At 70.0% G+C, this 56,101-nt stretch carries 47 protein-coding genes and 1 pseudogene (2 of these 48 only partly in view); 19 read left to right on the forward strand and 29 right to left on the reverse strand.

The genetic code is table 11. The features are described 5' to 3' along the window. Both G4D86_RS17025 and G4D86_RS17030 read left to right on the forward strand, forming a co-directional pair. Positions 1-2,904, forward strand: partial view of a serine/threonine-protein kinase gene (locus tag G4D86_RS17025; RefSeq protein ID WP_163994929.1) — the 3' portion only. It extends 801 nt beyond the left edge of the window; only the last 2,904 of its 3,705 coding nucleotides appear in the window; its start codon lies off the left edge, out of view; its stop codon occupies positions 2,902-2,904. 4 nt (positions 2,905-2,908) lie between these two features. Further along, on the forward strand, positions 2,909-3,691 hold the full coding sequence (locus tag G4D86_RS17030) for an ABC transporter ATP-binding protein (RefSeq protein WP_163994931.1): 783 nt from the start codon (positions 2,909-2,911) through the stop codon (positions 3,689-3,691). A gap of 6 nt (positions 3,692-3,697) precedes the next feature. Here G4D86_RS17030 and G4D86_RS17035 read toward each other — a convergent pair whose 3' ends face one another. After that, a complete protein-coding gene (locus tag G4D86_RS17035) occupies positions 3,698-4,192 on the reverse strand; it encodes a hypothetical protein (RefSeq protein ID WP_163994933.1) in 495 nt (164 codons plus the stop codon). A gap of 149 nt (positions 4,193-4,341) precedes the next feature. Between G4D86_RS17035 and G4D86_RS17040 the strand changes: the two genes are divergently transcribed. Continuing rightward, positions 4,342-6,660, forward strand: a complete 2,319-nt coding sequence (locus tag G4D86_RS17040; protein ID WP_163994935.1) for a fused MFS transporter/spermidine synthase family protein — start codon at positions 4,342-4,344, stop codon at positions 6,658-6,660. Between the two features lie 2 nt (positions 6,661-6,662). Here the strand turns inward: G4D86_RS17040 and G4D86_RS17045 are convergent, their stop codons facing one another. From G4D86_RS17045 to G4D86_RS17055, 3 genes are all read right to left on the reverse strand, one after another. Continuing rightward, entirely contained in the window at positions 6,663-7,427 is a 765-nt protein-coding gene (locus tag G4D86_RS17045; RefSeq protein ID WP_163994936.1) for a YoaK family protein, read from the reverse strand. Positions 7,428-7,539: 112 nt separating this feature from the next. Next, a complete protein-coding gene (locus tag G4D86_RS17050) occupies positions 7,540-7,884 on the reverse strand; it encodes a histidine triad nucleotide-binding protein (protein ID WP_163994938.1) in 345 nt (114 codons plus the stop codon). Between the two features lie 60 nt (positions 7,885-7,944). Beyond that, positions 7,945-9,447 (reverse strand): glycosyltransferase family protein, encoded by a 1,503-nt coding sequence (locus tag G4D86_RS17055; RefSeq protein WP_240360301.1) that lies wholly within the window; start codon positions 9,445-9,447, stop codon positions 7,945-7,947. 50 nt (positions 9,448-9,497) lie between these two features. Between G4D86_RS17055 and hprK the strand changes: the two genes are divergently transcribed. The 3 genes from hprK (at position 9,498) to G4D86_RS17070 (ending at position 12,041) form a co-directional block, all read left to right on the forward strand. Continuing rightward, positions 9,498-10,463, forward strand: a complete 966-nt coding sequence (hprK, locus tag G4D86_RS17060) for an HPr(Ser) kinase/phosphatase (RefSeq protein ID WP_163994941.1) — start codon at positions 9,498-9,500, stop codon at positions 10,461-10,463. Beyond that, a complete protein-coding gene (gene rapZ / locus G4D86_RS17065) occupies positions 10,460-11,323 on the forward strand; it encodes an RNase adapter RapZ (RefSeq protein WP_163994943.1) in 864 nt (287 codons plus the stop codon). The genes hprK and rapZ overlap by 4 nt, the downstream gene beginning before the upstream one ends. Before the next feature lie 106 nt (positions 11,324-11,429). Further along, a complete protein-coding gene (locus G4D86_RS17070) occupies positions 11,430-12,041 on the forward strand; it encodes a hypothetical protein (RefSeq protein WP_163994945.1) in 612 nt (203 codons plus the stop codon). Between the two features lie 87 nt (positions 12,042-12,128). Here the strand turns inward: G4D86_RS17070 and G4D86_RS17075 are convergent, their stop codons facing one another. Next, the gene (locus G4D86_RS17075) at positions 12,129-13,118 is read right to left on the reverse strand and encodes a hypothetical protein (RefSeq protein WP_163994947.1); all 990 of its coding nucleotides are present in this window, start codon (positions 13,116-13,118) and stop codon (positions 12,129-12,131) included. 189 nt (positions 13,119-13,307) lie between these two features. On the opposite strand from G4D86_RS17075, the gene G4D86_RS17080 reads away from it, so the two are divergent. Both G4D86_RS17080 and G4D86_RS17085 read left to right on the forward strand, forming a co-directional pair. Further along, positions 13,308-16,112 (forward strand): serine/threonine-protein kinase, encoded by a 2,805-nt coding sequence (locus tag G4D86_RS17080; RefSeq protein ID WP_163994949.1) that lies wholly within the window; start codon positions 13,308-13,310, stop codon positions 16,110-16,112. A gap of 9 nt (positions 16,113-16,121) precedes the next feature. Continuing rightward, the gene (locus G4D86_RS17085) at positions 16,122-16,898 is read left to right on the forward strand and encodes a phytanoyl-CoA dioxygenase family protein (protein WP_163994951.1); all 777 of its coding nucleotides are present in this window, start codon (positions 16,122-16,124) and stop codon (positions 16,896-16,898) included. 84 nt (positions 16,899-16,982) lie between these two features. On the opposite strand, the gene G4D86_RS17090 is transcribed toward G4D86_RS17085, so the two are convergent. After that, entirely contained in the window at positions 16,983-17,612 is a 630-nt protein-coding gene (locus G4D86_RS17090) for a TetR family transcriptional regulator (protein ID WP_163994953.1), read from the reverse strand. An 80-nt stretch (positions 17,613-17,692) separates the two neighbouring features. Here G4D86_RS17090 and G4D86_RS17095 point away from each other — a divergent pair, with 80 nt between their 5' ends. The 4 genes from G4D86_RS17095 (at position 17,693) to G4D86_RS17110 (ending at position 20,949) form a co-directional block, all read left to right on the forward strand. Further along, positions 17,693-18,568: an SDR family oxidoreductase gene (locus G4D86_RS17095; RefSeq protein ID WP_163994955.1), complete on the forward strand. Its 876-nt coding sequence runs from the start codon at positions 17,693-17,695 to the stop codon at positions 18,566-18,568. An 813-nt stretch (positions 18,569-19,381) separates the two neighbouring features. After that, complete coding sequence (locus G4D86_RS17100) at positions 19,382-19,831, forward strand: SMI1/KNR4 family protein (protein ID WP_163994957.1); 450 nt, start codon at positions 19,382-19,384, stop codon at positions 19,829-19,831. 360 nt (positions 19,832-20,191) lie between these two features. After that, complete coding sequence (locus G4D86_RS17105) at positions 20,192-20,503, forward strand: hypothetical protein (protein WP_163994959.1); 312 nt, start codon at positions 20,192-20,194, stop codon at positions 20,501-20,503. Positions 20,504-20,553: 50 nt separating this feature from the next. Next, complete coding sequence (locus G4D86_RS17110) at positions 20,554-20,949, forward strand: DUF1036 domain-containing protein (RefSeq protein ID WP_205519602.1); 396 nt, start codon at positions 20,554-20,556, stop codon at positions 20,947-20,949. Positions 20,950-21,447: 498 nt separating this feature from the next. Here G4D86_RS17110 and G4D86_RS17115 read toward each other — a convergent pair whose 3' ends face one another. Further along, positions 21,448-21,630 carry a hypothetical protein gene (locus tag G4D86_RS17115; RefSeq protein WP_205519603.1) on the reverse strand — a complete coding sequence of 61 codons (183 nt, stop codon included), beginning with the start codon at positions 21,628-21,630 and terminating at the stop codon, positions 21,448-21,450. Positions 21,631-21,897: 267 nt separating this feature from the next. Here G4D86_RS17115 and G4D86_RS17120 point away from each other — a divergent pair, with 267 nt between their 5' ends. Beyond that, the gene (locus G4D86_RS17120) at positions 21,898-22,329 is read left to right on the forward strand and encodes a hypothetical protein (protein WP_163994965.1); all 432 of its coding nucleotides are present in this window, start codon (positions 21,898-21,900) and stop codon (positions 22,327-22,329) included. A gap of 145 nt (positions 22,330-22,474) precedes the next feature. Here G4D86_RS17120 and G4D86_RS17125 read toward each other — a convergent pair whose 3' ends face one another. Both G4D86_RS17125 and G4D86_RS17130 read right to left on the reverse strand, forming a co-directional pair. After that, complete coding sequence (locus G4D86_RS17125) at positions 22,475-24,712, reverse strand: hypothetical protein (RefSeq protein ID WP_163994967.1); 2,238 nt, start codon at positions 24,710-24,712, stop codon at positions 22,475-22,477. 333 nt (positions 24,713-25,045) lie between these two features. Continuing rightward, entirely contained in the window at positions 25,046-27,154 is a 2,109-nt protein-coding gene (locus G4D86_RS17130; RefSeq protein WP_163994969.1) for a hypothetical protein, read from the reverse strand. Positions 27,155-27,580: 426 nt separating this feature from the next. Here G4D86_RS17130 and G4D86_RS17135 point away from each other — a divergent pair, with 426 nt between their 5' ends. Then, complete coding sequence (locus G4D86_RS17135) at positions 27,581-29,104, forward strand: hypothetical protein (protein WP_163994971.1); 1,524 nt, start codon at positions 27,581-27,583, stop codon at positions 29,102-29,104. Between the two features lie 130 nt (positions 29,105-29,234). Here the strand turns inward: G4D86_RS17135 and G4D86_RS17140 are convergent, their stop codons facing one another. Then, a complete protein-coding gene (locus G4D86_RS17140) occupies positions 29,235-30,653 on the reverse strand; it encodes an amidase (RefSeq protein ID WP_163994974.1) in 1,419 nt (472 codons plus the stop codon). 31 nt (positions 30,654-30,684) lie between these two features. Beyond that, entirely contained in the window at positions 30,685-31,698 is a 1,014-nt protein-coding gene (locus G4D86_RS17145) for a hypothetical protein (RefSeq protein WP_163994976.1), read from the reverse strand. Between the two features lie 235 nt (positions 31,699-31,933). Between G4D86_RS17145 and G4D86_RS17150 the strand changes: the two genes are divergently transcribed. Continuing rightward, on the forward strand, positions 31,934-33,076 hold the full coding sequence (locus G4D86_RS17150; RefSeq protein ID WP_205519604.1) for an alpha/beta hydrolase: 1,143 nt from the start codon (positions 31,934-31,936) through the stop codon (positions 33,074-33,076). A 45-nt stretch (positions 33,077-33,121) separates the two neighbouring features. On the opposite strand, the gene G4D86_RS17155 is transcribed toward G4D86_RS17150, so the two are convergent. Genes G4D86_RS17155 through G4D86_RS17205 form a run of 11 tightly spaced genes read right to left on the reverse strand, consistent with a single transcriptional unit; the run spans position 33,122 to position 46,666 of the window. After that, positions 33,122-33,772 (reverse strand): putative glycoside hydrolase, encoded by a 651-nt coding sequence (locus G4D86_RS17155; protein WP_163994978.1) that lies wholly within the window; start codon positions 33,770-33,772, stop codon positions 33,122-33,124. Next, the gene (locus G4D86_RS17160; RefSeq protein ID WP_205519605.1) at positions 33,769-34,323 is read right to left on the reverse strand and encodes a hypothetical protein; all 555 of its coding nucleotides are present in this window, start codon (positions 34,321-34,323) and stop codon (positions 33,769-33,771) included. The genes G4D86_RS17155 and G4D86_RS17160 overlap by 4 nt, the downstream gene beginning before the upstream one ends. Positions 34,324-34,333: 10 nt before the next feature. Continuing rightward, positions 34,334-37,639 (reverse strand): glycoside hydrolase 5 family protein, encoded by a 3,306-nt coding sequence (locus tag G4D86_RS17165; RefSeq protein ID WP_163994982.1) that lies wholly within the window; start codon positions 37,637-37,639, stop codon positions 34,334-34,336. After that, positions 37,636-39,006: a GH1 family beta-glucosidase gene (locus G4D86_RS17170; protein WP_163994984.1), complete on the reverse strand. Its 1,371-nt coding sequence runs from the start codon at positions 39,004-39,006 to the stop codon at positions 37,636-37,638. The genes G4D86_RS17165 and G4D86_RS17170 overlap by 4 nt, the downstream gene beginning before the upstream one ends. Next, complete coding sequence (locus G4D86_RS17175; RefSeq protein WP_163994986.1) at positions 38,987-39,979, reverse strand: ABC transporter ATP-binding protein; 993 nt, start codon at positions 39,977-39,979, stop codon at positions 38,987-38,989. The genes G4D86_RS17170 and G4D86_RS17175 overlap by 20 nt, the downstream gene beginning before the upstream one ends. After that, positions 39,976-41,736, reverse strand: coding sequence for a dipeptide/oligopeptide/nickel ABC transporter permease/ATP-binding protein (locus G4D86_RS17180; RefSeq protein ID WP_163994988.1), 1,761 nt, complete (start codon positions 41,734-41,736; stop codon positions 39,976-39,978). Before G4D86_RS17180 ends, G4D86_RS17175 begins: the two co-directional genes overlap by 4 nt. Further along, a complete protein-coding gene (locus G4D86_RS17185; protein WP_163994990.1) occupies positions 41,729-42,709 on the reverse strand; it encodes an ABC transporter permease in 981 nt (326 codons plus the stop codon). Before G4D86_RS17185 ends, G4D86_RS17180 begins: the two co-directional genes overlap by 8 nt. A 2-nt stretch (positions 42,710-42,711) precedes the next feature. Then, entirely contained in the window at positions 42,712-44,352 is a 1,641-nt protein-coding gene (locus G4D86_RS17190) for an ABC transporter substrate-binding protein (RefSeq protein WP_163994992.1), read from the reverse strand. Then, positions 44,349-45,206, reverse strand: coding sequence for a glycoside hydrolase family 16 protein (locus tag G4D86_RS17195; RefSeq protein ID WP_163994993.1), 858 nt, complete (start codon positions 45,204-45,206; stop codon positions 44,349-44,351). The genes G4D86_RS17190 and G4D86_RS17195 overlap by 4 nt, the downstream gene beginning before the upstream one ends. After that, the gene (locus G4D86_RS17200) at positions 45,203-46,423 is read right to left on the reverse strand and encodes an ROK family transcriptional regulator (RefSeq protein WP_240360318.1); all 1,221 of its coding nucleotides are present in this window, start codon (positions 46,421-46,423) and stop codon (positions 45,203-45,205) included. Before G4D86_RS17200 ends, G4D86_RS17195 begins: the two co-directional genes overlap by 4 nt. Positions 46,424-46,474: 51 nt before the next feature. Then, positions 46,475-46,666: a hypothetical protein gene (locus G4D86_RS17205; RefSeq protein ID WP_163994997.1), complete on the reverse strand. Its 192-nt coding sequence runs from the start codon at positions 46,664-46,666 to the stop codon at positions 46,475-46,477. Positions 46,667-47,016: 350 nt separating this feature from the next. On the opposite strand from G4D86_RS17205, the gene G4D86_RS17210 reads away from it, so the two are divergent. Then, positions 47,017-47,331 (forward strand): hypothetical protein, encoded by a 315-nt coding sequence (locus G4D86_RS17210; protein ID WP_163994999.1) that lies wholly within the window; start codon positions 47,017-47,019, stop codon positions 47,329-47,331. Positions 47,332-47,418: 87 nt separating this feature from the next. Here G4D86_RS17210 and G4D86_RS17215 read toward each other — a convergent pair whose 3' ends face one another. The 3 genes from G4D86_RS17215 to sitA6 form a co-directional block, all read right to left on the reverse strand. Continuing rightward, positions 47,419-48,045, reverse strand: a complete 627-nt coding sequence (locus G4D86_RS17215) for a hypothetical protein (protein WP_163995001.1) — start codon at positions 48,043-48,045, stop codon at positions 47,419-47,421. 188 nt (positions 48,046-48,233) lie between these two features. Then, positions 48,234-48,956, reverse strand: coding sequence for a SitI6 family double-CXXCG motif immunity protein (sitI6, locus tag G4D86_RS17220; protein WP_163995002.1), 723 nt, complete (start codon positions 48,954-48,956; stop codon positions 48,234-48,236). A 13-nt stretch (positions 48,957-48,969) separates the two neighbouring features. Further along, the gene (gene sitA6 / locus G4D86_RS17225; protein ID WP_163995004.1) at positions 48,970-49,641 is read right to left on the reverse strand and encodes a SitA6 family polymorphic toxin lipoprotein; all 672 of its coding nucleotides are present in this window, start codon (positions 49,639-49,641) and stop codon (positions 48,970-48,972) included. 710 nt (positions 49,642-50,351) lie between these two features. Between sitA6 and G4D86_RS17230 the strand changes: the two genes are divergently transcribed. From G4D86_RS17230 to G4D86_RS17240, 3 genes and pseudogenes are all read left to right on the forward strand, one after another. Continuing rightward, a complete protein-coding gene (locus G4D86_RS17230) occupies positions 50,352-50,573 on the forward strand; it encodes a hypothetical protein (protein WP_163995006.1) in 222 nt (73 codons plus the stop codon). A 122-nt stretch (positions 50,574-50,695) separates the two neighbouring features. Continuing rightward, on the forward strand, positions 50,696-51,001 hold the full coding sequence (locus tag G4D86_RS17235; RefSeq protein WP_163995008.1) for a hypothetical protein: 306 nt from the start codon (positions 50,696-50,698) through the stop codon (positions 50,999-51,001). Positions 51,002-51,392: 391 nt separating this feature from the next. After that, positions 51,393-51,601, forward strand: a pseudogene (locus G4D86_RS17240) (serine/threonine protein kinase); the annotation flags it as partial. A gap of 530 nt (positions 51,602-52,131) precedes the next feature. On the opposite strand, the gene G4D86_RS17245 reads toward G4D86_RS17240, so the two are convergent. The 4 genes from G4D86_RS17245 to G4D86_RS17260 all read right to left on the reverse strand — a co-directional run. Next, positions 52,132-52,464, reverse strand: a complete 333-nt coding sequence (locus G4D86_RS17245; protein ID WP_205519606.1) for a DUF4261 domain-containing protein — start codon at positions 52,462-52,464, stop codon at positions 52,132-52,134. Further along, positions 52,443-52,922 carry a hypothetical protein gene (locus tag G4D86_RS17250; protein ID WP_163995012.1) on the reverse strand — a complete coding sequence of 160 codons (480 nt, stop codon included), beginning with the start codon at positions 52,920-52,922 and terminating at the stop codon, positions 52,443-52,445. The genes G4D86_RS17245 and G4D86_RS17250 overlap by 22 nt, the downstream gene beginning before the upstream one ends. 114 nt (positions 52,923-53,036) lie before the next feature. Further along, positions 53,037-54,122, reverse strand: coding sequence for a hypothetical protein (locus G4D86_RS17255; protein WP_163995015.1), 1,086 nt, complete (start codon positions 54,120-54,122; stop codon positions 53,037-53,039). Between the two features lie 472 nt (positions 54,123-54,594). After that, positions 54,595-56,101, reverse strand: partial view of a TonB-dependent receptor plug domain-containing protein gene (locus G4D86_RS17260; protein WP_240360302.1) — the 3' portion only. 512 nt of this gene lie beyond the right edge of the window; the window shows 1,507 of its 2,019 coding nt (coding positions 513-2,019); the start codon falls outside the window, past its right edge — the gene reads right to left on this strand; the stop codon is at positions 54,595-54,597.

Below are 56,101 nucleotides of genomic sequence, written 5' to 3' on the forward strand. Positions count from 1 at the left end.
GCGCTGGTGGCCAAGGCGCTGGCGGTGGAGCCGTCGCAGCGCTTCCAGACGGCGGAGGAGTTTCGCGGGCGGCTGCAGACCTGCCTGATGGAAATCGACGCGAGCGCGGGGCCGGAGAGCGTCAGCCGCTTCATGCGCGAGCTGTTCGCCGCGGACTTCCAGTCCGAGCGCCGGCTGCTGGCGACCCTCAAGGAGGTGCCGCGCGTGCCCCCCGGCGAGGCGTGGCCGGAGGAGGGCGGGCCGCCGCGCCCGGCGATGCAGGCCCTGCTGCCGCCGAAGACCATCCGCCTGGACGGGCCGGTGCAGCCGCTGTCCTTCCAGCCCACGCCGCGCAGCCGCGACGGCAGCGGCCCGGTGACGGACGGCGAGACGCGTCCCGGCGTCATGCTGGACGAGTCCACCCGGCCCGCCTTCCCGCTGGAGGCGCTGGAGGAAGAGGCCCGCGCCCGCGCCGCGCGCCAGCAACCGGCGGACGGAGCGGAGTCGGCGTCCTCGGTGGAGGTGCAGCCCGAGGCCTTCGTGCGCCAGGGCGCCGCCGAGCCCGTCCCCGCTCCCGTCGCCGTCCCCGTTGCCCGCCCGCCCTCGCTGACGCGCGAAGTCCCCATGGCGGTGCTGCCACCCGAGGCGCTTCCGCCCGTGCCCGCGCCGCGGCACGTGCCGCACGACCTCCGCCCCACCGAGCTGGCGCTGCCCAGCGTCGGCTCCCTCACGTCCCCGGAGATGCCCTGGGATGACGCGGCAGAGGCCCCCGCTGCCTCCGCCACCGCGGAGTCGACGGACCCTCGCGCCGAGCCGCTCTCCGCCGAGCCGCGCGCCTTCACGGTGCCACCGCCGCCGCCTCCGTCGCGCGCCGCGATGCCGCCCGTCGCCTCCGCGCTCCCCGCGGTGGGTGCGCCCGCCCAGGCCCCCCGCCCGCCGATGGTGCCTGCTCCGGCACAGGCGGCGGGACCGCGTCCGGGTACGCCGCCAGCCGCTGCTCCGGTGCCGTCTCCCATGGCGCCCGCGCAGGCTCCCCGCCCCGGTGCGCCCGCGGCCGTCGCCTCGGCGCCTCCTCCCCCGGGGGCGCCCGCCCGTCCGGCGATGGGCGCCACGCCTCCGCCGCCTCCTCCCGCGGCCTCCACCGAGCCGCCCCCGCGTCCGTCGGTGAGCGCCGGGCCTCCTCCGCCGCCTCCGTCCGTGGCGCCGATGCGTCCGGGCATGGCCGCCGCGCCGCCTGTGCCGCCGTCCCCGGCGCCCGTGGCGGCGCCCCAGCGCACGGGGGCGGTGATGATGCCCGCGGTGACGCTGGTGACCCCGGCTCCTCCGCCGCCGCGCACCGCGTCCCTCACGGCGATGCCCATGGTGGTGCCACCGCCCGCGGGCTCCACGCCGTCCAGGGGCTCGCCCTCCGTCGCTCCCAACGCCGAGCTGGACGTGGTTCCGGGCGTCGCCGAGGACGATGACGCCGGGCTCGCCGCGACCGGTGACGGCGAGGCGAGCGAGGGCGAGGCGGAGATGCCCGTCCTCACCCCCGAGGAGATGGGCCACGCCGAGGATGCGCCCCGGCCCGGCGACGGGGACACGCACCCGCGTATCTCCCGCCCCTCGCGCACCGAGCGGAACGAGGACACGCAGCCCCGCGTCACGCGCGACGCCGACACGGACCCGCGCGTCCAGCAGCAGCGCCACGACGACACGCAGCCCCGCGTGGTGCTGGACGAGGGACTCCTGCGCGACGTGGAGGGCGCTGACCCCGGGGCGGAGGAGAAGTCCGGGCCGAACCGTCCGCGCGCCTCCCCGCGCCGCGCGCGCGCCTCGTCCGTGTCGATTCCCGCCCAGGGCGCCGTCCGCCGCACGGGCTCGACTCCGGCCGTCCGCTCCGCGCCTGCGCCCGCCCCCGCGCCGTCGCGGGTGGACGATGAGGAGGACGACGACGTCCGCGTGTCCCTCACGTCGCACGAGGAGACGCGCCGCACGCCCTTTCCCGTCCGCCCGGGCTCCGAGCCCGACACCGCGCGCCACCCTGGCGAGAACACCCGCCGCACGTCGTTGCCCGAGCGTCCCGCGCGCAAGGGGACGGGGTTGCTGGCCGTGGGGCTGGTGGTCGTCCTGCTGGCCGGCGCCATCCTGACGCTCGCGCTCAGCCCCGCGCTCCGCGTGTCCATGGGGCTGGAGGCGTTGCCCGAGGACGGGCCTCCGTCTCCGAAGCCCGTGGTGCCGGCGCGCAAGGCGCCCGCGAGCAAGCCCTCCAGCGCCGTCACGGCCGAGGCCGGCGCCGAGGGAGCCGCGCAGGCTCCGGCGGAAGCCCCCGTCGTACTGGCCGCCGCCCCCGCCGAGACTGCTCGCGTCGAAGCGGCCGTCGGCGCGGAGACCGCTCCCGCCGAGGCGCCCGCCGCCGCGAAGGACGGTGCGCAGGCCGTCGAAGCCCCCGTCGCCGCGAAGGACGGTGCGCAGGCCGTTGAAGCTCCCGCCGCCGCGAAGCAGGCCGCCGAGGAGCCCGTTGCCGCGAAGCAGACGGCCGAGGCGCCTGGCACCGCGCCGACCCCGGCGGCGCCCACGGCCGTGGCGGCGGAGGACGCGGACTCGGACCTCCTCGCGCCGCTCCCGGCCCCGACGTCCCCGCCGAAGGACGCCGCGCAGGTGAAGAGGGCGCCGCCCCCGAAGAAGCCGGGGCGGCCCGTCATCATCCGGGGAGGAAGCAGCCGCGAGACCACGCTGCTGCAGCGCGAGTGGCGCGACACGAACGCGCTCTACAACCGGCTCAAGAACCAGTACTCGTGCCTCCAGCTGGGGCTCTGGTGCACGCGCTACACGAGCATCAAGAACGAGGTGGAGGCCGCCGGCGACGTCAACGACCCGGACACGCTGGCCAAGGTGCGGGACATGAAGCGCGACCTCAACTCCCGGCGCAAGAACCTGGAGTAGCTCCGTGACGTCGCTGCTCGTCACCCGGGGGCTGCAGGCGGGCTACGGCCCGCGCCCCGTGCTGCACGGCGTGGACTGCGAGGTGCGCCCCGGCGAGCTGTGGGCGGTGCTCGGGCCCAACGGCACGGGGAAGAGCACGCTGCTGCGCGCGGTGCTCGGGGTGGTGCCCTGGGTGCGCGGCGAGGTGCGGCTGCTCGGCCGGGAGCGTGCGGAGTGGGAGCCGCGCGCGCTGGCCCGCAAGGTGGCGTGGGTGCCGCAGACCTTCGAGCCGGCGGAGGGCTTCAGCGGGCTGGAGTTGGTGCTGATGGGCCGGGGCCCGCACCTGGGCCTGTGGGGCCTGCCCTCCGCGAAGGACGTGGCGCTGGCGCGCGCCGTGCTGGAGGAACTGGATGTCGCGTACCTCGCGGACCGGCCCGGTGAGGCGCTCTCCGGCGGTGAGCGGCGCATGTTGCTGCTGGCCCGGGGCCTGGTGCAGGCGCCGGAGCTGCTGCTGCTGGACGAGCCCACCGCCTTCCTCGACGTGGCCCACCAGGTGGGGACGCTCGCCCGGGTGCGCGCGCGCGTGGACGCGGGGCTGGGCGCGGTGGCGGTGCTCCACGACGTCAACCTCGCCGCCGCCTTCGCCACCCACGTGCTGCTGCTGCGCGACGGGAAGGTGCTCGCGCAGGGGCCGGCGGACACGGTGCTGGAGCGGGGCGCGCTGGAGTCCCTCTATGGGCTCCCCATGGAGACGGCGCTGGCCCCCTCGGGAGCGCGCCTCTTCGCGCCCCGCGCGCCCTCGCGCTGACGCACCCTACTTGCGGCCCTGCTGTCCGCCCTTGCCACCGCTCGCGGAGCCCGCCCCCTTCCCCGGCTTCGCCGCGCCTCCTTGCGAGGCCGTGCCACCTTCCTTGCCGGAGCCGCCCGTGGCCGTGTCACCCCCAGGAGGGCTGACCCGGTAGGCATCGGCCAGGTTGGTCCCAAGCCCGGCCACGACCATCCGGGGCAGGCCTCCCGCGGGCTCTCTCCGCCGTTTGAAATTGGGGGCCGCGGTGCCGCCACCCAGCGGCGTTCCCCGGGCAAGCTCCCCGGAGACGGACTCCTGGTCGTTCGTCGCTGGATGCTCGTTCGAGGCGCCGAGCGGCCGGGCAGCGTCCTGCTGCATCGGTTGGTTCTGCCGGTGCTGGGGCGTCTCCAAAGCGCGGCCCTCCCGGCCCTTCTCGTTCCCCTCGCCGCCCCTGCACCCGGCCGCCGCGAGCGCACCGCCCGCGAGCAGCCCCACCACCCATCGTCTCGCGCCTTGCTTCATGTCGTCGCTCCCCTGGCTTTCGACAAAGCTAGGGACGCGAAACGGCGGCTCCGGGCACGGAGTCCACCGGGGGGCCGGCGGTCCGCCCGGCCCACCGGGAAGTCGCGGCTTTGACAAGCGTCGGAGGGCGGGAAACCCTGGGGGTCCCCATGCTCCGCTACGCCCTGGCCATCTTCACCAGCGCCTTCCTGCTGTTCGGCGTGCAGCCGCTCGCCGGGCGCTATGCGCTGCCGTGGTACGGCGGCACGCCCGGCGTGTGGACGGCGTGCATGCTCTTCTTCCAGGCCGCGCTGCTGGGCGGGTACGCGTACGCGCACGGACTGGCGTCACGGCTGGCTCCGCGCACACAGGCGCGGGTGCACCTGGGACTGCTCGCGGTGGCGGTGGCGGTGCTGGGCGCGCGGGCCTTGTGGGAGGGCTCACCGGTGGCACCGGGGCCCGGGTGGCGCCCGACGGAGACGGACCTTCCGGTGCTGCGCCTGGTGGTGATGCTGGCGGCCACCATCGGCCTGCCCTTCTTCGTGCTGAGCACCACCGGGCCGTTGCTGCAGTCGTGGTTCGCCCGCGCGCGGCCGGGCCGCTCGCCCTATCCGCTGTATGCGCTGTCCAACGTGGGCTCGCTGCTGGCGCTGCTCGGCTATCCCTTCCTGGTGGAGCCGTGGGTGGGGCGCGGCGCGCAGGCGTGGGGCTGGGGCGCGGGCTTCGTCGTCTTCGCGGTGGCGTGCGCGGTGTGCGCAGTGGACGTGCTGCGCCGCGCGGACGCGCAAGTGGGCCCGGAAGGTGCCAGCCCCGCACCGGCGGAAGCACCCGCCAGGAGTGACGAGGGCGGGGCACTGTCCGCTCATCCGACTGCCGCGTCCGGAAACGCCCCTGTCGACCCGGAGTCCGCGAGCAGCCCCGGAGGTACGAGCGACGAGGAGTCCCGCCCCGGTGTCCGCCGCACGCTGACGTGGCTGGGGCTGAGCGCGTGCGCGTCGGTGCTGCTGCTCGCGACGACGAACCAGCTCTCCCAGGATGTGGCCGCCGGCCCCTTCCTCTGGGTGATGCCGCTGGCCCTCTACCTCATCACCTTCATCCTCGCCTTCGCGCGCGAGTCCTTCTACTCGCGCACGCTCTGCACGGTGCTGCTCATCGGCTCGGGGGCGGGCGTCGCGCACGTGCAGACGGCCGGGCCGCACGCCCCGCTCTCGGTGCAGCTCGCCTCGTATGCGACGGCCCTCTTCGCCGGCTGCATGGTGTGCCACGGCGAGCTGTACCGGCTGCGGCCCGCGCCGAGGCACCTGAGCGCCTTCTACCTGTGGGTCTCCGCGGGCGGGGTGCTCGGCGGTCTCTTCGTCAGCGTGGTGGCCCCGGCCATCTTCCGCGCCTACTGGGAGTACCCGCTGTCGCTCGTCGCCTGCTTCCTCCTGGCGCTCGCGGGCATGGCGAGCCAGCCTCCGGCGGAGACGCGGAGCCTGCGCATGCGGCGCATGTTGCGCGGCGCCATGTTGCTCATCGTCGCGGGCAACCTCGTCTACACCGTGGCCCGCGAGCTGGGCCGCGCGCGCTTCAGCGCGCGCAACTTCTTCGGCGTGGTGCGGGTGATGGAGCAGAACCGGGACGATGCGGAAACGCACTTCTACAGCCTGCGCCACGGCTCCATCACCCACGGCTGGCAGTTCGTCGCCCCCGAGCGCCGCTCCGTGCCCACCACCTACTTCACGCGCGAGTCCGGCCTGGGGCTCGCCATCGCCGAGCAGCGCCGGCTGCGCGAGGCGGTGGGCCTGCCCCCGGGCCTGCGCGTCGGCATGCTGGGGCTGGGCGTGGGCACGAGCGCGGCGCTCCTCGAGGCGGGGGACGTCATGCGCTTCTACGAAATCAACCCGGTGGTCATCTCACTGGCGCAGGGCGAGGGCGGCTTCTTCTCCTACCTGAGCGACACCCCCGGGAAGGTGGAGATGGTGGAGGGCGACGCGCGCATCTCCCTGGAGCGCGAGCTGGAGCGCGGCGAGCCCCAGCGCTTCGACGTGCTCTCGCTGGACACCTTCTCCTCGGACTCCGTCCCGGTGCACCTGCTCACCCAGGAGGCGGTGGCGCTCTATGTCCGGCACCTCGCGCCGCACGGCGTGCTCGCGATGCACATCAGCAACGTGCACCTGGACCTGCTGCCCCTGACGCTGGCGCACGCGAAGGCGCTGGGCCTGCGGGCCACCTTCGTGTTCCACGAGACGACGGGCCCCGCGCTGCGCAGCAACTGGATGCTGCTGAGCCCGGACCGGGAGTTCTCCTGGGGCCCCACCTTCGTCCAGGCCGATGCGCGGGTGCGCCGCCTGGGCCTGCGCGGCGAGCCGGACTTCACGTGGACGGACGAGCAGAGCAGCGTGCTGCACGTGCTTCGCAAGCCGGGCCCCGCTCCAAGCGTCATGGACGTGGAGGCGTCCTCTGGAACGACGCCCCCGGCTTCCGTATCCCAGCCCGAGCCGGAGTGACGTCAGGCGCGAGGCGCGGGCTGCGGACTCGCGGCGGCGCTCAAGTCCAGCACCACCAGCAACAGCAGCACCGCGCATGGCAGCGCCAGGGTGGCCGGGCCGTACTGGAGGAAGAGCATCGGCCCGCTGGTGCAGCCGAAGAGGAAGGCGGCCCCCAGGCCCAGGTGCAGCCGGGTGCGCTCGAACTGGATGGCGGAGGGCAGCTCACGCACCTGGCGCAAGAGCCCCCGCGCGCCGTGGCCTCGCGCGCCCTCGCGCACCCACGTCACCATCTGCACCAGCTGGATGCCGATGTCGGTGATGACGCCCGTCATGTGCGTGGTGCGCACCACCGCGCCGGACACGCGGGTGACGAGCGCGTTCTGCAACCCCATGGCGAAGGCCAGGCCCCACATGAGGGTGGGCTCGCGCGTGCCGGGCACGGACGAAAGCCAGAGGCCGATGCCGCCCAGCAGGCACACCTCGAGCAGCAGCGGCGCCGCGTGACGGCCGCGCGCACGGTGGCGCGAGGCCTCCAGCAGCGCCGTGGCGGCCACCGCCCCCAGCAGGAAGGACAGCAGCAGTTGCCCGGCCAGCTGCACCCCGTGCCAGTTGCCTGTGGCGAGCGACTCGCCCAGCGTGGCCACGTTCCCGGACATGTGCGACGTGTGCATGCCGAGCGCCACGAAGCCCGTGGCATTCACCGTGCCCGCCACGCCCGCGAGCAGCACGGAGAGCAGCGTGTACGCGCGGCGGTTGCTTGGCGGTGACTGGGGACTGAAGGGCATGCGGCGGAAAGAACCCTGAAGGCTTTCGAACGCTAACACGCGGCCCCAGGCTCCGTGGGGCGCGCCGCGCCCGGCTGCCCGGCGGGGCAGGAGCCCGGCCGGGCGAGAGCGCTCAGCCCGGCGGCCACATGAGAGGCCGGCCCGCCAGCAGGTGCAGGTGGATGTGGAACACCGTCTGCCCCGCGTCGCGCTGGGTGTTCATCACCACCCGGTAGCCGTTGTCGGCGTGGCCGCGCTCACGGGCCACCTTGGCGGCGGCGGTGAGCAGGTGGCCCACCGTCTCACGGTCTTCCAGGGTGATGTCGTTCACCGTGGGGATGTGCTTCAGCGGGACGAACAGCACGTGCGTGGGCGCCTGGGGATTGATGTCCTCGAAGGCCAGGCACACCTCGTCGCGGTAGACGACCCGGGCGGGGATGAGGCCGTCTCGGATTTTGCAGAAGAGGCAGTCGGACATGACTCGCGGCTTAGCAACGCGCGGGCCTGGGGGGAATGGCCTCGACGGGCTTCCGTTGGCTCACGGAAGTCGCCACGAGTAGCCCGGGTCCGGCACGCAGCCCTCGCGCAGGCGCGCCAGCACCAGCGGCCCGGAGCGGGCCACCACCTCGCCGGAGGCATGCTGGGCCGGGGTGATGACGTGGCTGTAGAGGCCCGAGCCCCGCGGCGGCCCGTTGTGCGGGTACAGCGGCACCGGCTGGTGGAAGTAGCTGTAGCCGCCCGTCCACGCCAGGTGCGCCGCCTCGATTTTCAGCCCGCACACGTCGCGCAGCCCGCTGGCCGCCAATAGCAGCCGGTTGACGTCCCCCGCGTCGTCCCAGGCGCTCGCCTTCGGCCGCGAGTCCTCGTACTGCCCCACGTCGCCAAACGTCAGCCGCCCCGCGCGCAGGCCGGACACCGCGGCCACCGCCACCACGCCCAGCGCCGCCATGCTCGCGAGCCGGGAGCCCAGGCCCGTGAGCACCGTGTCCAGCCCCACGCCCGCGAGCGCGGCGAACAGCGGCAGCACGGGCACCAGGAAGCGCAATTCCTTGTGCGGCTGGAGCGCGTGCAGCAGGAAGAAGATGGCCGCGACGGCCATGAGCCCCGGCGCCCGGCGCGCGGCCACCAGCACCAGCACGCCCGTGAGCAGTGTCACCGCCGGCATGCCCTGGAAGAGGACGCGGCCGTAGTAGCTGAAGGGCGCCGTGCCCCAGCCGGCCGCGCCGTTCCGCAGGATGTTGAAGTCCAGGTACACCAGCGCCGAGTGGAACCAGCGGCCCCACGTGAGCCAGTCCAGGAGCCCATAGGCGAAGGCCCACCCGGCGAGCACCGCCAGCGACTCGCCCGCCGCGCGCCACCGCCGCTGCGCCACGAGGACGCCCAGCAGCCCCACGCAGAAGATGCCGTTCTGCAGCCGCAGCAGCACCGCCACGCCCAGCAGGCACGCCCCCGCCAGCACCGCCCGCCGCGTGCTCGCCTTGGGCAGGGCCAGCGCCAGCCCCAGCACCACCGGCAGCGCGGAGGCGTTCTCACTCAATGCCCGCGGCGCGAAGTAGAGGGGCACCGCCGCCAGCGCGAAGAGGGACGCGCCCGCCGCCGCGGCCAATTCCGACGCGCCCTGCGAGCGCGCCAGCCGGTAGCTCCCCCAGGCGGTCGCCACGCCCAGCATGCCGAAGAAGCCCTTGATGACGCCCAGGTACGCGCCCGGCGCCGTCACACCGAGCAGCCGGGCGAGCCCCAGGACTCCCGCCACCAGCCCGGGGAGCACCCAGTTGCGCGCGCCCTCGACGAACTCCCAGGCCACCAGGCCGTACCCGTAGACGAGCCGATGCGCCGGCTCCAGGCTCTGGTACACCTCGTCCGGCCAGTACAGCCCGTCATCGTTGAGGGCCCAATGAATCCGGAAGGCGGCGCCCACGGCGAGGATGCCCACGAGCAGGGCCCGGCCGAGATGGCGCTCGGCCAGGGCGTCCGAGGGGGCTCCAGGGGAGGCTTCGGAGGAGGCGCTGGAGGTGGGAGCGGGTGGCTGGGCAGGGGGCACGGTCAGCGGACACCTCAAAAGGGCGCTCCGGTGATATCCACGTCCTGACGATGAAATCCATCCGCATTTCCCAGCTGCTGGAGGACCGCGACTACGACCTGCGTCTGACGCTGGTCGCCGGGTCGGGCGGCCTGACGCGCACCGTCGACTCGTCGCGCATCCAGAAGCCGGGCCTGGCGCTGGCGGGCTTCACCGAGCACCTCCACCCCCGCCGCGTCCAGGTCTTCGGCAACACGGAGATTTCCTACCTGCGCACGCTGCCGGAGGACAAGCAGCACGAGTCGCTCGCCAAGCTCTTCGGCGAGGAGGACCTGGCCTGCGTGGTGGTGACCAAGGAGCTGGAGATTCCGGACGCGCTCGTCGCCGCGTGCGAGAAGGCGGGCCTCGCCCTGATGAAGACGCCGCTGCTCTCCAGCGACTTCATCATGCGCGTGCAGACCTTCCTGGAAGAGGCCCTCACCGAGTCCAGCAGCCTCCACGGCGTGCTCATGGACGTCTTCGGCGTGGGCATCCTCCTGCTCGGCAAGAGCGGCATCGGCAAGAGCGAGATTGCCCTCGATTTGGTGATGCGCGCCCACCGGCTGGTGGCGGACGACATCGTCGACGTCACCCGCCGCAAGGGGGCCGTCTACGGGGCCGGCAACCCCGTCATCAAGCACCACATGGAGATTCGCGGCCTCGGCATCATCAACATCAAGGACTTGTTCGGGGTTGCCGCGGTCCGTGAGCAGAAGAAGATTGAATTGGTCATCGAGTTGCAGGAGTGGGACCCGCATCAGGAGTACGACCGTTTGGGAGTGGACGACAAACACCTGCAGATTGTGGGCGTCGACATCCCGCTGTCCGTGGTGCCGGTCCGTCCGGGCCGTAACATGGCAACCATCATCGAAGTGGCCGCGCGCAACCAATTGTTGAAGCTGCAGGGCCACCACTCCGCGCGGGAGTTTGCCGAGCGGCTCAACCGGGCCATCGCCGAAGGGGCGATGCGCCGCACCCTGGGAGAAGAGGTCGAGTGACCGCCCCCTCTAAGCAGATTGTCGTCATCACCGGCATGTCGGGCTCCGGAAAGTCCACGGCCATCCGGGCGCTGGAGGATGCGGGCTTCTTCTGCATCGACAACCTGCCGGTGCTGCTCCTGCCCAAGCTCACGGAGCTGGCGGGCGGCGGCCACTTCGAGCGCATGGCCCTGGTGATAGACGTGCGCGAGGGCGTCTTCCTCAAGGACGCCCCCCGCATGCTGGCCGAGGTGCGCCGCGCCGGACACCAGGTGGAGGTGCTCTTCCTGGACTCCAGCGATGACAGCCTCATCCGCCGCTTCAGCGAGACGCGCCGCCGCCACCCGCTGGCCCCCAGCGGCACCGTCGCCGAGGGCATCAAGTCCGAGCGCGAGGCGCTGCGTGACTTGCGCGAGCTGGCCGACCAGGTCATCGACTCGTCCGCGCTGAACGTGCACGACTTGAAGCGCATGGTGCAGGCGCGCTTCAGCCCGGAGCCGGCGGCGGGGCCCAGCCTGTCCATCATGTCCTTCGGCTACCGGTACGGAGTGCCGCCGCAGGCGGACCTCGTCCTGGACGTGCGCTTCCTGCCCAACCCGTACTTCGTCCCGGAGCTGAAGGGGCTGACGGGCAAGGTCCCCAAGGTGTCCGCCTACGTGCTGGACCGCGAGGAGACGCAGCAGTTCCTCGACAAGGTGGTGGACCTCTGCCGCTTCCTCTTCCCTCGCTACCAGAAGGAGGGGAAGGCCTACCTCACCGTGGCGCTCGGGTGCACGGGTGGCAAACACCGCTCGGTGGCGATTGCAGCCGAATTGACGCGGCGCCTCCAGGACGCCAACACCCGCGTCCAGCTCTGGGACCGCGACATCGAGAAGGAATAGCCGCGGCGGGTCAATTCCTACCTTTGCAACCTCAGGCGAGACCCTGTTTGGTTTTGAACAGGGCTTCGCCTAAAGTCCGGAACTCCCCGCAACCGGAGTTTCGTTCATGCAATTGCTCAAGCGCGCTGTCTGGCTTTGTGCCGCCGTCTCCCTGTCCGCCTGTGGAGGGCCGGAGGAGGCCTCGCAGCCGTCCGACGGGTCCGAGCCCGTCGGGACGTACGAGGGCACGCTGCTCACTGGCACGTCGAATGGGTGCTCCTTCGCCATCGACAAGTTCAACGTGCCGCTGTCCCCGCCCTACTACAACATCTACCTGCGGCGGTCGGCCTCGGCGACGTGCGCCTATCCCGCGTCCAGCATCGTGATTGGCACGTCGTACACCAACCCGCCCATCTCGCTGGCGGCGAACAACCTGGGCGTGGTCACGGGCTACTCGTACAAGGGTACGCCGAGCGGCTCGGCCAACATCCAGTGCCGCGTCCGCCACTACGACCCGGCCACGATGACGGTGGTGCGCGAGTCGGACATCGTGGTGCTGTACGGCGCGGGCAACGTCAACGGCTGCAACGTGGCCATCTCCAGCAACGGCACCACGGTGACGGTGGGGGGCACGAAGACGGGACCCCTGCAGGGTGAGACGGGCAGCGGCAGCAACTACGTGGCCACCTACCTCGACTTCTTCACCAGCACGACGGCGCCCACCTACTTCGCGTACTGAGGCGAGCGCCCCGTGGGGCTGAAATGAAAGGCCCCCGCACTCCTCGAAGGAGGCGGGGGCCGGTGACGCGGGAGCGGCGTCGCGACGCTAGCTGGACTCGCCCACGCTGAGGCGCCGGCTGCCGTGTCCGTTGCCCTTGCCCAGGCCGTGCGTGCGGTGACGGTTGCTCTCGGCGAGCGACTCGCGCTTCTCGCGCGTGTCCACGTCCTTGCGCTTCTCCACCGCGAGCACGCCGCCGCCGCCGTGGCTCTGCTTGCCCTGCTCGATGGCCTTCTCCAGGTCCTTCGCCTTCACCCAGTACTCGCCGTTGACGGGGTCCTTCACGCGGTACTTGTCGTCCGAGGCGTCCTTCTTGTTCCTGCCGCTGTTGAACCCGTCGATGGTCACCCAGTGCAGCTCGCCGGGCTCCTTGCGCTGCTTGTGGGCGGGCAGGGCGGAGTTGAGGATGGCGTTGGAGTCCACCAGGGCCAGGCCGAACTCGCCCCGCTTCAGGGCGGCACTGATGGCGTTGGCGTCGTACTTCTCGAAGCCCTCGGTGACGTCGATGCCCATCTCCCCGAGCACCACGCCCATCTCCTCCGCCGTGGCGCCGTCCTTGAGGTTGACGTCCACCTTCTTCTCGGTGGTCTTCGGCTGGTTGATTTCCGAGGCCTTGGCGCGGACCTCCTTGAGCTCCTGGTCCGCCGAGCGGGGCGGCTCGTCCTTGCGGCTCGCCTTGTTCAAGTAGGCCAGGCTCGCCTCGCCGCAGCCCGTCTCGGTCTGCTGGGCCACGGCGTCCTCGTTCGTCTCCCAGCCCTTCTCGGCCTGGGCCTCGGCCGCCTCGTTCACCGGGGCCGCGTCCGGGTCCTCCATGCGCGGCAGCTCCTTCGCGCCCGGCGCGTCCGGCACGATGAGCTTGGGCAGGTCATCCCGCTTCACGGGCGCCGCCTCGAAGGTGTCCTGGACCCGCCGCGCCACCTGCACGGTCCGCCCCGGGCGCTCCCGCTCCACGACGGCGGGCACCTGCTCCTGGACGGGGCCCTGAACGGTGGCCGCCTCCCGGTTGCGCGCGGTGAAGATGTTGAAGTTGACGCCCATGGCGGTCCCTCCCAGACGCTCTACGCCTGACTCATTATCGGTCCGGGTTTTCGCAAGTTGCCGAATTAATCCGGACTGAGGGTGTGGCCCGGGGGCCGGTGCGTGGGAAATCGCACGATTGCGGGCGGACCTGACACATGTAGGGGATGGAAGCAGGCACACCCGGACTTCACCGCTAGACTGGCCCCCATGGTCGAGCGAGATGACACGGGCGCCGAGCCTGGAACCGGGCCGGAGCTGTCGACGAAGGTGACGTCTGACGACGGTGCGTCGCCGCCGCGCAGCGTGGCGCCGGTATCGCGGCCGGATACAGGACGCGACGGGCCGCTACCGCCGGCGCGGGTGCGCTCGCTGGGCGCGCGAGTGGGGCGCTTCATCCCGCTGAAGGTGCTGGGGCAGGGCGGCATGGGCGTGGTGTACGCGGCCTATGACCCGGACCTGGACCGGAAGGTGGCGCTCAAGCTGCTGCGCGTGACGAGCGCGGACACCGACCTGGAAGCCGGACGCACGCGCCTGTTGCGCGAGGCGCAGGCCATGGCGCGCGTCTCGCATCCCAACGTCATCCCCGTCTTCGACGTGGGCGAGTGGGACGAGCAGGTCTTCGTCACCATGGAGTTGGTGGAGGGCGGCACGCTGCGCGACTGGCAGCAGGCGAAGCCGCGCTCCTGGCGCGAGACGCTGGAGACGTACCTGTCCGCGGGCCGGGGGCTGGAGGCCGCGCACGCGGTGGGGTTGGTGCACCGCGACTTCAAGCCCACCAACGTGCTGGTGGGCCGTGACGGCCGCGTCTTCGTCACCGACTTCGGGCTGGCGCGGCCGGTGGGGAACCCCGGGCGCGAGGACGGGCTCCCGGAGCTGCCGTCGCCGAGCTCCGAGGGCTCGGGGCGGCTGTTCGAGCCGCTCACCCAGGCGGGCGTGGTGCTGGGCACGCCGCCCTTCATGTCGCCCGAGCAGTTCCGGGGCGACGCGGTGGACGCGCGCAGCGACCAGTTCAGCTTCTGTGCGGCGCTGTACCGCGCGCTCTATGGCTCTCGCCCGTTCGACCCGGATCAGCTGTCGCGGGCGGCGAAGTCGAAGGCACGGAGGCTCGCGGCGGGGGAGCAGGCGCTCGCGCGTCAGGTGCTGCCGCCGGACCTCATCCAGGAGCCGCCGCGCGACTCGAAGGTGCCGGCGTGGGTGCGGCGCGCGGTGATGCGCGGGCTGGCGCTGGAGGCGGACGGCCGCTTCGCCTCCATGGGCGAGCTGCTGGAAGCGCTGTCGCAGGAGCAGCACCTGGCGCGGCGGCGCAGGCTGGGTGGCGGCGCGGTGGCGGCGGCGGCGCTGGTGGCCGCGGTGGGAGGGGTGGCGTGGTGGCAGTCGCGGGTGTGCGCGGGCGCGGAAGGGTTGCTCGCGGACGCCTGGGGCCCCGAGGCGAGGCAGCGCGTGACGGCGGCCTTCCAGTCCACGGGAAGCCCCATGGCGGCGGACATGGCGACGCGCGTGGGCGGCGTGCTGGACGCTTACGCGAGCACCTGGGCGAAGCAGCACACCGAGGCCTGTCAGGCCACGCGAGTGCACGCGGTGCAGACGGAGGCGCTGCTGTCCCAGCGCGTGGTGTGCCTGGAGCGGAGGCACAAGGACTTGCGGGCGCTGGTGGGCGCGCTGGCGAGCGTGGAGAAGCCCGGCGTGGAGAAGGCGCTGGACGCGGCGTACGCGCTGCCGTCGCCGCAGGACTGCGCGGACGTGGAGGCGCTCAGCGAGCAGCAGCCGCGCCCGGCGGACCCGACGAAGCGCGCGGAATTGGACGCGCTGGAGGGACGGCTGTCGGAGGTGAAGGCGCTCCTGGACACGAGCCGTCAGCCGCAGGCGCTGGAGAAGGCGCGCGTGCTGGAGCCGCTGGTGGTGGCGACGGGGTACCTGCCGCTGATGGCGGAGCTGCGCTTCCACCTCGGGTGGTTGCAGGCGTTGCAGGGGCAGAAGGAGCAGGGAGCGGGGCTGCTGGAGCAGGCCGTCTTCGACGCGGAGGCGGGGAGGGCGGACCGGCTGGAGGTCTCCGTCCTCAACAAGTTGCTCTTCGTGGAGGGCGAGCGGGAGCGCTTCGACCTCGCCACGAGGTGGGCGCGGCTGGGGAAGGCGACGCTCCAGCGGCTCGGGGGCGACGCGTTGCTGGAGAGTGACCTTCTGGTGAACGGGGCCAACCTCTCGCTGATGCAGGAGAAGCCCGAGGAGGCGCGCGCGCAGTTGCAGGAGGCATCGGCGCTGCTGGCGAAGACGCTGGAGCCGGGTCACCCCAAGCGGGCGCGAGTCACCTTCACGCTGGGCCGCACGCTGCTGGAGTCGGGCGCGTACGCGGAGGCCGCGAAGGTGCTGGAGGAGGCGCTTCACCAGACGGAGGCGGCGGTGGGGCCCCGGCACCTGGACGTGGCGCGGCGGCACCAGGCGTTGTCCATGGCGCTGCGCGAGCAGGGTGACTTCACGAAGGCGCTGGAGCACGCGAAGGCATCGGTGGCCATCCACCGCGAGCTGCTCGGGAACGACCACCTGAAGGTGGCGGAGGCGCTCGACGAGGAGGGCATGAGCCTGCTCGGGCTGAAGCGCTACGAGGAGGCGCTGAAGGACTACCAGGAGGCGCTGGCGGTGAAGCGCCAGCACCTGGAGCCGGGCGACGAGGAGCTGCACTACTCCTACGACGGCGTCGGGCAGGCGCTGCTGGGACTGGGGCGCACGCGCGACGCGGTGGAGCCGCTGCGCCAGGCGGTGGCCTTCGCGAGTGCGCAGGAGGACTCGCTGGGCGAGTCCGGCTTCGCGCTGGCGCAGGCGCTCTACAAGGAAGGCCAGCCCGCCGAGGCGCGGACCGAGGCGTCGAAGGCAGGGGACCACTTCAAGGCCTCCGGCCGGGACGTCCGCGCGGAGGCGGTGCGGACGTGGCTGGAGTCACTGCCGCCGGAGGGGAAGGCGAAGCCCTCGAAGGCGGCGAAGAAGCCCGCGCGCGCGGAGCGCAAGCGGCACAAGTAGGAGCAGCGGGTGGAGCTTTCGGGCGCGCAGGTCGAGCGGTTCATCGAGGACGGCTTCATTCGCATCGACGGGGCCTTTCCGTCCGAGCTGGCGGCGGAGGCCCGCGAGCTTCTCTGGCGTGACACGGGCAGTGCGCCGGACGACCCGGCGACGTGGACCCGCCCCGTCGTCCGGCTGGGCGAATACGCACAGGAACCCTTCCGGCTCGCGGCGAACACGCCCCGGCTCCATGCCGCGTTCGACAGACTCGTGGGCCCCGGAGGCTGGCTGCCCCGAATGAGCCTCGGCTCGTTCCCGGTGCGCTTCCCGAGCAGCGAAGCGCCCGGTGATGACGGCTGGCATGTGGACGCCAGCTTCCCGGGGAAGGACCCCTCGTCGTTCTTCGACTGGCGCGTGAATGTGGCCTCGCGAGGCCGCGCGCTGCTGATGCTCTTCCTCTTCTCCGATGTGGGCGAGGACGATGCCCCCACCCGCATCCGCGAGGGCTCGCACCGCCAGGTGGCGCGGCTGCTCGAACCGGAAGGGGACGCGGGCCTGTCGTTCATGGAGCTGGCGAAGAAGCTGGACGCGACGGAGGGGTGCCCCGTTGCGTTCGCCACGGGAGAGGCCGGCACCGTCTACCTCTGCCACCCCTTCCTGGTGCACGCCGCGCAGCCGCACCGTGGAACCCGGCCGAAGTTCATGGCCCAGCCGCCCCTGTTCCCCAAGCAGCCCTTCCAGCTCCACCGCGAGGACGGCGCTGGCTCACCGGTGGAGCGCGCCATCCGGCTCGCGCTGGGGCGCTGAGAGAGGACGGGCAGGGGAGGCGGCCGTCAGTCCTGACTCTTCGGGGTGGCCTTCACCGGGGCAGTGTATCAGCCCCGGTGGCCGTCACTTCGAAGTGCGACGGCGCCTCGGCGACTCGCGCCGCGCCGCCTCCATGGGACGCGCGCTGCCCGCGGTGACGGCTCTGAGCTCGTCGAGCACCGTTCGGACGTGTTGCGAGAAGTCACGCGGCTCGGTGCCGGTCACCCAACGCTCGAACGCCACCTTGAAGACCGCGATTCCCGCCTCGGCGGTCAGACTCGCGGTGGGCTCGGCGACGCCGCGCTTGCGAAGCGCTTGCGCGACGGCCGACGTGAGCGACGCGAGCTTGATCAGCTCCCGCTCTCGAAGCTCCGCGTGAGCCGTGAGGAGGGCGTGCCGTGCCCGGACGTAGCTCTCGTCACGATGCTGTTGGAGCGCGGCCGCGGCGGCTTCGAGTGCGGCAGCGACCGCGTCGAGCGGTGCCGTCGCTTCGGGGGCGTCGGTGGTGGCGTCCGTCATGCGCTTCTGGAGGTCGCTCGAGCCGGAGAACAGGACCTCGCGCTTGTCGGTGAAGTAGCGGAAGAAGGTTCGCTCCGTGAGCCCCGCGCGCGCGGCGATCTCCTCCACCGTCGTTCGGACGTACCCGCGCTCTTGAAAGAGCTCCATCGCGGCCTGCTCGAGCCGTCCGCGTGCGTTGGGTTCCCAGCGGGCCATCGGCTCCGAGCATACCTGATTGCAGGGACTGACATCACCTGTTAAAGGTGATGTCAGTTTCTGCCATCAGGAGGTTTGCCATGCGTGTCTTCGTCACCGGAGCAACCGGTTTCATCGGCTCAGCGGTCGTCCCCGAGCTCCTCAGTGCGGGCCATCAGGTCGTCGGGCTTGCTCGCTCGGATGCCGCGGCTCAGGCCCTCGCCGCGGTCGGAGCCGAGGCGCATCGGGGTTCGCTCGATGACCTCGACAGCCTGCGCGCCGGCGCGGCGAAGTCGGACGGGGTCATCCACCTCGCGTTCGTCCACGACTTCTCGCAGTACGAGGCGGCGCAGCGCACCGACACGCGCGCAATTGAGAACCTCGGTGCCGCGCTCGAGGGCTCCGATAGACCCCTCGTCATCACCTCGGGCATGTTGGCGGCCACCGAGACCGACGCGGCGCCCGCCGGCTCGCCGCGCGGCCTTTCGGAAGAGACGGTGCTCGCGATGGCCGCGCGCCGCGTGCGTACATCCATCGTGCGGCTCCCGCCGTCGGTCCACGGTAAGGGCGATTATGGCTTCGTGCCGCGCCTCATCGCCATCGCGCGCGAGAAGGGCGTCGCCGCGTACGTCGGAGATGGCGCGAATCGTTGGCCTGCCGTGCACCGGCTCGACGCGGCGCGCCTCTTCCGGCTCGCGCTCGAGCGCGCACCGGCGGGCACGAGGCTCCACGCTGTCGCCGACGAGGGCGTGCCCACCCGTGACATCGCGAGCGTCATCGGTCGCCGACTCGGCGTGCCGCTCGTCTCGAAGTCGCCCGAAGAGGCGAACGAGCACTTCGGCTTCTTGGGAAGGTTCTTCTCGCGCGATATCCCGGCATCGGCGGAGCGTACGCGCGCACAGTTCGGCTGGCGCCCCGCCGAGCCCGGGCTCATCGCCGACCTCGACGGCGAGCACTACTTCGCGGCAGCCACGTGACTGGAGGCTCGATGAACGCGATGAAGAACAAGCGGGTCCTGGGAGCCACGAGTAGGAGCAGAACCACAAACCTGGCAACCCGTTGAACGAGCGGACCTCTTATTCGTCAACGTGCGCGTGCGCCTCAGCCAACGGCGCATTCCCGCAAAGGTCCAGGAACGAATAGCTTATATTTCCTGATTTCCATGCTATCCGCTCAGGCATGTCGAAGCTGACGTGCACGGTACTGGCGGTGTTGCTGGTGGGCGCGGCGGGCTGTGGCTCGGCCACTGGCGGCAGTGCTCTCCGCCCGCCCGCATCAGCGAAATGGGTGGGGCCATCCATGCCAGGTCCCGGCGGCGGTATCGTGGAGACGACCATCTACTACGGGCCCTGGAGCTGCAACGCGAAGCTGATGGCAAGCTGCCAACGGCGCTGTGCCGCATCTGGGCGCATGCTGATGGGGTGCATCTGGCTTGCCGACGTCAAGGGCGATTGGCGCGGCCGGTTCTTCTCCCTCACTGCTGCTGCGACTACCCTGAGCTCCCGCTAGGCCAGACGGAACTCCTGAGGAAGACATGGGAGAATGCTCGCCGTAGCTTTCGGAAAGGGTGGGGCGAAGAGTTCGGCGCGTGGCCGAAGACAGGTGGAGACAACTGGCCCGGGCATCACATCTTCGACCTGCTGCATGGCGGCGCCCCAACGACGCCCGGCAATGTCCTACCGGTTCCTCCGGATGTCCACGAGGTCATCAACAAGGCGTACCCCGCGTGCTACGCCAACGACGGCAAATGGCGAGCCATCGGGCCTGACCTGCCGTACTCGGACTAACCCATGCGGCAACTCATCGAAGAGATTTCACGCAGCCACTTCCCGAATCCGCCGGCAACGCCGGCTCAGGTCGCGGAGTTCGAGGCGCAGATGGGCTGGCAACTCGATGCAGACCTGCGCACGTTCTACCTGCACTGCGACGGCGCGACGCTGTTCGTGCCACGGGATGACGACCCCAATTACCGCATCCTCTCCCTGGCAGAGATACCGCAAGCTACCGCTCGACTTCGGCGGAGGGATGACTCGGAAACCACCACTTCCTGGTACCCGGTGGTTGACTGCCAGGACTCAGACTTCGTGCTCGTCGACGTCGCGAAGCCTGCCCCCTTCCCTCTGCTGGACGCGTGGCACGAGGCGTACCCGCGTCGCGTGCGGCAGATTGCCGCGTCGTTCAGTGAGTTTCTCGAACGAGCCCTGAGCAGCAATGACCACCTGTACTGGCTCGGAGAGTAGAGCGCCGAACCGGAGCCGGCGCCCTCGCGCCGGAGCAGGAGCGGGTCATCCAGGTCCGGGCCCCGGTGGCCGCCGAGAACTTCGTGCACGACTGGCTGGCGAGCCCCTCCGCCCACGGGCAGGACAGCGCCACGCGGTCACTCATCGCAGCACCACGGCGACGGTGACCGTGCCCTGAGCTGCGCCAGGGAGTCCCGGGCCGCCCGTGGAGGCCGCAGCCCGCCCTGTCGGGTTTTCGCCGCTGGAACTGTCGAAAGCCCGACAGGAATTGCCGTCCTGGGTCAAAATCGCCCCGGCGTCCTGGTGAATTGCAGGCTTTGAAGTTAATCCCGGACCTGCGGTTTCAAAGGAGGCATTGCCATGAAAATGAATATGACCTGCATGTGCTTCGGTCTGCTGACCGTTGCCATGGGATGTGGAAACACCCCGCAGGACGATTCACCGGCGCAGCCGCCTTCCAATGTCCAGGCTTCGCCCGCCCGGGACCTGCCTTCTGCACAGGAATTGGCCGCGACGGCCACGTCGGCGCCCGTGACTGCGGTTCCGGTGCGGTACGTGGTCGACCCCTCGACGACGACGCAGCTCTCCGTCTCCGCGGGCGCGGAGCGGGCGAGCCCCTCCGCGTCTTCCGAAACCCAGACTCCCGGCGCCATGCGGCGCCTCCTCAAGTAGTGCACCCCGTTCGAGATTGAGGAGACCCCATGACGACGAGAAAGCTTGCGATGGCAGTCACGGTGGCCGCCGGGCTCGGTATTGCCGGGCCGGCCCACGCCTGGGTGCAGTTCTGCAATGGAACCAGCGTCACCATCTGGACCGCCTATTCCTGGTACAACCCCGGCTGCGTTGCCGAGGATGGCAGCAGTTGGAGCAAGGCGGGCTGGTGGGAACTGACGCCAGGGCAGTGCAAGATTGTCTATGGCTCCGCCATCACCAACACCATCTCATACTATTACGCCGAGGGCGGAGGGCTGACCTGGGCCGGCCCCTACTTCACGTGCACCCCGTGGAGCGGCTTCAACTGGTGTGACAACACCTGCAATACCAACTCCCGCAACCTGGGTTGGCGAGAGCTCAACACCGGCGGCGCGTCGAACTACACGCTGACCTTCAACCCCTGACCTTCCGTCAAGCCGTCGGTGGGCGGCACCTCGCCCACCGGCGGCCGCTCCGGCTCATTGCGTTCGGAGCGGGTAGAAGTCGTCGTACGCGTTGAAGTTCGCGCTCCCGTTGGGGACGTCGATGAAGTGGATGCCGTCGCTGCCGTGGACGACGTTGAAGACGTGGCTCACCTGCTCACCCTCCACCAGGATCCTGGACGAGGAGACCCGGGCCGCGACGAGGCCCCGGCTACCAGGCCCCACTGCCTCATGAGCTGCTCCACCTCGGCCTTGCTCCCGACGGGCCGCCATCGGGAGAGATAGCGTATCGCGATGTGCGAGGTCTTCATGGCGCCCGGGCTGAGGACGCCCACCGGCCTTCCCGCGACGCCCTTGAACGTGAAGTCCCTGCAAGCAAGGACGGGTGGAAACAGTGCGTCAGCGACGCCGGGCGAAGTCGCGTCCCAGTGGCCCTGAGACTCGGCCTTCAACTTCGCGTAGCCACCGTGAGGTGAGTATTTACCCGGCGATGCAGAAGGCGACGAGAAGTTCGTCCTTACAACGCTTGCAGCGCAACCGCGCGAATCCGTGCACCAGCACGCCGCACTCCAGGTACCTGGCGAAGTCCCGCTCTACGTACCGGAGCAGGCCGCGCCCCACGTCGCTCGCCTCCGCCAGCAGCGTGGCAAGGTTCTCCCTCACCCCCTCGTACATCACCGTCCCCTCCGGCTTGCTTCACGTGCGCCGATGCCGGAGAGGCCCGCGCCGAGGGTGGGCTCCGTTGTCGGGTCGAACCTGCTCGGGTGAACGGCAGCCGGGCAACCACCGTGGGGTTGCAGGCATCCATCGCAGTGCTCGGCGGCTGCATGGAGTCTAAACTGCCTGTCGGGACCGCTCGCCTGGATAAAACGCAGGGGACGTCTGGTTTGAAGATAGGGAAACAGACTCCCGCACAGCCAAAGGTTATTCATGAAAAACTTCAAGCTAGCCGCAGCGCTCTCGGCGGCCGCACTGGGCATGGGCTCTGCACAGGCGGCGACCATCACCTTCACCATTCAGAACAAGATCACCACCAGCGCGATTACGAATAGCTACCAGAACACGTGCGGGACAATCATCCCGAGCCTCGGACCGGTTCCAGCCAATTCGGTTTCGACGCCGCACCAGACGGATTGCGGTAACAACACCGCGCTCGCCTTCAGATACACGAGCGGCACCAAGACCTGCAGCTTCAACCTCAGTAGCCTCTACACCCCACCGAACCCGATTCTGGGCACCTCCGGGTACTGGACGCCGAATGGAACGGGCACTTCACAGGGCAGCACGGCCGCGACTTGCAAGGCGACCCTGACTTCCATTGGAACGAACGGCAACTACTCCTGGACGGTGTCAATGCAGTGAGGCGACGAGGGGCCCGCCGCGTCACGGCTGCACGGGCGCCAGGTGCGCGTCCCGGGCGCTGGACGCGTGGCTGTCCGGCGCGTTCTGAAAACGGCATGGGGCCCCGTTCCAGGTGGAAGGGGCCCCGCGTCGTCACGTCGTCAGGTCAGTGGACGAAGACCTCTGGCGGCCGCAGGAAGCTGAGCGGCAAGTCCCGGGGCTCCTTCGCGAACTCGGAGCGCAGCTCCAGCAACTGCTGCACCCTCTCCAGGTCCTGGATGGGGCCGATCTTGAACTTCGTCTCCTCCGCGCTGGCGAGCCCGTCGAAGGGCACCACCCCCGCGACCTGCTCCATCCGAGCCAGGAAGGCCACGTCGAAGCCGAAGAAGGGACTGCAGGTGGTGCAGGTGGCGATGTCATAGAGCCGCTGGTGGCGGCGCAGCAGGTCCGCGAACGGCCACGACGTCAGCCCGGCGCCAAACTGCGTGTCCGGGACGCCGAACATGAAGCCGACGCCGCCGCCCGTCAGGAACTTCGACGGCGTCGCCGGGATGCCCGACGTGGGGCTGATGTGCGTGAAGGCGTTGTTGCCGCTGGTGCCATCCAGGGCGGTGTCCCCGAAGTGGCAGCCGTTGCAGGTATTGCCGGAGAACTCCTTGCGCGCGCAGACCTCCTGGGCGACGCCCGAGTTCACGCCGAAGGCCTCCCAGTGGGTGGGCGGGTTCACCAGCGCGCTGCCGCCCAGGAAGAAGTTGCCATTGATTTTGTGGGGCGCCTTGAAGCTGGAGACACACGCGGTCGGCACCGTCACCGGCAGTTTGACTCCGACCTTGACGTCGTTCAGCACGAACTGGTTGACGTCCGGATCGATGTCGGGGTCGTGGTTGCCAGCGTCACTCGGCGTCAGCGCCACCGTATGCGGCCGCAGGAGCCCGTTGGTGCGCGCGTCGGGGGCGGTGTCGGTGAGGTTCTCGTCCGCCAGTTGGAACTCGCGCAGCTCCCACTGGGGGCTCGCGCCGCCCAGCACCAGGGAGATCTCATTGGTACGCAGCTGGTTGAGGGCGTTCTTGTTGCCCTTGGCCGGGGCGCTGCCGTGCAGGACGACGCTCTCGGTCATCGACTCGAGCTTCGTGAGGTAGGTCGCGTCGAAGCTGGTATGGGTGCCCAGCTGTGCCCAGTCCCGAGCCCAGTCGATGACCTGCTGGCAGCCCGTGCGGGGCACGCCGTACTCGATGATGGTGGTGAAGAGCTTGAGGTTGCACGTCGCCTCCGTGCCGGCGCCCCAGTTCGTGGGCTTCGTCATGCCGAACACGAAGCGCAGCTCGCCCGCGGTGGAGGACCCGCCGTAGCCGCCCGAGCTGCCGGCCAGGTCGATGCGGTTGACGATGGCCAGCAGCCGGAAGGGCGCGATGTCCAGGTTCAGCGGGCCGGTGCTGGACACCTGCCACTTGTTCGTGGAGGTGTTGAACACGAGCGAGGCCACCTGCCCGCTGGCGGTGGCCCAGGGCTGGATCACCTCGCTGAACATGTTCTGGCGGGCCTGCACGAGGTCGCCGTTGACCGTGTAGTCATTGAGCCAGTTGGACAGCCACTTCATGACGAAGTCCTCGGCGGTGGTGCCCGAGTCCTGCGCCATCTCCTTGATGAGGTGCGAGAAGGTCCACTTGCCGCCCTGCGTACCAGCGCCGGTGCAGGGGTCCCACGTGCGCGCCGGATTCTGCACGACGGCCGGGTCGCGGATGAGCAGCGCCTTGTCCCAGACGTTCTGGCTGGTGGCGGGCAGCGCCGGACAGCCGGCGATGGGCACCATGCCGCCGCCCCGGATGGCCCGGGCATCCAGCGAGAGGCCCTCGAAGCGGGCGGCCGGGTGGCGCCCGTTGAACAGGATGGTCTCCTTGGTGATTGGGCCGAACTTGCCCTCCGCCACTTCCTTCTCGCTGTTCGTCCGGCGGTCCAGCTCCGAGTCCTTCAGCGACGAGAAGAGGGTGAAGAACCCCGGGCCCGGGCTCTTGGGAATCCGGCCCAGCTGGGCCAGGGCGTCGGAGCTGAACAGGACCACGGGGTCCTTCGGGTCGCCCACGACGCGCACGAGGCTGCTCTCCAGCTCCTTGTTGGCGGGAGGCGCCAGCTTCACGTGGATGGCCGTCGTCTCCTCCAGGGGTGTGGCCTGCGCCAGTCGCTGGGCGAAGACCGTGGTGGTCGACAGGCCTGTCACCGCGGGCAGGTCGCTGAGCTTGGAGGTCGTGCTTCCTCCCTCGGCCCGCGCTTCGGACTGGGTGGTGGGTCCTCCCGATGCCTCGTCGGACGAAGACGCCTTGGAACATCCACTGACAGCCAGCATGGCGCCCAGCAGCCACACCGACCCGCGCTTCCCGCCCGTTGAATCCCTGCCCTTTTGAGACATGCACGCCCCGTGGTGAAGCCATCCTTCCCGGATGGCCGGCGTGCACCCTATGAATGGCGGATCAGGGCGGAAGCGGACCTTGCCCTCGCACACTGAGTCAAAGTCAGACATGCCACAGGGGAGGGTCTCATTTGACGGCTAGTGTATCCTGTCTCCGTCCAACTCCAGACATGGAACGGCCCTGCGGGGCCCGGGCAATATTTGTCTGTTACCGTCCCCTTTCAACCAGAAACCGGAGAATGCAAGGCTTCACTTCACCCGGGCGTGCTGGTGGGCCAGGGCTGAGTGTCCCACCGCCGGGAAGGTCCATTCCTCCCGGCGGTGGCCCTTCGACTACTCGCCGCAGTGGAGCGAGAAGCCGTCCGTGAGCCACCCGTTGCGGAGGTACATCCCGTCAACGGGGCGGAACAGGGGGCAGCGCTGGGTGCGGAAGGTGCCAGCACTGGCGTTGCCTACGGCCACCGGCTTCCGCGTGTACTCGAGAATCGTGCTGCCCTCGCTGCACAGCAGGTTGTCGATGTTCCGGACGAAGGTGTCGGTGCGTCCCTGGATTCCGAGCAGGTACCCGTCACAGCGCTTGATGACGGCGGAGGCCGGCAGGTGTGCGCTGGAGAGCGGCTCCACCATGGCGGGGACTGGCAGCCACGCGCTGTAGTGCCAGTAGCCACCCCGCGCAATCACGACCTGGTTGTCGGGCGTGGCGCTGCCGCTCAGGGCGCTCGGGCCGCACAGGAGTCCGAAGGCGTTGATGGCCTCGCTCTCGAAGTTCTGCACGGTGCCAATGGCGCGGAAGCCGGTCGGGCAGCGCAGCACCGTGTCACCACCGCCCTGGCCTCCCATGTAGGGAGTGAAGCGCTTCAGGTCCGTCGAGCAGATGGGCTGCAGCCCCGTGACGAAGCGGCTGTCACGGCTGCGAGCCTGGAAGCCCACCAGGAACTGGCCGCTCGCGCAGTTCCGCTCCGCGGGAGAGCCCCAGGCAGGGTTCCCGCCCCCTGGCAGCTGGACGGGCGTGGGGCTCCCGGACATCACCGAGCTGAACGGGGCACAGCGCGGCGCCAGCGAGTGGACCCAGCCATCCACCGGGTTGTCCGTCGCGCCCACGCCCATCAGCACGTATCCGCTGGGGCACGAGGCGGTCCACGCCCCGCCACCCTCGCCACCGAACTCATCGGTCCAGTGCTCATACCGTGTGTCGCCCGCGCACTGCGCATCCGCGTTGCCGAAGCAGGAGAATGCGCGGCACTGCACGGCCAGGCGGTCAATCAGGTCTCCCGAGCGGCCGCGGAGTCCCACCGCCGCGTAACCGGGCCGGCACGCGAGCTGGGCCACGGGCATGGAGCCGATACCCGTTCCACGAGGCCCGCCAAGGGGCGCCGGACAGAGGTTGTCCGAGGTGGGGTTTGCCTGCGCCGGGTTCGCGTCGCAGGCGCTCGGCAGGCCGTCGCCGTCCGCGTCGTCAGCGCGTGCCTGCGCCCAGAGCGAGTTCAGGCGCACGGTGAGGCGCTGGTTGGCCGTCATGGTGATTCCCGGGTCGTAGGCCATCGGCGCCAGGTCGAGCGGCTTCGAGGAGGTGGTCCCCGCCTCCATGCCGTTCTGCACCGTGCCGACGACATACCGCTGGGCCTCCAGCAGGGAGCCGTCCACCCACGAGTAGCGGAACGCACCAATGGAAGACCCTCCCGAGTCTCCGCCGTTGGCGTTGCCGAAGTTGGCGGTGGCCGTGTCCGTGCTGAGGTAGCCGTCACGAGGTGCCAGGGTGATGGTGTTGGGGCTGGCTGGCACGTAGCGCTGGGCGATGGAGTCACGGAACGCTCCGCCCGTGCTTCCCACTCCGACCAGCGTGAAGTGGGCCGCGCCCGCGTACGGGTTGATGTCGACGGGCTTCAGGCCGTGCTGGCGCAGGAACTCCGGCGTCAGCCCGGGCACGAAGAGGAGCAACTGGTCGTGCTGCGCGGGCCAGTCATCCTGCCTCCCTCCCGCGGCTTTCTGCTGGGCATCGAGCGCCGTCCACCAGGCCGGCCGGTACGACGCACCGAGATAGGGGTTGGTGTACACGGCCCCCACGGACAGGCCGAGCCCCGCGTTGTCCCAGCGGACCTGGCCGAGGTCCGTCCCGTTGGGAGCGCAGTGGCTGGCCGTCAGCACGGCGTAGGGCGCGATGACGGTGCCCGTGCAGTTCCACCAGCGGGTGGTGGTCACGCCGTTGCTCGTGGAGACGGACGGGTACAGGAACCGCACCACCTCCGGGAACCTGCCGGTGGTAGTGGTCGACTCACGCGCCGGGCCCACCGTGCTGCCCGGGTTGGCGATGATGCTGTCGGTGCGCTGCTCGAGCGGTTCGGTGGGCACCTCATCCGCGGGCCCGCACCCGGACGCCAGCGTGGCGCTGGCGAGCAGCACGGCCGCGCCGCGCGTGAAGGTGGATGAAAGGGACTGAGACATTGACGCTCCTCGAAGGACGGTTGGGTGAGCTCGCGGGCGTGTGATGCACGGCTGGCCGCGGCCCTGGGCGCTCAGCGCATCCGGGCGCGTGGCCCTTCAGCAGCCGGCGTGCCAGGCCTGTCCCGTCTCCGGGCGGAGACCCGTCTCCGAGGGGAAGGGCCTCCCTTCGCGACCTCGAGGCACGGACGCGGTGCTTTCTCCGGGCGTGACCGCCCGCGGGCCGCCCGGGCTGTCACACGTGATTCCCGGGCAGGTCCGCTATCGTCGCCGGCTCATGGACGAGGGGCTGGAGCACCTGGGACAGCCCTGTCGGCCTGCGCAGCGGGCTGCAGCAGCGGGTGGGGTGGAGGGTGGCTGGTATATCGCTTGCTGTTGCAGTCGAATGGCGGCCCGGGCCATGGGGCCCGCTTTCGTGGAGAGACACGCATGCGCTACAGGGCCCTGGCCTTCACCGTGGTACTGGTTGTCGCGGGCTGCAAGGAAGGCCCCGGAGAGCAGTCTCCGCCCACCGAGCAGCGCACGTCGGACGCGTTGAGCGTGGCGCCTCCCATCCCCCCTGGTTTCGACTACCCGCTGTCGGCCCAGGTGCTGGAGCAGGCGGTGGCCACGCGGAACGAGAAGTTCATCCGCCAGCACGGCTGGAATCTCTTCGCCGGCATCAACTCCCCTGCCAAGGAGGGCCTTTCCCTCTGGCGGAGCTGGCACACGTCGACGGAGGCCTACGCTCCGCCGCCCCAGGCCACCCCGCAGGACGCGAGCCCACACCGTGCACGCTCGCTGATTCAGGCGAACAAGGACAATGTCCCGGTGTTCCTGCCGGGGCCGCAGTACCCGGTGCCGAAGGACGTGTGCACGAAGTACGGCCTCTCCGGGTGCCCGGGCTCGCCCGGCTCGCTCTACCAGCTCGCCGACGGCCTCACCTTCCAGAACAACGGCGACATCATGATTGCCGGCGTCATCTACAACGAGGACGCGTTCACCTGGCTTCGCGGCAACAACGGGACGGGCAATCCGCCGTTCTACAAGGGCTCCGTCCTCACGGGCCTGATGCCGCCGAAGGGCCAGACGAAGGAGGTCTTCCCCTTTCCCATCCACTCCGTCGTGCTCAAGCACATGTACTGGCCGGTGCCCGGTGATGCGTGCGGCGCCCTGCCTGTCTGGGACAACCCCACGCCGCCCACGCCCTCGACGTACATGGGCTATGAGAACAACACGACGGCGTGGACCCGCGCAGTGGCCGTGGCGACCCCGGGCTGCCCGGTGCCTCCCGGCGGAACCACGGAGGTCTCCTTCCTCTATGGGGTGCTGGACGCGAACGGTGCTCCGCTCGCGCCCATCCAGTTCAAGGACGCGAAGGTCGTCCCGCTCACGGACTTCTTCCACCAGACCTTCTCGAAGGAGGCCCTGGACGCGCTGAGTCCGCAGGACCGCGCCATCCTCGACGCGTCCGCGTGGTGGGCCTATGGCCGCGAGTTCCAGGCCGGTGACGCCGTGGTCTCCATCGCCACGCACATCCTCACCAAGGAGATGCCCAAGTGGACCATGCAGACCTTCTGGTGGCACGACGACGCGGACTCGGGGCCGTACGCGAGCGACCGTCCCAGCATTCCGCAGGTGCCGCCGACGTGGCGCAACTACCTGATGGTCAGTGAGTACGGTATTCCGTACCTCGGGGCGCCCTCGCAGCTTCCCGCCCACTTCAATCCGTACATCGAGCTGGTCAGCCACCCGGTGGAGACGAACTGCCGCAACTGCCACCAGCGCGCCGCCTGGCCGCGCGGGGGGCTGGGCATGAGCCCCTCCGCGCAATACCAGCTGAGCGCTGGCGACCCGGGCCTGCTCACGCTCTTGAAGCCGACCGACCCCATCTTCCAGAGCCTGCTGCTGCTGGACTTCCAGTGGGCGCTGAGCGACCGCGCCCTCGCCCCCACGGCGCCTGCCGCGCCGTAGCAGGCGCGCTCATCTCGCCCCGAGCCACGCAGTGGCTCGTTGCCGTTCCCCGAGGCGCTGCGCGCCTTCGCGGTGCGCCACGCCGAGCACACCGTCGCGGCGGGTGGGACGCGGAAACGGGGCAACTTCACTAAAGGGAGGGGCGCTCCGAGAAGAGCGCGGGAATCGAGTAGGGCGCCCACCGGTCCTTCCACGGGCGTGCCTCCTCGAGCTGGTACGCGAGGCCGAGGAGCAGCGCGTCCTCGCCGGGCGCCGCGGCGAAGTGCATGCCGATGGGGAGCCCGCCCTCCGGGAAACACAGAGGCACGGACATTGCGGGGCAGCCCGCGATGTTCTGGATGGGCGTGTACCCGACGGAGCGCGCCGTGCGTCGCAGCAACTCCTCACGCTTCAGCACCGGCGACAGGTGCCCGATGCGCCACGTCTCGGTGGCCAGCGTCGGCGTGAGCACCACATCGCACCCGCGCGCCGCCTCGCCATACGCGTGTATCGCCTTCGCGAAGGCCGCGCGCGACCAGGGCAGCGCATCGGGCCCAAACGCGAGCACGTTCTCCACCAGCTCCCAGGTGAACGGCTCCAGTTCATCGGTCTGCACGGGCACGTCCCGCGTCTTGTCCACCATCTCGACGATGCCCGCGATGGCCGCACCCGCGACGAGGAAGAACGCATCGCGAAGCGCGGGCCCGTCGAAGTCAGGAGGCGCAATCGGCTCGACGTGGTGGCCCAGCTCCGTGAGCAGCGCCACCGCTTCATCGTACGCCCGACGCACAGAGGGCTCCGGCTCCTCGCCCATCATCGTCCGCGTCCACGTGGCGATGCGCAGTTTGCGTCGAATCGGCTCGCGCACGAAGCCGACGGGCGCGGTGGCCGAGCGGTCCTCGGTGAGCGACAGGAACAGCGCGCTGTCCCGCACCGAGCGGCTGATGCAGTGGTCGCTCGTCATCTCCAGGAAGTCCGACGTGCCGAAGGCCGCGGGCACCGTGCGGCCCCGGCTCGGCTTGAACCCGAAGAGGCCGCACGCTGACGCGGGGATGCGGATGGAGCCACCACCATCATTGGCGTGCGCGAGCGGCACGAGCCCCGCCGCGACGGCCGCCGCGCTGCCTCCGGAAGAGCCCGTGGCCGAGAAGGACAAGTCCCACGGGTTGTGCGTCACGCCCTCCAGCAGTGTCTCGGTGCTGCCGAGCAGGCCAAACTCGGACAGCGCGCTCTTCCCGACGCACACGAGCCCCGCCTCTTCGAGCCGCCGGCCATACGGCGTCTGCTGCGGCACGATGTTGTTCGCGAACAGCCGCGAGCCCATCGACCAACGCATCCCCGGCCACGGCGTCGCGTCCTTGACCAGGAACGGCACCCCGGAGAACGGCCCCGGCTTCGCCGCACCGGGCCGTTCGCGAGCAACGGTGACCACGGCACGCAGCAGCGGGTTCAGCGCGTCGATGCGCGCCAGGCACGCCTCGAACAGCTCCTCCGCGGAGACTTCTCCCCGCGCACACAGCTCCGCCTGCGCCATGCCGTCGAGGCGGGCAAGTGACACCAGCTCCGTCATGGGCCATCCATGCCTGAAGCCGGCGCGGGCCTCAAGGCGCTGCCCACTCCACGCGCAGCCGGTGTCCACCCACGAGCAACGCGAGCCCCTGGCCCTCGCACAGCGCGGTCCACAGCGCCTTCGAGGACGCAGGCGAGAGGCTCCAGATGAAGCCATCTTCATGGACCCGCGCCTCCTCTTGCTCCATCCCCGGAAGCACGAGGAGGAAGCACCCGCTGATGCGCTCGCCCCGGCCTCCCGGCGGGGTGATGGCCACCGGCCCCGTCTGTCCCGGCGCCCAGGCGAGACACCCATCCGCGGCGTCATCAATCCCGGTCAGCAGCGCGAAGGGCTGCGTCTCCTCGGAGCGCTGGTCGAACAGTTGTCGGAACTGCGTGTGCTGTCCGGGGGCGATGCGCAGGATGATGTCCTCGTCCTGCTTCATCACGCGCGCGCTCCACACGCGGGAGTGGCTGACCCGGGGCAGTAGGCTCTGCTCCAGCATCGCCGCCACGGGCAGCTCGGGCCGCTGGACGTCCGACCAGGAGGGGCAGGGATAGTGGCTGTACGCCTTGCCGAGCGCCGTCATCATCCGCGCGGGCCCGCAGCGCTGGACCAGCTCCAGCTCGCGGTCCGTGATGAGCAGGAGCGAGAGCGCGCGGGACGGCACGGGCAGGCCGGGAATGGGCGAGGCCCGGGTGTAGAGCACGTGCATCCCCGGGACCAGCCGGTGCTCACCGAAGATGGTGACGTCGCCCACGTCCACCGTGCGGCCTTCTTCCGCCAGTTGCCGGAAGCGGGAGAAGAGCGAGGCCAGCTTCCGGAGGAGGGCGTCTTCCGACACGGTGCTGTTCTCCCGCAGGGTGAAGACCATCTCCAACTGCCCATGCGCCGCGAGCCCCCGCGTCACATACGAGCGGCACGCGATGCGCGCGCCCTGCACCTGGAGCGTGTGGCGCGTCGCCAGCACCACGAGGCCGCCGGGCTCCACCTCGAAGCGGTCCACCCGCCCGGAGGTCCGGGGCGCTCCGAGCAGGTGCTTCCGCAGTGAGGCCCACAGCGACATGGTTGCTCCAGGCCGGTGGGCGGCGGGCCCACCCGGTGGAGCCATTCTTCCACGGAGAGGGCACGGCGCGACGGCTGCTTCACGCTGTGCCCCCACAAGTCGAAGGAAGGGGATGGCGGAGCGGGCTCGCGAGGGCCGTACCACCAAATCAATACGGCGCGCTGCCGCGGGTGCAATGCCCCGCTCCCTTCTTCGTACCCGTACCCACGGGCGTCAAAAGGCGAATCAGGAGGACATGGTGCGCAAGGGATTGTTGCTGCCGCTGGTGGCGCTGCTTCTGGGGAGCCTTTCGGCACAGGCGCAGGAGGCGCAGGAGGCGCCGGGCCCGCATGGCCGGGCCGAGGCCATCAAGATCATCTCGGAGCTCCGCAAGATTGTCGCGCCCGGGGGGATGGAGCGCACCGAGAAGGTCCGCATCGGAGGCATCGACCAATGGGTCTCCATCCGCAGCCGAGACCTGCGCAATCCGGTGCTGCTCGTCATCCATGGCGGCCCCGGCTGGGTGGCGATGCCGACGAGCTGGTATTTCGCGCACGGCTGGGACGAGTTCTTCACCGTCATCCAGTGGGACCAGCGCGGCGCGGGGAAGACGTATGTCGCGAATGATGCGGCCACGGTCACCCCGACGCTCACGGTGGACCGGATGCATGCGGATGCCGAGGAGCTCGCCAGCTGGGCGCGAAAGACGTTCGGCAAGCAGAAGCTCTTCGTCCTCGGCCATAGCTGGGGCAGCCTCCTCGGGCTCACCCTCGCGGAGCGGCACCCCGAATGGCTTCATGCCTATATCGGCGTCGCGCAGGGCATCGACGCGGGGGAGAGCGAGCGGCGCGGCTGGGCCTGGACGATGGAACAGGCGCGCGCGGCGAAGAACGAAGAGGCCATCCGCGACCTCGGCTCCATCGCGCCCTATGCCGTGGGCAAGACGCCAGTGCCGGTGAAGGACATCCTGCTCCAGCGCCGCTGGCTCAACTTCTTCGGAGGCGCCGCGTATCGGCGTCCCGACGCGAGCTTCGAGGGCGCGGCGGTGAACCTGTCACCCGAATACACCGACGAGGACGTGCGCCAGGTCTGGAAGGCGCAGGAGCTCTCGGTCGAGAAGCTCCTCTCCGCGGTCCTGACGGCGGACCTGTCGCACGTGAAGCGGCTGAAGACGCCGCTCATCCTGTTCCTCGGACGCCACGACTACAATGTCTCGTCGACGGTCGCCGCCGAATGGTTCGCGGGCGTGAAGGCGCCGTCGAAGCAGCTCGTCTGGTTCGAGCAGTCGGGGCACGAAATGATGGCGGAGGAGCCGGGCAAGGTGCTGCTCTCGCTCGTCCGCCATGCCCGCCCGATTGCCGAGCGCGCCGGCGATGTCGCTCCCGTCGGCGCCCGGTAGTTCCGCGGGCGCTCGAGGAGCGCCCGCGGCCCCGCGGACCGGAACTCAGTCCGCGGTGAAGTACAGGTTGTCCAGGAGCAGCTTTTCCGCCGGCTGTCCCTGTCCCGAGAAGAGGGCGAAGGGCGAGTTGACGGCATTGGGCTTCAGCCCGGCTGCCACGTAGTCCGCCAGCGGAATGGCCAGGTGGTGCCACTCGCCGTCGTTCTTGTACCCGTACTTCTTCGCGTCCAGCTGGAAGCTCTTGGCGGTGTCGTTCATCGCCACCGTCACGTTGGCGAAGCCGGGGTCCGCCGACTTCAGGCTGACGTGCAGCGTCTTCCACGTGTCCAGGTTGCGCGCCGCGTCCCAGTGCACGCCGAAGCCCAGCCACGCTTTGCCCGCATGCACCACGAGGTCCGCCGCGCGCCCCTCCACGTGGTCCTCGGAGGGCTCAATCGTGACGGTGCTCTCGTACAGGTAGACGTGCGTGGTGGTGTTGTCGATGGCGATGTCCTCGGAGCGGCCGCCCTCGTAGAAGCCCACGCCCAGCCGGCGCTGCCCCTCCTGGAAGGGGAAGGGCCCCGGCAGTGCGCCCGCGTTCGGGTCGGTCCCCGCGTCCGGCCGGGTGGACTGCCCCTGGTTCTCGTAGTCCGAGTCCCCCGGCTCCGGCCGGCACGCGGACATCAGCAGCAACAGCGCGAATACGGACTTCTTCATGGCTTCACCGCCCTGTCCTGGCCATTGGCCGTCTGCACCAGCACCCAGCCTCCCTGCACCGTCCCACCCATCTCGACGATGCCCTTGTACGAGGGCGTCACCAGCTCGTAGGGAATCGTCCCCGTCGCGTCGTACGTCACCGCGTCGGGGAAGTTGTCGAGCACGGACTGATACGCGCGGATGGCCTGCGCCCGAATCCTGGGCAGGTCCTCCTGGCTCGCCTCACCGTTCTGGTAGACGGAGAGCAAGTCGGTGCCCACGTAGAACTGGGCCTCGCCGTACGGTCCGCGCGCGAGCAGCGTGGCCCACGCGTAGAACGCGGCCACGTGGTCTCCGCTGCCCTGAATCTGCCACTTCGTCTCCGCGCCGGGCGAGTTGAGGCGGAAGGGGTTGTTCGGGTCCTCCAGCACGGACTGGTCCGGGTAGATGCCCACGTCCTCGCTGTGGAGCTGGAGCGTGAGCCCGTCCAGTGACTCGCCATACACGTAGGTTGCGCGGTCGTAGCACCCGCAGATGCCCACCGCCGCGGCCAGCAGCAGCCATGTCTTCATACGGCTTCCCTCAGAGCGAAAGGATTGCATACGCCCCCACCTCGTACTCGCGGCCCTTCAGCCCCTCTTCGAGGGCCGCCGCGCTGAGCCCCTCCGAGTACTCATTCAGGTAGCGCACCAGCCCACGCAGGCCGAAGCGCGTCGTCACCGCGCCCAGCACCGGACGCTTGAGGCCGTACGACACGTCGCCTCCAAGCTGGACCGGGTACGTGAGGTTGAAGACGCGGTGGTAGTCATACGGACCCCAGTCGTTGAAGTGCGCCTGCGCGGTGAAGAGCAGCGTGTCCAGCAGCACGGAGCCGTCCAGGCCGAAGCGGTGCACCTGCCGCGCGTCCTCGCCCGGGGACTGGTTGCTGCCCACGAAGGCCGTGCCGTACAGCTTCAGGCGCGGCGACGGGTTGCCCACCAGCCGCAGCGTCGTCTCCCACTCGTCGCGCGCGGGAGGCGCGGCGCCGAAGGCCACCGTGCTGCCGTCCGCCAGAATCGCGATGCCCGCGTCACGTGACGTCGGCTGGCGGCGGTACACCAGGTCCAGGCCCGCGGCGAAGGGCGCGTCCTCGCGCATCTCCCTGTCCCAGGACCAGAACCACGTGCCCGGCGTCGGGTCGAACGTGAGCAGCAGCTCGGCGCCCAGCGTCTCGCGGTTGTCGAGCACGGTGAAGGCATCCGTCAGCACGTTGCGAGGCCGCACGCCCGGGGAGTACTGCCCCGACACCGCGTCGTACGAGTCGCCGATGGTGGGGTTCGGCCCGATGAGGGGCTTCTGGTAGAGCAGGTTGGGGGACACCTGGAAGGTGCTGCCCACCTGCACCGTCATGCCGGCCTGGCCGGCGAAGTGGTTGCCACGGCCGCTCTCGCGCAGGCTCCAGCCCGTGAGCACCGTGGTCTGCTCCGGCCCGGCGTCCGCCACGAGTCCCCGGAAGGAGGACTGGACGAACCAGCGCACCGCGCCCATGTCGTAGGTGAGCCGCGCCTTCGCGCCGAGCGTGTCCAGGAACTGCACCTTGTCCTGGAGCACTTCGTAGCCGGTGCCCAGGTAGCTGGGCCCGTCGGTGCGGCGCGTCCAGGTGAACTCCTCGCCGATGCGCTGGGGCGCGGCGAGGATGCCGCCGACCTCCAGCTCCATGGGGCCGCGCGTCCAGTCGAAGCTCAGCGCCGTGCGGCGCGCCACGCGCTCGCGGATGACGGAGCTGGTCTGCTGCGAAGAGCCCCGGGCGATGTCCTCCTGGTGCATCAGCGTGATGCCCACCTGGCCCACGCTCTTCTGGTACTTGGCGACGATGGACGGGTTGGCGCCCCAGTACAGCTCCGGGCCCACCGCGACCTTGAGGCCTTCCAGGGTCTTCTTGCCGGCGAAGACGACGCCGAAGGGCGCATTGCCGTGGTAGATGTCGATGTTCGGCCCGTAGTTGGCCTCGCGGTAGAGGTTGAAGAAGTCACCCTCCTCGCCCCAGTGGTAGTGGCCGGTGCGGTAGAAGCCCTCGAGCGCGAAGTCCTGCCGGTCCAGCTTGAACTCGGCCTGGTACAGCGCGAAGCGCTCCAGGCCCAGCGACTGGCCCACGGCCCCGCCCGTCGTCGGGGGCGCGGCGCCGGTTACGCCCTGCTCGGTGGAGGGCTGCGTGCCCCGGTTCTCGTAGAAGAGGTTGTTGAGCCGGTTCTGCGCCACGTTGCCCACGACGTTGAACGAGGCACGCCCGTACACGCCGGAGGCCGGCTGGAGCGCCAGGTCGAAGAAGATGGACTCCGTGTGGTCCGCCGCCGTCTGGTTGGCCCGCGTCGTCGCCAGGCTCCCGCGAGACAGCGAGCTGTCCAGCAGCAGGCGCAGGTTGGACACGCGCACCGCGGAGAGTTCCTCCGCGCGTGCCAGCGCCACGGAGGACTCGTAGCCCCGGGACATCTCCGTGGGGTGGATGGCCGCGAAGTGCTCGCGGATGGTGTCCAGGTTGGTGGTGGCGGCGTACGGGTCCAGGCGGAAGGCGGCCTGGAGGACGTAGTACGCGGTGCGCGGCTGCACCCGGGCGATGCCGGCCTCGTCGTCGGGGCCGAGCGCGCAGATGCCGAACCACTCCTCGTTCATGTTGTTCTGGCCGTCCACGAAGTCGGCCGGGTAGCCGCCGTTGGGCCACGAGGCGGTGGTGTCGTGGATGGAGAGGTTGGCCTCCTGGCCATGCTTCCACCAGCCATCCACCCACTGGAACACGAAGCCGCCAAGGGCGTTCTGCGCGCGGCCCTGCCCGTAGCTCTGCGTGTAGATTTCCTCCCACTGCTTGCGCAGGTACTCCGCCTGCGCCAGGTGGTCCTCACGGCCGGCCTTCGCGTCGTACGCGTCCGCGCCGAACTCGGTGAACATCACCGGCTTGTCCAGCTTGCGTGACACCTCGTCGAAGAGGTCCCGTGCGGAGGGACCGCGGTAGACGTTGGAGCCGAAGATGTCCAGGTCCGGGGCCAGCCGCGCGATGAGGTCGATGTACTGGAGGTCGCCGTTGGCGATGGACACCGGGTGGTGCGTGTCGCGCGCCTTGATGGTGCGCGCCGCTTCACCCATCAGCGAGTAGAGGGACTCCGCGCGCGCGGCGTCCTCCTGGCCGGGCAGCGGCTGGATTTCGAACCCCGTCCAGTGCAGGCCGTAGTTGTTCTCGTTGCCCAGCATCCACATCAGCACGCCGGGCGTGTTGCCGTACTTCTCCGCCTTCGCCACCAGGTCCCCGAGCAGCGCCTGGCGGTGCACGGGATTGGAGTAGTCCGTGTTCGGCACCATGACGCCGTTGACGTTGGTGCCGTAGCGGCCCATCAGCGGGTTGAGCACCGTGTAGATGCCGTAGTTCCGGTAGATGTATTCCACCCAGCGCGGGGGGATGTCATCGAACTGGCGGATGGCGTTGACGCCCATGTCCCGCAGCAGCGTCATCTCCCGCGCCAGCACCGCGCGGATGAAGTCGTCCGTCTGGTTCCACAGCGAGTAGCGGTAGTTCTCGCCAATGGGCGTGTAGCCCCAGTTCATGCCGTGGATGGGGAAGTCGCGCCCGTCCACCTGGAGCTTGAAGCCGCGCTCGTCGCGGTGGACGCGCACGGTGGACACCGTTGATGCGGAGACCTGCACCTCGGCGGGCCGCACCGTGGGGGCGGGCTGTGCCACCGGAGCGTCGGCCGGAGGAGCCGCGGTGGGAGGCGCAGGCTCGGTGGCCTTCGGCTCGGCGGGAGCGGGCCCGGCGGCCGTGGGGTTGGTGGAGTTGGGGCCCGTCGTCGCCGGGGCGGCGGGGGCCGGCGTCTGTGACAACGACGCCGCCAGACACGTCACGAGGATGAGAGAATTCATGCCGCCAGCTCCACGTCCAGGCCGTTGCGCGCCACCACGGCGCGGTAGAGGTGTGCGCTGTCCTTGGGGATGCGCTTCTGGGTGGCGTAGTCGACGAAGACGAGTCCGAAGCGCTTCTGATAGCCGTAGGCCCACTCGAAGTTGTCCATGAGGGACCAGGCGAAGTAGCCGGCGAGCGGCACGCCCTGCTGGATGGCCTCCAGCGACGCCTCCAGGTGCGTGCGCAGGTAGTGGACGCGCTTGGTGTCGCGCACGCGGCCGTCGGCGTCGGGGCCCGTGGCGTAGGCGGCCCCGTTCTCCGTGATGTAGATGCGCTGCGGCTTGTAGTCCTGGTGCAGGCGCACCAGCAGGTCCTTCAGGCCGCCCGCGTAGACCTCCCAGTCCATGTCCGTCTTCTCTGCCTCGGCATGGACGGTGCGGGGCGCGTTCTGCGATTCAGGGATGCGGTCGCTGCGGATGATGCCGCGCGAGTAGTAGTTCACGCCGAGGAAGTCGGTGGGCGCGGCCATGGCCTCCAGGTCGCCGGGCTTCACGAAGTCCAGCTTCTCGGAGGGGATGCGCCCGGCGGCCACGTGGTCGGCGATGACGTCCTGCGGGTAGCCCCGGCCGTAGATGGGGTCCAGGTACCAGCGGTTGAAGCTGCCGTCGAAGGCGCGGCACGCGTCCTGGTCCTCGGCGCTGGGCGACGCGGGCTGAGCGGGGACGAGGTTGAGGGTGATGCCCACCTCCGCCTTCTTCACGTTGGCGCGGATGACGGACACTGCCTGCCCGTGCGACAGCAGCACGTGGTGGGCTGCGGCGAGCATCTCGCCCCAGTTCTTGTGGCCGGGCGCGTGCTCGCCGTTGCCGTAGCCCAGGAAGCTGATGCACCAGGGCTCGTTGTGCGTAATCCACTTCGACACGCGGTCGCCGAGCACCTGGCTGACTTCATCCGCGTACTCGACGAAGGCGCTGACGGTGTCACGCGCCGTCCAGCCGCCCTTGTCGTCCAGGGCCTGTGGGAGGTCCCAGTGGTAGAGCGTCACCATGGGCTCGATGCCGGCCGTGAGCAGGCCGTCCACCAGCCGCGAATAGAAGTCCAGGCCGGCCTGGTTCACCTTGCCCCGGCCCGCGGGGAAGATGCGCGGCCAGGCGATGGAGAAGCGGTAGGACTTGATGCCCAGCCAGCGCATCAGCTCCACGTCGTCGCGCCAGCGGTTGTAGTGGTCGCACGCGACGCTGCCGTCCGTCCCGTCGGCAATCTTGCCTGGCGTGGCGGCGAAGCGGTCCCAGATGGACTCGCCACGCCCGTCCGTGTTGGTGGCGCCTTCAATCTGGAAGGCGGAGGTGGCCACGCCCCAGAGAAAGTCATGAGGGAACTGCCGCATCGTCAGGGACTCCTTTCGAGGATTCGAGGTGGCAGCGGACGAGGTGGTCCGCCGCGGGGAGGTGTTCAGCAGGGAGGGTGTCGTGACAGCGCGCGTCCGCGTGGGGACAGCGGGGCGCGAAGGCGCAGCCGCGCGGAGGCGCCGGGCCCGCGCCGGCCTTCACCGGCAGCGGCGTGTGCAGGAAGTCCGCGCCATCCGGCACGGCGGACAGGAGCAGCTGCGTGTACGGGTGCCGGGGGGCGGCGAGGACTTCCGAGGTGCGCCCGGCCTCGACGACGCGGCCCGCGTACAGCACGAGGATGCGGTCCGCGAGGTGGCGCGCGCTCGCCAGATCATGAGTGATGAAGAGGATGCCGATGCCGCGCTCGCGCGTCAGGCCGCGCAGGAGCTGGAGCACGCCCCGGCGCGTGGACACGTCCAGCATGGAGGTGGGCTCGTCCGCGATGATGACGTCCGGCTCCACCGCCAGGGCGCGCGCCACGGCCACGCGCTGGCGCTGGCCGCCGGACAGCTCGTGCGGGAAGCGGCGGGCGAAGGATTCGGCCGGCGTGAGGCCCACGGACTCCAGCAGCGCGTGGACGCGCGACGTCAAGTCCGCCGCGGTGGCCCGCCCGTGGCGCAGCAGGGGGCGCTCCAGGTGGTAGGCCACGGTGTGGACGGGGTTGAGCGAGGCGAACGGGTCCTGGAACACCATCTGCACGCGGCCCCGGTAGGCCAGCGATGCGCGCTTCTCACCGGCGAGCACGTCGGTGCCGCCCAGCCGCAGGCTGCCGCCGTCGGGCGAGTCCAGCCGAGCCAGCAGGCGGGCCAGGGTGCTCTTGCCGCTGCCTGACTCGCCCACGAGCGCGACGATTTCGCCGCGCTCCAGGGTAAGGGACACCTTGTCGAGCAGCGTGCGCCGGGCGCGCGAAAGGAAGCCGCCCACGGGGACGGTGCGCGACAGCGCGGTGGCCTCCAGCAGGGGCGTGCTCATCGGTGACCTCCACGCAGCGCGGTGCGCGCGGGCGCCAGCTCCGTCGCCGCGAGCGCCGCGTCGGGCAGCGCCCCGTCCGAGTCGGCGGCGGTGAGGTGGGGGAAGGACGACAGCAAGAGGCGCGTGTACGGGTGGCGCGCCTCGGTGCGGATGCGCTGCGCGGTGTCCACCTCCACCAGCTTGCCGCCCTGGAGGATGCCCACGCGGTCCGCCAACGCGAGCAGCAGCGGCAAATCGTGGGTGATGAAGAGGACCGCGAAGCCCAGCCGGCTCTTCAATTCCAGCACCCGCTGGAGCAACTCCTTCTGCACCACCACGTCCAGCGCGGTGGTGGGCTCGTCCATCACCACCAGCTTCGGCTGCAGCGCCAGCGCCAGGGCAATGCCCACCCGCTGCCGCATGCCGCCCGACAGCTGGTGCGGCCACGCGTTCACCAGCTTCGGCTCCAGCCCCACCATGGCCAGCAATTCCCGAGCGCGGGCGTACGAAGACGCGCGCGAGCTGGGTCCATGCGCCGCCAGCGTGTCGTGGAACTGCTCGCCCAGGGTGAGCACGGGGTTGAGCGCGCTCATCGCGCTCTGGAACACCATGGACACCTGCGCCCAGCGGAAGGCGCGCAGCGCGTCGGCACCCAGGGCGGTGACATCTGTGTCGCCCAGGAGGATGCGCCCCTGGGAGATGCTCGCGGCGGGAGGCAAGAGGCGCAGCAGCCCGTAGCCGATGGTGGACTTGCCGCTGCCGGACTCACCGGCCAGGCCGAAGACCTCGCCGGGCGCGATGTCGAAGGACACGGAGTCCACCACCCGCGAGCGGCCGCGCTCCGTCGCGTAGTCGACGCACAACTCGCGCACGCTGAGCAGCACGCCGGGCGGGAGCGGCTCGGTCTGCGCCGCCGTCACCGCGGGCGTGAAGGGCGCCACGGCCGGCGGAGCGCGGAGCGCCGGGTTGGTCAGTTCGTCGATGGCGGAGGAGAGCAGCGTCAGCGAGAAGCCGACCAGCGCGATGCACACGCCGGTGGGTACGAAAATCCACCACGAGCGCGTCAGCAGCGCCGCGTCGTTGCCCGCCCAGTAGAGGTTGGTGCCCCACGTCACCGAGCCCACGTCGCCCAGGCCGAGGAACTCCAGGCCCACCTGCGCGCCCACGGCGTACAGCGTGTTTCCAATGAAGGAAGAGCCCACCAGCGACGCCATGTTGGGCAGCAACTCCCGCGCGACGATGCGCGAGCGGCTCTCGCCCACCACCACTGCGGCGGCCACGAAGTCGCGATTGCGCAGCGCCAGGGCCTCGGCGCGGAAGACGCGCGCGTTCCACGCCCAGCCCGCCACCGTCAGCACCGCCACCATGCGCATCGGCCCGGACGGCAGGTACGCGCCCAGCACGATGGCCAGCGGCAGCCCGGGGATGACGAGGAACACGTTGGTGGTGAGCGACAGTGCGTCGTCCACGCGACGGCCGAGGTAGCCGGCCGTCACGCCCACCAGCGCGCCCACCAGCGTGACGAGCGCGCCCACCGCGAAGCCCACCGCGAGCGTCTCTCTCGCGCCCACCACCGTCTGCGCGAGCACGTCCTGCCCCTGGCCCGTGGTGCCGAACAGGTGCGCGCGCGAGGGCGGCTGGTGCGGCCGGCCCACCAGGTCGGTCGGGTCCATGACGAGCCAGGGCCCGACGAGGGCGAGCACCAGGAAGAAGAGCAGGATGCTCCCACCCACCGCGGCCTTCCGGTGGCGGAGCAGGCTTCGGATGGAGTCACGCATGGGCGCGGGTCCTCGGGTCCAACCAGAGGCAGAGCAGGTCCACGGCGAAGTTGGCGGCCAGCACCGCCAGGGTGATGACCAGGAAGAGCCCCTGCATCAGCGGGTAGTCCTGGTTGCGCACCGCGAGGATGAGCAGGTACCCGGTGCCCGGATACGAGAAGACGATTTCCGTCAGCAGCGAGCCGCTCAGCACGAAGCCCAGTGCCATGCCGAAGCCGGTGACGTTGGGCAGCAGCGCGTTGCGCGCGGCGTAGCGCAGCATCACCTGCCGGGGCGGCAGTCCCTTGGCGTGCGCCAGCCGCAGGGTGTCCGTGCCCAGCGTGGCCACCATGGTGTTGCGCATGCTCAGCATCCACCCGCCCAGCGTGGCCACCACGATGGAGGCCGCCGGCAGCACCGCGTGCCGCGCCACGTCCGCCGCGAAGGCGAACGACAGCCCCGGCTCCATGTCATGTGAGTACGCGTGGCGCAGCGGGAACCACCCCAGCCCGAAGCCGAAGAGGTACAGCGCCAGCATGGCCAGCCAGAAGTAGGGGAACGCGCCCAGGAAGGCGAGCACGGGCGTCACCACCGAGTCCAGCCACCCACCCCGGTTCCACGCAGCCAGCACCCCGAGGAACGAGCCCAGCACGAAGCTGAAGATGACCGCGCACCCGGCCAGCCCCAGCGTCCACACCAGCCCGGTGCCGATGACCTCGGACACGCGCGACGGGTAGTACGCGTAGGACAGGCCCAGGTCGCCGGCGAACAGGTGGCGCAGGTAGGTGAAGTACTGCACGGGCATCGGCGCGTCGGTGAAGCCGAAGGCGGCGCGCAGCGCGTCCATGGCCTCGGGCTGGATGCGGCCCTCGAAGCGCGCGAACATGGCCGTCGCCGGGTCGCCGGGCGCGAGCCGGGGGATGACGAAGTTGAGCGTGAGCGAGGCCCACGCCGCGAGCAGGTAGAAGCCGAGCCGCCGGAGGGCGTAGCGCATCGTCAGTGCTCCCTCGGGGCGAGCGACGTCAGCACCAGCAGGCTGTCGGGCTCGGCATGGGGGGACAGGCGCGCGTAGGGGCGCTCCTGACTGGGCCACCCGGTGAAGCGGCGCGAGTTGGACTCGCCCCAGGACGGGTTGGGGAAGAGGGGAATGGCGGGCGCCGTCTCCGAGAAGCGCCGCTGCACCGCGGCCATCAGCGCCTTCTGCTCGTCCACGGACGTCTCTGTCTCGAAGCGCGTGAGCAGCGCGTCCGCCTCCGCGTCGCCGAAGCGGTGCCAGTTGGCCGCGGCCACCTCGCCCACCGGGCGCACCGTGCGCGGCGACAAGAGCCACTTGTAGAAGATGTACGGCGTGGGCCCGTCCAGCGACCACGAGATGGCCAACTGGAACTCGCCCTTCTGCAGGCGCGCGTACCAGGCGCCGAACTCGTACGTCTTGAGATGTGCCTGGACACCGAGCTTGCGCAAATCCCTCGCCAGCACCTGCCCGGCGCGGACCCAGTCGGACCAGCCGCCCACCACCTCGATTTCGAGCTCCAGCGGCTTCCCGTCCGCCAGCCGCCGCACGCCGTCCGGCCCCTTCTTCAGGCCCGCCTCGTCCAGCAGCGCGTTGGCCGCCGCCTCGTCGTGGCGCACCCACGCGCCCTTCGCCGCTTCCGCGTCGCGCCAGCCGGTGTACGAGTCATTGAGGGCCGTGGCGTCCGCCGGGCGCGTGTAGCCATACATGGCGATGTCCACCAGCCGCTCGCGGTCCAACGCCATGCTCAGCGCCTTGCGCACGCGCACGTCGTCCAGCGGGGGCCGGGTGGTGTTGGGGTAGAGGAAGACGGTGCTGCCGAAGAGGGGGAACCAGCGCCCGTGGTGCTGCGGGTCCTTCGACACGAAGGTGCGGTCCACGGCGGGCACGAAGTTGCCGGCCCAGTCCACCTCGCCCTCCACCAGCGCCAGGTTGGCCTGGTCATTGGTGGGGAAGGCGAGGAAGCGCAGCGCATCCACCGCGGGCCGGCCGGGCTGCCAGTAGTGCGGGTTGCGGCCCAGCTCGTACACCTGGTTGCGGAAGACGCGCACCTGGGTGAAGGGCCCCGTGGCCACCGGGTCCGGGTTGGTGAAGGTCACCGGGTCCGCCACGTGCTCCCAGATGTGGCGCGGCACCAGCGGCTGGTGCGCCAGCTCCGTGAAGCCGGGGATGTAGACGCGCGAGAAGTGGAAGGCCACCGTCTGCGGCCCCTCCGCGCTCACCTCGGAGAGGAAACGCCACGCGCCGCCCGCGTCCAGGGCGGGATGCTGCTTGAGGAGCTGGAAGGTGTAGGCCACGTCCTCCGCGGAGAAGGGGCGGCCGTCGGACCACTGGACGCCCTCGCGCAGCGTGAAGCGCAGCGTCTTGCGGTCCTCGGACCAGGCGTGCGCGGTGGCGAGCCACGGGTGCCACTGCCCGGTGGAGGGGGTGAACACCTCCATGCACTCGTAGATGCCGGCCCGCGTGGGCCAGCGCGCGCCCGCCCCGGTGAACAGCGGGTTGAAGTTTCGCACCCATGCGCTCTGCATCTCCACGGAGACGAACAGCACGCCCGGAGCGCGCGGGCGCGGCTCCGACGAGCAGGCCATCAGCAACACGGGGAGCAGCCAGAGCGCACGCCTCATGTGCCCCTCGAGTAGACGCGGACGTAGTCCACCTTCATCTGCTGGGGGAACACGGTGGTGCGGTCCGGGGGCCCCACGAAGTTCCCGCCCACCGCCACGTTGAGGATGATGAAGTGCGGATGGTCGAAGACCCACTTCTTGCCGGCGGGCAGCTTCGCGGGCGTCGCCTCGAAGAACGTCACCCCGTCGAGCTGCCAGCGGATGCGGTCCGGGTCCCACTCCACCGCGTAGATGTGGAAGTCCTCGTAGAGCTTCCCGCCGCTGACGACGTGCTCGGCGCCGAGGTTGTTTCCGCCCGAGTAGCCCGGGCCGTGGAGCGAGCCGCGGATGATGGCCGGCAGCTGGCCCCGGTACTCCATGATGTCGAGCTCACCGCAGTCCGGCCAGCCCACCTGGCCGACGTCGGCGCCCAGCAGCCAGAAGGCCGGCCAGATGCCGCGCCCCACCGGGAGCTGGATGCGCGCCTCGAAGCGGCCATAGGCACGCGAGAAACGCCCGCTCGAGTTGATGCGCGCGGACGTGTAGTCCTTGCCCTCGTACCGCTCCTTGCGCGCGGTGAAGACCAGGTTGCCCGCGCCGTCGAGCGAGACGTTCTCCGGTCGCGCCGTGTCGAACTCGAGCTGCTCATTGCCCCAGCCTCCTCCTCCCACGTCGTGCACCCAGCGGTCGGCGGAGGGCGGGGTTCCCGCCGGTCCATCGAACTCGTCCTGCCACACCAGCTTCCATTCCGAGCCCGGCTGCTGGGTGGTGTCGGGCGGCGCCTCGGGCTTGTCAGTGCGAGGGCTCGCCGGGTCACACGCGAGGACTCCCAGGCTCAGTGCCGCGAGCCAGGGGAGGAGACGGAGAGAGGTCATGCCGTTTTTCCTACGTGTTGAATTGGAAAGAGAGAGCGGTTGCGAAGCGCTGCCTGGAGCACAAGCGTGGCCGCGCCGACGGCGATGGCGCGGTCTCCCAGCGCGGAGGTGACGATGCGCGTCTCCGCCATGGAGGTGGACAGCGCCCGCTTGCGCACCGACGCGCGAAGCGGGTCCAGCAGCAGGTCTCCCACCGAGGAGATTTCCCCGCCCAGCACGACGATGGCGGGGTTGAGCAGGTTGAGCAGACCCGCCACCGCGATGCCCAGGTAGTGCCCCAGGCTGTCGATGACCTGCCGCGCGGCGGGCTCGCCCGAGCGGGCGCCCTCCACCAATTCCTTCACGGTGGGCGAGCGGCGGCTCTTGGTGCCCATCAGCTCCCGCGCGCGCTCCAGCAGCGGGCCGGTGCCGATGAGGGTGACGAGGCACCCGCGCAGACCGCAGACACACTGCGGGCCGGACGGGTCCACGGCGATGTGGCCAATCTCACCGGCGGTGCCGCCCGAGCCACGGTAGACGTCCCCGTGGATGATGAAGCCCGAGCCGATACCGGTGGCCAGCTTGATGTACGTCAGGTCCTCGCCGCCGATGCCCGCGCCCCAGTAGCACTCCGACAGCGCGCCCAGGTTCGCGTCGTTGTCCACGAACACCGGCATGCCGAACGCGGACTTGAGCCAGTCCTGCACGTCGTAGTCCTTCCACGCGGGGACGATGAGCGGCGACAGCCGGCCCGGAGCGGACGGGTGGACGGGGCTCGGGACGGCCACGCCCATGCCCACCACCGAGCGGCGCGGCACGCGCTCCGCCTCCAGGCACTCGTGCACCAGCTCCTTCACCTTCTGGAGCGTGCCCTTCGGGTCGTCGCGCACCGCCTGGGCGGCATGCCGCTGCACGCGCACGCGCCCGCGCAAATCCGTGAGGATGACCGTCACGTGGGTGGCGCCCAGCTCCACGCCGAGGATGCTGTACGCGTCGTCGCAGAAGCCGATGAGGGTGGGGCGGCGGCCGCCACGGGACACTCCGGCGCCAATGCTGCGCACCAGCCCGGAGTGCTCCAGGTCCGCGACGATGGCCGACACGGTCGACGGGCTCAGCTCCGTCCGCCGGGCAATCTCCGCCCGGGAGATCTGCCGCTCCCGCCAGATCATGTTGAGCAGCAGGCTGCTGTTCTGCGCGCGCATGCCCGCCGCGTCGACCGTCGTCTCCACCGTTCCCATCCTCATCGTGCCCCTACGCTCCGTTCGGCCGCGGGGAAGGTGCCGTGGGTGTCAGCGCCACTGGATGTCGTCCATCCAGTCGAAGCCACCCACCACCTTCCGGTCTCGGACGCGGCTGCCGCCGATTGTGTACTGCTTCGGCGCCATCGTGAGCGCGACGTCATTCAATTCGGGCGCCTGGCCGTCCGCGGTGGCGAGCCTTCCCGCCGCCCGCCTCCACGCGAAACGCTGGTGCCGCTGCATGGTCCCCTCCGCTGCTGGGTGACTTTGTACGTACGACGAAGAAATACAGTGAAGCCAAGAACCGTGGTCTGCGTTGCGCGCCGCGTTGCCCTCGCTGCGCTGCGTCAGGGGAGTGCTCCCCCCGTCACGCGCCTGCTCGGGCCGACTGCGCCTCCGGGTTCCCGCCCCCATCCCGCCGCGAACGCATCCGAGTTCGTTCGAATGGTGAAGAAAGTAGCAGCGTCTTCGACTTGATTGCAAGCGGGGCGCTCCCGGCCACCTGACGCAGGGGGTGGGAGGGGTGGGCCTGGGCCGGGCGCGGCCCGGGCGGTAGGCTCCAGCGGCAGGATGGGGCTCGGAGGCGCACCGCCATGGCGCAGGACCTGAACTCGCTGCTCAAGTCGCTGCAGGAGCTGACGCGGGCGGCGCAGGAGGGCCGGCTGTCGCGCGCGGAGCTGGAGGTGGAGGTGCGCAAGGTGACGCTGGCCTTGCAGCAGGTGCTCACGCAGCTGGGCGGTCAGCTCCAGGCCAACGCCTCGCCGGGGACGGCGTCGCTGGTGGAGGTGTTCCGCTCGCAGCTGGCGACGGTGCTCCAGCAGAACGGCGTGGAGATGGAGCAGACCGACGAGATGAAGAAGCTCAGCGAGGAGCTGGAGCGCCTCAAGCGGGGCTACATCCGGAGCTGACGCGAGGCCAGGCACGGCCCCGAAACGCACGACGGCCCGCCAACCCCATGGGGGTGACGGGCCGCCTCACTTCAGCGACGTGGATGCTCAGGCCGCGGCGGCGGGAGCAGCGCCACCGGTGGCACCGCCCACGGGCGCGGCGCCCTGGCTGCCCATGGACTGCAGGAGCTGGCCGATCATCTGCACCATCTGCTGAAGCGTCTTGAGCAGCTTCTTGATGGGGTCCTTCTCGTCCTCGTCCTCGGCGATGCCGCCCGCGCCCTCGGCGCCACCGGCCTGCTGCGCACCCTCGGCGCCGCCGGGCTGCTGGGCGCCACCGGCCTGCTGGGCGCCGCCGGGCTGCTGGGCGCCACCGGCCTGCTGCGCGCCCTCGGGGCCGCCGGCCTGCTCCGCCTCGCCGCCCTCTCCGGCCTTCTCGCCGGCCAGCGTCTTGAGCACGCTCACCAGCTGCTGGAGGGTGTCGAGGATCTTCTGGAGGGCCTCCTGCGGGTTGGCCTTCTCGGACGCGCCGGCCTGCTCCGCCTTGCCCTTGCCGGACACACCCTCGAACGCGCTCTCGCCCAGCAGCGAGCGGAGGATGGGGTTCTGGCTGAGCGCCTTCAGCGCCGTCTGCGCCGTCTCCATGCCCGGAATCTTGCCGGCCTCGGGCGTGGAGCCGATGGAACGGAAGGAAGCCAGCGAAGGACCCGCGGACAGCTTGGAGATGCCGCTCATGGTTATGCTCCGGGCGAAGAGAGGGGGTGGTTGGGTAGGGGCTTAAATCCAACCCCTGCAACCATTGTCGTACATGAGGGTTTTTGGTTGCTTATTGCCTACATTTTCCCCACTCTTCTCCCGGAAGCCCTTTGGCCGCAGGGGTTTAGGCCGCTTGCCCTGCCCCCTGAAAACCGGCCCGGCGCCGTCTAGCGCGTTGGCAGTTCGTGGAATGTGATGCCGTCCAGCTTCAGGCGGCGCACTGCCTCCATGAACTGCTCGGTGCTCACAATCACCGTGGCGTAATTGCCCACTCGGAACAGGTCCAGCTCCGGGGGCAGGGATGCCGCATCCAGGATGGGTTCATCCGGCAGCCGGAAATAGACCCATCCACAGGTTGCGCACGGTGGCGGCACCTCCGGCGGAATGCAGTCCGGGTGCAGTCGGCCATGCGGTTCAATCTGGAGCTCCAGCAGTTCCGGCGGGTCCTTCTGCCGGAATCGCAGCTCCGTCCGGCAGCCCAACAGCCCCCTCACAGCTTCCGCCTGGAGGCGCTCCAGCGCATCCCTGCGTAGGAGCAACAGAGACGACCCCTGCCATGCAGCCGGGCCGAACTCCCCGGAGGCAGGGCCCACCAGAGGACCGAAGCGGGTGCCGGGAGGCAACGCGGCATCTAGCGGCGCCAGGGGGCGCGCCAGCTCCCGCAGGCGCGCGAACTCGGGAAACGGCTCGGGTCGGGCCTTCTCGAACTCGCGGCGCTCGGGCAGCTGTGACAGGTCCACTGCGGGGTACTGGTGCCCTGAACTCGCCCATGTGGCGCCGCACGTGTGGCACTGCGCGCCGGGCAGGCGCCACTTGTGGGTGGCGTCGAAGCTCCCGTTGAAGCGGACCCTTTCCGCCTTGTCCTCGCGCAGCCAAAAGAACCGGGTCATCTGTCTGAGGCCCTCACGCTCCGGGGCAGGAATGGTAGGGCTGAATGGGGCCGCCAATAAGCTCGAAACGATGAATGAGCTCCCCAGCGAACTTGTAGATCTCTGCTGGAGGGGCATTCTCGTTTCTCACCTTGAACTCGCGCCATGCGTCGTTCCATGCGCCTCCGCGCCCGGTGCCGTCGTGAATCCGTCTGTGGACGTGAAGCGGAATGGGCATCGTGTAGTTATGGATTTTCACGCCCTGCTGCTCGAACCACTCCGCCAGGTCCCGAGACTGGGGAAAGATGTGATGCTTTTCCCAACGGCCGGGCGTGAGCTGGCGTGACGGCGGGATGATGCGGTCCGGGGCGCCGTTCCAATTGGGAAAGACCATGACGGCGCCCTTCGGCAGGTCTTGCCCTGCACCCCAATTTCGCTGGGGGCCCATGCCCGGCGCCGCGGCAGCCGCGGGCGGGCGCGAAGGAGGGAAGCGCGCCAGCTCGATTCCACCGGGCAGGTCCCCACACCGGTAGAAGCCGCAGGCGTCCCCCAGACACAGGAGCGAGACGCACTGGTCATCCCCTGGTGCGTGGCACTCCAGCTCGGCCTCGTCCCATGCCTGTTGCATGGGTGGATTGGCGACGGTGGAGCAGCCCTGCCAGGAGACGGCAAACAACGAAAGCCAGAAAGCATGAAGGGCTCGCATAGCCAGCGAGCCCTATCATTCCAGTCTGTCCTGACGAGAGGTGCGGCAAAACCCTGTCGTGGCGCCTGCCCAGCACGCCACGACGAATCAAGGACTTAGCTCGGATTAGTCACACCGGGCCCGAAGATAGGGCTGGTGTCGCAACGTAGCTTGCCGGTGGCCTCGCGTAGGTTCTGGTTTCGGCAACGGGCAAAGCGCAGCCCTCTCCCGCCGGAGTCGGGCCCGCGTGAGCTTGTCAAAGAGCGGCGGACGTTAGGAAGGAGCGGAGACGGTGCGCAGCTGTTCCGCGATGCGCGCGAAGAGGTCTTTCACCGGGGCGGCGGCGCTCAGGGGCAGGACGACGCGGCGGAAGCTCACCGCCATCGTCCCCTTGCCCTGGCATCTGCACGAGGCCGGCCCTAAGGGGAGTGGCTGCACTGAAGGGCAGAGGCCCCCCGACACCTCGGTTTCAGCGGCACCGGCTGGGCCAGAGAGGCCGCCCGACGGGCAAGGAGTGCGCGCGCAGGCAGGCGGCGGGGGGCCGCGCACCCCTCAAGGGCCACGGCCCGCCAGCGTCCGAGAGGGGCGCACAGAGGGGCTACCGGACGCCGAGGTGAAAGTGGCCACCAATTCCGCCTTCTGTGAAGCGGGCCCTGCAGAGGGAGGAAATCTTTCGGGCGGATTTGCGACAATCCGAAAGGACGCCATCACCTACGCCCAGGAGGCCCCCGATGAGCATCAACAACGCGGCGGATCGCGCCGTCCTGGCCGGGCTGAGTGCCAGCCAGCGTCTGAGTTCGCTGGAGGAGAAGGCCCTCAGTGGCCTGTCCGGTCCGGACCGTGACCGCGCCGAGGTCCAGCTGATGCTCCAGAAGCAGCAGGAGACGGTGGCCTACGTCACCAAGATTTTGAAGGACTCCGGCGCCATGGACGTCATCGGCAACACCAAGTAGCGGCGCTCGGGTTCGCGCGGGGCGACTACACCGTGTGGGTAGACGCCCTCGGCTGATTTTCCTGCATCATTTTCCTCCTCGTCGGCTCATCCCATTGAACGCCTACCGAAAGGGTCAATGGGATGAACATCAAGACAGGTTCGTCGCTCGTGGTTTCCATCCTCGCCATCGCGGCGCTGTGGGCCGCGCCAGTGGAAGCCGAGGCCGTGGTGGAGACGCAGGCTCAGGAGGAGACCTGCTTCGAGGCCTGGAGCTCCTGCGCAGCGGCAGCGAACGCGGAGTCCGATGAATGGGTTCGGGCAAACTATCGGGACTATTGCACATCCTATTTCGGCTACTGCGCCGGATTAACCGGCTGCGGCGATGGCTTCTGCGACACCTATCAGAACTGGGAGAGCCATCAGTCCTGCCCGGATGACTGCCCGTAGTCCACCCGGGTCGGAGTCGCGGCCTGGTACGCGAGCCGCAACATCGCCTTCGGCGCGCCGTGAAGCCTCGGAGTGGAGCGGTGCACGTACCACTCCGAGCCCACCTTGACGCGGTCCGGCTCCCCCGAGCGGGGGCAGGGCAGCTCCCCTGGCGGAGGTGGTGCCCCGCGTGAGGACCGCGCCGGGGCGGACCTCCAGCTCGCGGAAGCGCCTGCCCTCGCAGCAGGAGCCGTTGCGCGAGCCTGGGTCCACCGCGCGTACGCCCTCGCCTCGCACTTCCCGAGGCCGGACGCACTCGTCCCCCGGGCTTGCCACGGCGCGCGCCATGCCACGGGACTCGCCAGGTGCAGCGACCGGGATTGCCCGTATATGGGATAAGGTGGGCTCCGGCATGGCATTGCAATCCGGAGATAGGTTCGGCCGATACGAACTGGTGTCGTGGCTTGGGCGGGGGGAATGGCGGAGACTTGGCGCGCCCGGCTGGTGGGCGATGCAGGCGTCACCAAGCCCGTGCTCATCAAGAAGGTGCTGCCGGAGTTCTCCGGCGACGAGGCCTTCATCGCCATGTTCATCAGCGAGGCGCGCATCTCCGCCACGCTGAGGCCCCTGCTGGCGCTGCGGAGGAGCGGAGCAAGCAGCGCGCTGCGCGGTTGGACTGGGCGACGCTGCTGAAGCGCAGTTTCGACTTCGAGGTCTTCACCTGTCCTGGCTGCGGCGGGCGCCGGAGGGTAGTGGCGGTGCTGAAAGGCCCCGGCGTCCAGGAGGTGTTGAGGCACCTGGGGTTGCCCCCCGTCCCCTTGCCCCTGGCAATTGCACGAGGCCCGCGCCAAGGGGAGTGGCTGCACGGAAGGGCAGAGGCCCCCAGACACCTCGGTTTCCGCGGCACCGGCAGGGCCAGAGAGGCCGCCCGACAGGCAAGGAGTGCGCGCGCAGGCAGGCGGCGGGGGGCAGCGCACGCCCTTGAGGGCCACGGCGCGCCAGCGTCCAAGGGGGCGCACGCCCCCTGTGTCAGGCGTGACGTCGCCTTCGGGCGTCGTCTACTGGGGCAACAACGGCCTGCCGGCGGGCAGCCTGTCCACGGAAGCGGAGGACTCTCACTTTGATGCTGGCATGGAGAGCTGTACGGCATCTCAGTTGTGCAGGAACTGGCGGGCGCGCGCCCAGAGCCCGGGCTTTCGCATGTCCACCTGGACCACCTGCGCGGAGGCGTCGGTGGGGGACGGCACGTAGCGCACCTGCAAGCGCTCCTCGGCGGTGCGACCCACCGTGTCGCCATCCGGCAGCGCCTTCCCGCGCTTGAGGACGTAGCCCTGCATGTCGAAAAGGAACTTGATGGCCTCGCTGCCCTGGGCCTTGTCGGCGAGCACGAGCATGTTCGGCAGTTCGAACTGCTCCATTCCCACGCTCAGGATGCTGAGGCCCTTGCCGTCGCGCACGATGCTCAGGCCAATGAGCGCGGGCAAAGGGGGGGGGCCAGGTCGCGCACGGCATCCATGAAGAACGCGGCGGGATGCGCCACGTGGCCCATGCCCCAGTACACCCCGACGGCTCCGGTGGCGTGCGCCACGGCCGCCGTCACCTGGGCGAGCACCAGCGCCTCGGCGGCCGGTGCGCGCCGGGCCTCGTCCCTGAACGTCACGATGACGTGCGCAGCGTGCGGCGCGAGCCCGGGCATCGACGCGAAGGACGCGAGGCTCAGGGCCGCTGCCGCCTCGACCTCGCCCGTCGCGATGGGGGCCGGGACGGGCGCGAGGATGACGTCTCCCGAGCCGTCCTGCAGGCGCAGGCTCGTGATGCCGTCCTCCCGCGTCTCCTCCGGGACGAGCCGCGTGGCTTCGGAAGACAGCTCGAGGTGGCTGCGAGAGATGGCCTCGCCATCCATGGGCACTGCCATGGAGAGAAGGACGAAGGAGACGCGCATGAGGCGACTCTAATCCCGGACGGGCTCGGCTGACGCGAGCGACGTGGCTGAGCTTGATGGGGATTCGAGGCCGTGACTGGCGCCAAGGCGCCCCTGGTGTGGCGCAGCGGCGCCTCAGCCCTCCAGGTCTTCCGGCGTCAGTCCCGCGGCCTCGAGGTCGAGTTGCTCCAACGGGATGCGCTGGATGTGCGTCCGGGGGGCGTCGACCTTGTCCTTGTACTTGTCCGAGCCGCTCTCGTACGTCACCCAGACCTCACCATCGATGATGTTCAGGCCCTGCGCGTATGGGTCAATCAAATCGTTGCTGATGTCGTGCCGGTCGTCGATGTCCGCCGTGAAGGTCTTCTCGTCGAACGGCTGGTACACCAGCTCGTGCTTGCCGGTGGTGAACAGCAACGCGCCATCGACGACCGCAATCCCCTGCGCCTGGTCGGGCGCGCGGATGGGCCCCTCGGGGTTGGGCAACAGCCCGCCCGTGGTCTCGTCGAGTTTGTAGCGCCACACCGCGCCAGCCTTGCCGTCGCCGTCTTCGCTGTACCCACCCACGTACGCGTAGCCGTCCTTCACGGTCATGTAGCTGCCGTTCGAAATCAGTCCGGTGTCCGGGTCCGCGGGGTCGACCGTGTCACCGGGCACGGGCATCACCTGCGATGGCTCGGCGCGAGTCCCTTCCCTGGCGGCCCGCTCGAGCTCCTCGCGGGAATAGACATACACTGCGTCCGTGTCGGAGACGTAGACATGGTCCCCGTCCGTCGAAACGCCTCCGCCATGTGAAGGCGGCGGGAACTCGCCCTTCCCACCCAGCTTCACCTGGGTCGTCTCCTCACCGGTCTTCTTGTTCTGGATGGAGAGCAACACGTCGGACTTGCCGTCGCATGACTCGTCGTTCTCCTTGTAGTACGTCGTGAGCACTTCGCCGCGCCCGGCGTCATAGCCCTGGCCCTGCGGAGTCCATCCGTCGTCGAGGTGCACCAGTTCGGGGCCGATGGGAGGAATCAGGCGCTCGAGGAAGGGCGGAAGGATGGAGGACGCCTTCGCGCTGCCGTCGAGGCTCACCGGGGCCGCCTGGGCCGTGTCGAAGCCGTCCTGGAAGCGCGAGGCCGGCGCGGGCGGGGCCGGCGGCGGCGCGGCAGGCGCCGCTGGCTGGGGGGATGTCGTCGAAACGGTGGGGACGAGCCGGCGAATGAGTGAGCTGATCATGGGAACCTCTTCGAACTCAGGGGGACATCTCCGCAGCGTACTCCTGGGTACGCCCATCGCCCCGAACGGGTTACAGCGTGGGATGCATCGTCGAAGCGTGCCTCCGGGCTGGACTCCTGGAGGTCTCCCGCTCATCCATGGCGGCCCATCGGCGCGTAGGGGGTCGTGTCCTTTTCGGGTTATCGGAAATCCGTCCGGAAAGTTTCCTCCCGTGGAAGAACGACCCCGCGGCCTGGGGATGAAGCCGGGGCAATGACAGAGTCGAATCGGGTCAGGCTGACGTGACTCGCAAGGCCCGCCCGGGCGTCGGCGTGACACACCTGCGCTACCCGGTACGCAATGCGTAGTCGGCCCCTGGCGGAGCTGGGCGCGGCGCGCTCCGGCTTTCTACTGGCGGCAACCTCCCGCTCAATATGTCTGCGTTACTCGTGCGGTGTCTCAGCGCACGCCTGCCGCGTCGTGCATTCTCCGACTACGAGTCACTCCCTGGGTCCAACAGGTAGCTCACCCGCACCAGGAACTCTCGGGAGAACACGGGCAGCGGCGCATGGCCGCCGTTGTACGGCTGGGCGAGGCGGAAGTTCGTGCCCATCAAGTTGTAGATGCCCGCGCCCAATTCCAGCCCTGGCGTGCCCACGTTCTCCGCGCTGACGAAGAGGTTGAGGAGCAATTGCGTGGGCAATGCCTCCACCGCCGAGTCCCCCGCCTCGTCCGGCGCATCCACCGCGTAGCGCTTGCCAACGACGACCGCGGTGGGGCTGACGGTGAGCCACGGCAGCACCTTCACGTTGCCGGCGATGGAGGCCTTGTGCGTGGGCATCGCGGTGAAGGCATTGGAGTGCCCGGGCACCTGGTAGTCCTCCACGTCGTTGCGTCCGGACGGCGTGTAGAACGAGTAGTTCAGCGCGACCCGGCCCCAGCCCGCGCGCAGGTGGTAGTCCAGCTCGAGGCCCCGGCTGCCCAGGCGTCCGAGGTTGCGGTACGCCTCCGTGTTCGACACCGCGTCGTACGAGTAGATGATGGGGTCCGTCACGCCCATGTCGAAGACGTTGGCGCTCACCGTCTGTCCTTCACCGAGCCGCAGCGTGCCCTCCAGCTCGAACACGGTGGTGCGCTCCGGCCGGACGTCGTCGCCCAGGCTGATGTTCTCGATGCCCGGCGCGCGGAACGCGCGGCTGAAGAGCGCCTTGGCGCTGAACGGCCCGAAGGCGCGCAGCAACACCAGTCGCGGCACGAACGAGCCGCCGAAGGCGCTGTGGTTTTCGTAGCGCGCGCCGGCCACCACGGTGGCGATGGGGTTGTCCAGGTAGGCCTCCATGAAGCCCGCCAGGTTGAGGTACGAGACGCGCTCGGCGCCCTCCTCACCGAAGGCCGTCTGCAGGCCGACGTCCGCGGGTCCGTTGAGCCGGCCCTCATCGGACGTCACATCCAGGCCGCCGGTGAGCTGGAGGAAGTCCAGCGCCGCCCAGCGCGCCATGGCCCGGCCGCGCAGCCGGCGCACCTGCTTCTCGTAATAGAAGGGCGACTCCTGGTTCGAGTCGCGGAAGGGCTCGGACAGGGTGAGGTTGAAGCGCGAGACGAGCTCCAGCCGCTCGCTGGGGCGGAACTTGTCGGTGAGCTCGGCGTGGAAGGCCTCGAACTGGGTGGGCGCCGGGGCGGAGAGCACCTCGTCGAAGGCGACGATGGTGGACGTGGTGCTTCGCTGGTACAGCACGCTGAGCTGCAAGTCCTTGTAGCCCACGCCCGCCTGCACCGTCGTCGGGTCCAGCTGGCTCTGCCCGCCCATGCTGGCCGAGTTGCCGAAGTAGTCGCGGAACTCGGCGTCGCTGCGCTGGCCCTGGCCCAGTGACGCGGAGGCGAAGACGCTCAGGCCCGGCGCGGACTCGAAGACCTTGCGCCCGGAGACGGTGACGCTGCGGCGGCCGTTGACGGTCTCCATCTCGCCGTAGGTGCCCGTGAGCTGCAGGTCCGTGCTGCCC

This window comes from Pyxidicoccus caerfyrddinensis (genome assembly GCF_010894405.1).
GTDB classification, from domain to species: domain Bacteria; phylum Myxococcota; class Myxococcia; order Myxococcales; family Myxococcaceae; genus Myxococcus; species Myxococcus caerfyrddinensis.

What these genes read in the sequence shown, in the direction of transcription:
- G4D86_RS17150 (WP_205519604.1), top strand. Translation starts at nt 31,934, where the DNA reads ATGGTGCGCAAGGGATTGTTGCTGCCGCTGGTGGCGCTGCTTCTGGGG.
- G4D86_RS17090 (WP_163994953.1), bottom strand. Translation starts at nt 17,612, where the DNA reads ATGGCCCGCTGGGAACCCAACGCACGCGGACGGCTCGAGCAGGCCGCG.
- G4D86_RS17080 (WP_163994949.1), top strand. Translation starts at nt 13,308, where the DNA reads ATGGTCGAGCGAGATGACACGGGCGCCGAGCCTGGAACCGGGCCGGAG.
- G4D86_RS17165 (WP_163994982.1), bottom strand. Translation starts at nt 37,639, where the DNA reads ATGAATTCTCTCATCCTCGTGACGTGTCTGGCGGCGTCGTTGTCACAG.
- G4D86_RS17035 (WP_163994933.1), bottom strand. Translation starts at nt 4,192, where the DNA reads ATGAAGCAAGGCGCGAGACGATGGGTGGTGGGGCTGCTCGCGGGCGGT.
- G4D86_RS17105 (WP_163994959.1), top strand. Translation starts at nt 20,192, where the DNA reads ATGAAAATGAATATGACCTGCATGTGCTTCGGTCTGCTGACCGTTGCC.
- sitA6 (WP_163995004.1), bottom strand. Translation starts at nt 49,641, where the DNA reads ATGCGAGCCCTTCATGCTTTCTGGCTTTCGTTGTTTGCCGTCTCCTGG.
- G4D86_RS17205 (WP_163994997.1), bottom strand. Translation starts at nt 46,666, where the DNA reads ATGCAGCGGCACCAGCGTTTCGCGTGGAGGCGGGCGGCGGGAAGGCTC.
- G4D86_RS17120 (WP_163994965.1), top strand. Translation starts at nt 21,898, where the DNA reads ATGAAAAACTTCAAGCTAGCCGCAGCGCTCTCGGCGGCCGCACTGGGC.
- G4D86_RS17185 (WP_163994990.1), bottom strand. Translation starts at nt 42,709, where the DNA reads ATGCGCTACGCCCTCCGGCGGCTCGGCTTCTACCTGCTCGCGGCGTGG.
- G4D86_RS17045 (WP_163994936.1), bottom strand. Translation starts at nt 7,427, where the DNA reads ATGCCCTTCAGTCCCCAGTCACCGCCAAGCAACCGCCGCGCGTACACG.
- G4D86_RS17250 (WP_163995012.1), bottom strand. Translation starts at nt 52,922, where the DNA reads ATGCGCGTCTCCTTCGTCCTTCTCTCCATGGCAGTGCCCATGGATGGC.
- G4D86_RS17235 (WP_163995008.1), top strand. Translation starts at nt 50,696, where the DNA reads ATGAACATCAAGACAGGTTCGTCGCTCGTGGTTTCCATCCTCGCCATC.
- G4D86_RS17230 (WP_163995006.1), top strand. Translation starts at nt 50,352, where the DNA reads ATGAGCATCAACAACGCGGCGGATCGCGCCGTCCTGGCCGGGCTGAGT.
- G4D86_RS17180 (WP_163994988.1), bottom strand. Translation starts at nt 41,736, where the DNA reads ATGCGTGACTCCATCCGAAGCCTGCTCCGCCACCGGAAGGCCGCGGTG.
- G4D86_RS17175 (WP_163994986.1), bottom strand. Translation starts at nt 39,979, where the DNA reads ATGAGCACGCCCCTGCTGGAGGCCACCGCGCTGTCGCGCACCGTCCCC.
- G4D86_RS17155 (WP_163994978.1), bottom strand. Translation starts at nt 33,772, where the DNA reads ATGAAGAAGTCCGTATTCGCGCTGTTGCTGCTGATGTCCGCGTGCCGG.
- G4D86_RS17075 (WP_163994947.1), bottom strand. Translation starts at nt 13,118, where the DNA reads ATGGGCGTCAACTTCAACATCTTCACCGCGCGCAACCGGGAGGCGGCC.
- G4D86_RS17135 (WP_163994971.1), top strand. Translation starts at nt 27,581, where the DNA reads ATGCGCTACAGGGCCCTGGCCTTCACCGTGGTACTGGTTGTCGCGGGC.
- G4D86_RS17200 (WP_240360318.1), bottom strand. Translation starts at nt 46,423, where the DNA reads ATGGGAACGGTGGAGACGACGGTCGACGCGGCGGGCATGCGCGCGCAG.
- hprK (WP_163994941.1), top strand. Translation starts at nt 9,498, where the DNA reads ATGAAATCCATCCGCATTTCCCAGCTGCTGGAGGACCGCGACTACGAC.
- sitI6 (WP_163995002.1), bottom strand. Translation starts at nt 48,956, where the DNA reads ATGACCCGGTTCTTTTGGCTGCGCGAGGACAAGGCGGAAAGGGTCCGC.
- G4D86_RS17215 (WP_163995001.1), bottom strand. Translation starts at nt 48,045, where the DNA reads ATGAGCGGCATCTCCAAGCTGTCCGCGGGTCCTTCGCTGGCTTCCTTC.
- G4D86_RS17095 (WP_163994955.1), top strand. Translation starts at nt 17,693, where the DNA reads ATGCGTGTCTTCGTCACCGGAGCAACCGGTTTCATCGGCTCAGCGGTC.
- G4D86_RS17195 (WP_163994993.1), bottom strand. Translation starts at nt 45,206, where the DNA reads ATGACCTCTCTCCGTCTCCTCCCCTGGCTCGCGGCACTGAGCCTGGGA.
- G4D86_RS17170 (WP_163994984.1), bottom strand. Translation starts at nt 39,006, where the DNA reads ATGCGGCAGTTCCCTCATGACTTTCTCTGGGGCGTGGCCACCTCCGCC.
- G4D86_RS17070 (WP_163994945.1), top strand. Translation starts at nt 11,430, where the DNA reads ATGCAATTGCTCAAGCGCGCTGTCTGGCTTTGTGCCGCCGTCTCCCTG.
- G4D86_RS17130 (WP_163994969.1), bottom strand. Translation starts at nt 27,154, where the DNA reads ATGTCTCAGTCCCTTTCATCCACCTTCACGCGCGGCGCGGCCGTGCTG.
- G4D86_RS17110 (WP_205519602.1), top strand. Translation starts at nt 20,554, where the DNA reads ATGGCAGTCACGGTGGCCGCCGGGCTCGGTATTGCCGGGCCGGCCCAC.
- G4D86_RS17050 (WP_163994938.1), bottom strand. Translation starts at nt 7,884, where the DNA reads ATGTCCGACTGCCTCTTCTGCAAAATCCGAGACGGCCTCATCCCCGCC.
- G4D86_RS17100 (WP_163994957.1), top strand. Translation starts at nt 19,382, where the DNA reads ATGCGGCAACTCATCGAAGAGATTTCACGCAGCCACTTCCCGAATCCG.
- G4D86_RS17145 (WP_163994976.1), bottom strand. Translation starts at nt 31,698, where the DNA reads ATGTCGCTGTGGGCCTCACTGCGGAAGCACCTGCTCGGAGCGCCCCGG.
- G4D86_RS17255 (WP_163995015.1), bottom strand. Translation starts at nt 54,122, where the DNA reads ATGATCAGCTCACTCATTCGCCGGCTCGTCCCCACCGTTTCGACGACA.
- G4D86_RS17190 (WP_163994992.1), bottom strand. Translation starts at nt 44,352, where the DNA reads ATGAGGCGTGCGCTCTGGCTGCTCCCCGTGTTGCTGATGGCCTGCTCG.
- G4D86_RS17140 (WP_163994974.1), bottom strand. Translation starts at nt 30,653, where the DNA reads ATGACGGAGCTGGTGTCACTTGCCCGCCTCGACGGCATGGCGCAGGCG.
- G4D86_RS17210 (WP_163994999.1), top strand. Translation starts at nt 47,017, where the DNA reads ATGGCGCAGGACCTGAACTCGCTGCTCAAGTCGCTGCAGGAGCTGACG.
- G4D86_RS17040 (WP_163994935.1), top strand. Translation starts at nt 4,342, where the DNA reads ATGCTCCGCTACGCCCTGGCCATCTTCACCAGCGCCTTCCTGCTGTTC.
- G4D86_RS17125 (WP_163994967.1), bottom strand. Translation starts at nt 24,712, where the DNA reads ATGTCTCAAAAGGGCAGGGATTCAACGGGCGGGAAGCGCGGGTCGGTG.
- G4D86_RS17160 (WP_205519605.1), bottom strand. Translation starts at nt 34,323, where the DNA reads ATGAAGACATGGCTGCTGCTGGCCGCGGCGGTGGGCATCTGCGGGTGC.